The organism is Psychromonas arctica (assembly GCF_038155225.1).
Classification (GTDB): domain Bacteria; phylum Pseudomonadota; class Gammaproteobacteria; order Enterobacterales; family Psychromonadaceae; genus Psychromonas; species Psychromonas arctica_B.
Genome location: NZ_JBAKBA010000007.1, coordinates 1 through 57,671 on the forward strand (window position 1 = coordinate 1; position 57,671 = coordinate 57,671).

Below are 57,671 nucleotides of genomic sequence, written 5' to 3' on the forward strand. Positions count from 1 at the left end.
CGGGTTATTGAAAGATAATTTAACGCAGAAATCCGCGGAAATAGCGATGTTGTATCGCTTTGCTTAGCCTGAACTGAGGTTACTTACCTAATAAAAAACTATTCACTTAGAAGTCGTATTAGAGACAAGCCATTGTTGAAGTAGTCCTAAATATTCATGTAATGCTATTTGTGATTTATACAATTGATAAGCGGAAGGGATGTAATTGTATGAAGGTAATTCCTTTGAGTTCTCTTTTGCTAAGTACATTGCTGGTGCTGGAATAGGAGATTGTTGATATTTTTTAAATAGGGACATTGCGCGAGGCATATGTGTTGCTGATGTCACTAATGCCGCTTTCTTACCCTCAATAATTGCTGACATCTGTAGGGCTTCTTGATTGGTATCTTGAGCATTATCTAAACGAATGATTTTTTGTTCTGAGATATTGAACGCTAAGGCTAATTGCTGTAAAAGCTGTGCATGGCTTTTACTGTCTCCAAAAGCGGATCCTGATACAACGATAGAGGCATTTGGATTGGCATAATAAAGACGTAATGCTTCACTAAATCGGCTTAATGCTGTGGCTGAAAGCCGTCCTGTAATCGGTAATTTCTGGTCATTAATCCCTGATGAACCAAGTACTAAAATATAATCTAAAGATTGCTCGGGATCTAATAAAGGGGGATATTGCCTTTCAAGCGGTTTGGCTAGGTGGTAAGCCGTCGGTAATAGACTAAAACCGAATAAAATTAAAAAACTGAATAGTGTTAATAATTTTGCTAACGTTTGATGTTGGCTAAAAAAGAGCAATAATAGACTAACAAATAACAATGCCAAAGAGAGGGGCAAGGGCATTAGTAAACCTCCTAGCCATTTTTTAATTAGAAATACCATTCTTTTGCCTTTCATTGTTTGTTATTAATGCTGTTTGTAAAATAACATGTCTTAATCGCCTATAGAGTAAGTAGGCTTATGAATAGATTTAATGACGTTTAGCGTTAATTTTACTCTTTATTTGTAAAACCAGTCTGCCAGTTACTCTCTTGATAAAGTGACCTCTGTTTAATAGCTAATGTACACTCATTTAATGATGCCATACAATTACTTATTACCGTAATCCCATATAGCTATTTTATATAGCCAGTTGACATAGTTACTTTAAAAAACGTCTTAGAACTTATTCAATGTAGGTTAATATTCAATAATAAATCACGTATAATTAATACTTATCACCCTATTAAAGTAAATGAGAAATTTAAGTAGCTGAACATCATTTTGACTCCATTGCCCCAAATTTTGTAAATAATATTTACGGTCGCCATATAGAGTAAACTCGAAAAGAGATTGTGTGGCGTGAAATACTCAACTGTATCGAGTGTTTAAATAAATCAAGTTTAAGAGTATTAGGTGCGTGTGGTTTTGGTTTTAGTCAAAAGTTAGCTGCATTAGGGCATCAAATTGAGTTGTGCGATATCCCTAACGAAATATTACCTTTTTTGCTAAAGAACAATTAGCTGATAAATCTTATAGAGGCAAGATACAAATAATACATTGCACTATCCAAACGTTACATAATCATATTGATGGACAGTTTGATCTTATTTTGAATCATGCCGTATTGGAATGGTTAGCAGAGCCTAAGCAAACATTACATTCCTTATTGGATTGGTCCATGTCGATAGTTTAGTATCTTTAATGTTTATAACAAAGAGGTACAGCGCTTTTTTAATCTTGTCTCTGGCAACTTCAATTTCGTTGAATTGGGTATACTGCGTAAAAAAGTAGTGCGTTTATCGTCTACTATTCATTGTTGGAAGCAGACCTGTTAGCTTGGCTAAAAGAAGGTGATTGCAAGTATTGTAAAAAACAGGTGTGTGCATGCATTACATAGCTATGTAGCTATATGAAATCAATTGATTTTACCGCAGATAATTTTGAACAACTGTTAGCGATGGAGAAAGAGTATTGTCAACAAGAACCCTACGCATCCTTAGGGCGTTATACGCATTTGACAATTGCTAAAGAGGTATTATGAAATCCTATCATTTTAGAATAAATATTAGTTATCAAGAGTTTGAAAAATTATATAGAACACCTAATGTCGCAGTGAAAGTACGCAGTGACCAAGGTGCTATGATTCAGTTACCCGCAATGCGTTTTGTTCCTTTTTTTACACAATTGGGCGTGCGTGGTTATTTTGAACTGCAATTAAACGATGAAAACAAGTTTCAACATTTAGTTTGTTTGCATGCTTAATATATTTTTTGTGTATTACTTTTTATATATAATTCAAGGTACTTACCGTACCGATATTTTAAGTAGTGGTTAACCTATAATAAATAATATTGTGTAAATGATTTAAATTTTGTAATTTATATTTTTTATATAAAATACAAGGGTTTCAACGTATAATCCGGAGTCATTCTAGTACGTGATTGAGGTGATAAAATTAATTTTATCTATTTGTGAGTAGTTAAATGACACATGAATCTCTCGTTACTTAAACCTATTAAATATCGTAATAACTTGTAAGGCTATTCAATGAAGAAAGTGTTAACCGTGTTCGGTACACGACCTGAAGCTATTAAAATGGCTCCATTAGTGCATAAACTTGCTGCTGAAGCAGGAATTGAGAGTAAAGTTTGTGTGACGGCTCAACATCGTGAAATGCTAGATCAAGTGTTACAGCTCTTTGATATCACGCCTGATTATGATTTAAACATCATGAAACCAGGACAAGATTTATTTGATGTTACAGAAAATATTTTAAGCGGGCTGAAAGGGGTACTTGATGATTTTAAACCCGATGTTGTATTAGTTCATGGAGATACTACAACGACTTTTTCTGCCTCTTTAGCTGCCTTTTATAAGCAAATTAATATTGGACATGTCGAAGCAGGGTTACGTACTGGGAACTTATATTCACCTTGGCCTGAAGAAGCTAATCGAAAATTAACTGGGGTATTGACTCGCTTTCACTTCGCTCCGACAGACTTATCTAAATCAAACTTATTAAAAGAACAAGTACCGCAAGATCGCATATTTGTCACTGGTAATACGGTAATTGATGCTTTGTTATGGGTTAAACAAAAACTAGAATCTGATACTGGTTTGCAAGACTCACTCGATAAACAATTTCCATTTTTAGATAAAAGCAAAAAAATGGTGCTCGTTACTGGCCATCGACGTGAAAGTTTTGGTGGCGGATTCGAACGTATCTGTGAAGCACTTGCTAATATTGCAAAAGCGCAGCCAGATGTGCAAATCGTTTATCCAATGCACATGAATCCAAATGTAAGAGAACCTGTTAATCGCTTATTGAGTAAGTTAGATAACGTGTTCTTGATTGAGCCTCAAGATTACCTACCGTTTGTTTATTTAATGAATCGTTGTTACTTAATTATTACTGATTCAGGTGGTGTTCAAGAAGAAGCGCCATCATTAGGCAAGCCAGTATTAGTCATGCGCGATACAACAGAACGACCTGAAGCTATTGAAGCGGGGACCGTGAAATTAGTGGGTACTGATGTACAACGTATTACCTCTGAAACCATTTTATTATTAACTGACCCTACTAGCTATCAAACCATGGCTAAAGCCCATAACCCTTATGGCGACGGTCTAGCATGCACACGAATTGTTAAAGAATTATTAAAGGATTAATTATGCCATTTCAAACTGTTTCTGTTATCGGCTTAGGCTATATCGGATTGCCTACTGCTGCTGTTATTGCTTCTCGTGGTATCGACGTTATTGGTGTCGATGTTAATGAAAATGCGGTGAATACCATTAATGCAGGACAAATTCATATTGTAGAGCCTGATTTAGACATTGTGGTTCGAAGTGTTGTAACGACAGGTAAATTGCGTGCAACCACCACAGCAGAACCTGCTGATGTATTTATGGTAGCAGTACCAACACCTTTTAAACAAGATGCTAGCTCATCTCACTCACCTGATTTATCTTATATCGAATCAGCTGCCAATATGATTGCACCAGTCTTAGCGAAAGGTAATTTAGTTATCTTAGAGTCAACTTCTCCCGTTGGCACAACAGAGAAATTAGCTGGATGGTTAAAATTAGCGCGTCCTGACTTGTCATTCCCACAGGATAAAGGTGATGCTGCTGATATTAAAGTTGCTCATTGTCCTGAACGTGTTTTACCAGGTTATGTATTACAAGAGTTAGTCTCAAATGACCGAGTTATTGGTGGTATGTCAAGTGCTTGTAGTCAACTTGCTACTCAGCTATATGAAAAGTTTGTACGTGGCGAATGTATTGTTACTAATGCCCGCACCGCTGAAATGGCTAAATTAACAGAGAATTCATTCCGTGACGTTAATATTGCATTTGCTAATGAGCTGTCGGTTATTTGTGACAAGTTAAAAATCAATGTGTGGGAGCTAGTTAAATTAGCGAACCGTCATCCACGCGTTAATATTCTTAACCCAGGTCCAGGTGTGGGTGGTCATTGTATCGCTGTTGACCCATGGTTTATTGTTGATAGTTGCCCTGAAGAAGCCAATATTATCAGACAAGCTCGATTAACCAATGATGCGAAACCTCATTATGTTGTTGAACAAATTTGTAAAGCGGCAGATGAGTTTAAACGACCTGTGATTGCTTGTCTTGGACTTGCTTTTAAAGCTGATATTGATGACCTACGTGAAAGTCCTGCACTAGAGATCGTAAAAGACTTAGTCGCGAAAGAAGTCGGTGAAATTATTGCGGTAGAACCTAATATTAAGCAACTTCCTAGTGCGTTATCTGACTCGGGCATAACATTAACGTCACTTGAAGATGCGTTAGATAAAGCCAATGTAGTGGTTGTATTAGTTGACCATAAGCAATTCAAAGCAACTGACCGTACGCAATTCGCGACTAAAGTTGTTATCGATACACGCGGAATAATTTAATTTAAGTCAGCCAATTAATTATTATTGATTGGCTGACTTAATTGTTAAATTTTTAAAGGGAATTAAATGTCTGATCAACACTATGTTAAAGATAGTGAAAATGCTTATTCGGCGTTGTGCCGCTGTATTGATTTCGTTGTTATACAAGTAAGTTTATTTTTTATTCTTTATTTTCAACATGAAGAGTTAACCAACCTTTACCTTGTTGTTGGCTTGATTGCTTCGATAGGGTTTGTTTTTGCTGCTGACAGTCATAACCTTTATCGATCATGGCGCCTTGGCGAATTCTCTCGTGTCGCGAGTTATACTTTTTTATGTTGGGTTGCTGGCATATTTAGTGTCGTTATATTTTTATTCTTTAGTAAAACAAGCCTTGATATTTCTCGATTAGTCATTGGCTCTTGGATGCTTTTTAATTGCTTCGCATTAGCGGGCTGGCGTGTATTGTTTTATGTGTTTTTATTTAAACGTCGTCGTGCTGGATACCATACCAAAAAAGTCGCTATATTCGGGTTAACGTCATCGGGTGAATTACTCGCAGATCAATTTGTGAATAAACCCGAAACAGGTTATACGCTGTCTGGTTTCTATGATGATCGAGCTGATACTCGGACAGAAAGTAAATATACAGAGCTGGTATTAGGCGGTATTAATAAAGGCATTGAACTCGCTAAAGCGGGTGATATTGATGTTATTTATATTGCATTACCGTTAGCTGCTCAAAAACGCATAGAAAGTGTATTAAGAGCCTTAGGAGATACAACGATTGACGTGTTTCTTGTTCCTGACTTCTTTACGTTTAACTTACTCAATGCGCGTTTATCTCATGTTGGTGCGATACAAACGATTAGTGTTTATGAATCACCTATGACAGGACCATCAAGGTTACTCAAACGTATTGAAGATGTCTTGGGCGCGTCATTAATTTTATCTATTATTGCATTACCTATGTTGGTTATTGCATTACTCATAAAATTAGACTCAACAGGACCTGTTTTATTTAAACAGTTACGTTATGGATTAGATGGCAGAGCTATTAAAGTCTGGAAATTTCGTTCTATGAGCTCAATGGATAATGGTGATGTTATTCAACAGGCTGTGCAAGGCGATAGCCGTATTACTAAACTCGGTGCATTCTTAAGAAGAACATCATTGGATGAATTACCACAGCTAATAAATGTATTGTCTGGCAGTATGTCGTTAGTCGGGCCTCGACCTCACGCGGTAGCGCATAATGAACAGTATAGAAAGCTGGTGGATTTTTACATGTTACGCCACAAAGTTAAGCCAGGTATTACTGGGTGGGCTCAAATTAATGGTTGGCGTGGTGAAACAGATACATTAGAAAAAATGGAAAAACGCGTTGAATTTGATTTGGAATATATTAGAAACTGGTCAATTAGTTTTGATCTTAAAATATTAGTGTTAACGGTATTTAAAGGGTTTATTCACAAGAACGCCTATTGATAACAGTTAATCTCACGAGTCTTGTTTATGTGACAAGACTCATGATACTAATGGCTACTCATCAAATAAATTTTTATCGAGAATTAAATCTCTTGGTAAACTATTTTTGATTCTATTATCTAACGATTTCCCTAAACCAATTACATGGCCTTGATAACGTAACATAACTTCACCTTTTGAGTTGTTAGTATCAATGTCATGAATATCTCGCCCTTGGTAATACTCTCTTGCTTGGTGTGCTAATAACTCTATTGCTAGAGGGCTTTGTTGACCAAAACAAGTGGCAAATTCGTGAGTAGACTTAAAGCCTGATTTACGTCCTTTACCAAATTTTTCTGCTATCTTAATACCTAATCTAGAAAAGCGTAGTTCATTAATTAAAGGGACAATGTTTTCTGGGAATAACCAAAATTCATCATCTCTTTGATACAGCACCCCGGTTAATTGCGTTATAGAGAACTGGTTTTCAAAGTAGTCATATAAATTACTTCTCACTGTTTGTGTCGTTGGTTGAAAAGGAAATTTTCTGAGTCGTTTTTGTGCAGGTTCAACTGCTACTTCAGCCATTTTTTTAATAGCAGCAACAAAAAAACCTTCCGTATCGTAAATTTGTGGCCAAATATGTAAAAAACCTTCTGGTGTTAAGGTTTTATCTGCATCTTTAAATAAATTGTCTAAAGAAAGGAATTCAACACTATCAGGGTAAGCTTGTTTCAGATGTAAACAAACATCTTGGTTTTCTTCTAGACTTAAAGTACAAGTCGAATAAACCATTACCCCGCCAGTTTTAAGTGCTTTAAATGCACTTTCTATTAATGTTTTTTGTACTGTTGATATAGATTCTATTGCGGTTTGATCCCAGTTCTTCATCGCCTGTTTATCTTTGCGTACCGTGCCTTCACCAGAACAGGGCGCATCGAGTAAAATTGCATCAAAGGTATTGGGTAACCATTGTCCAAATACGGCCGCATCAAAATGTGTGAGTGCAACATTTTTAATACCACAGCGTTGAATATTTGAATGCAACATCTTAATTCTGCTAGACGAATACTCATTCGCAATGATTAAACCTTGGTTATTAATCGCTGCTGCGAGTTGCGTTGTTTTTGATCCTGGCGCGGCCGCAGCATCTAATAGTGTTGCATTCTCTGTATCTTGAAAGTGATGTAACAGCGCTGACACCGGCATCATCGAGCTAGCTTCTTGAATGTAAAACAATCCAGCTAAATGTTCTGCGCTGTTGCCTAGAGGGATATGATCATTGTCTATTTCAATCCAAAAGCCTTCTTTACACCAGGGTACAGGTGTTAATGCCCAGCTTTTTTTATTGGCGATATCAAGGAAATCTTTAATGTCGATTTTAAGTGTATTAACTCGAATTGCTCGACGTAAAGGGCGACGACAGGCGGCAACTAGTTCATCGATATTTAAGTTTTCAGGTAAAATGCTCGACATTTTATCTATAAATGCTTGAGGTATAAAAGTGTTGCTATCCATTTGGATCCTTACAAAAACGCGCACAGAAAGTGCGCGCAAGATAACATAAAGTGAAATTAATTACTTTTAGGGATTTTAAGTTTCCATTGTAACCAATCTTCATCAAATTCTGACTGTAACTTAAAAGTTGAAAAGGCTTGGCTAGCAGGTTGTAGTTCTCGATTGTCTGAGGTGCTCATATTAATACCACCTTTGATTAAAGAAGTAAGAGAAGTCGATTTTAGCGAAGCGCCTGTTATTCCTATATCTAAGTTAAAGCCAGAAGCTGGCCAAAAGATACTATTAGTACGAATCAAATGAGCATATTCAGGGTAAATGTTAATCACTATCTCAACGCCTGATGCATCATCATTTAAGCGTTTTTCAGTGACTTCACCAATTTGTATTTGGCGGTGATAAATGGGGCTACTGATATCAGTAGAACCTGCATTACTAGCCGTTAATATTATAGATAAACCCGTTTTATGTTCTGCCAATAAAGGAGCATTATGCTCACCTTTAAACTCAATAGTTTTATTACCGTTGCCTGGCTCAACATTAATAAATACGCCGCTAATCAGCGTTGATAAATTCTTTGCACCAGATAATGAAATATCACTTCTTACGACCCAAAAGCGACTACCTTGTTTTGCTACTTTATCAAAATATTCTGGGGCAATATCTAATGTGACCATTATTTTATTATGTTTATTAAGTATTAATTGACTTATTTTTCCAACATCTAGCCCTTTTAGTTTTACCTTGTTACCTACTTTTAATTCAGATGCATCGTCATAGATAAGTGTAATTTGCTTTGGTGGTTGTGTTGCTTGTTGATAGTTATCAAATAAGCGGTATTGTCCCTCACTGGTTATATTAGACGTTACTGATGGTGAAAACTCTAACGCTATACCACCAGTGGCTACTGCGAGTAATGATGCTGCATTGACTTTGATACCAGAAAGACCAGCGTCAATTTCAAAACCACTAATATTCCAAAAGATAGTTTGTTTGGTAATCAAGTGCTTAAATTTTGCGTTAATGTTAATACTGGTTTGCATTAAGCTTGAATCATGTAAGCGTAGGTCACTCACTTCACCTACTTGTAGTTTGTGATAATAGACAGGAGAGCCAATACTCACAGAAGGTAGTTCTTTACTTAGAAGGACGACTTTAAGTGGATCAGTAAAAGCATCTTTACCTAGTTTTGCCATCTCTTTAGATTCATATAAATAGAAAGGTTGTTTATTTTTAAATGGCGTTTGAGTATATTTTTTAGTGATTGGTGATTCATTATAAAGTGCGATACCACCTTGTATAATATTTTCTAATGGTTTGCTATTAACCTCAACCCCTTTTAGAGAGGCCTTAAAGTTTACTCCGCTTAATAGATGGAATTTACTGTTCTTATTAACTAGGTAACTAAATTCTTCATCGATGTTTAACGTCGCTTTAATTTTATTATTATCTTCAGTTAATTTTATTGTATTAACTTTACCAATATTAAGCCCTTTATAGCTAATAGGTGCACCGTCTGTTAAGCCATTTGCATTATCTGCAATTAACGTTATTAATAAAGCATTACTTTCTAAAATAGATTGTTCTGTCTTTATTACAAACTCGGTACGTAATGGCTCATTTTGGTAGTTCTCTCCATGTGAAAAGTTAATATAATCACCAGTAATAAGATTACTTAAGTTTTCAATTTTAGAAAAAGAAACGGATGTTTTTTCAACCCAAAAACGTGCACTTTCAGTGATTAAATCACTAAATGCTGGGTTGATAGTTGCTTTTGCAATGAACAACTGACTTTCTGAATCGTAGTTAATGGTATCAATCCTACCAATGCCATGCCCTTTGAATAAGATACCTGCACGTTCTGGTAAATTATTAGTGTTAGATAACTTAAAGGTAATATGTAGACCTTCCTCACTAGCATCAATATCATTAAACAGCTGATACTTCTGATTTTCTAAAGGCTCTGCAGATGATTCAGGGCTGCTGAAGGTGACTCCTCCCGCAATTAAAGTGGTTAGGCTATCAAGTTTAAAATCTATGCCAGTTCTTGAAATATTTGCATTTAAACCACTAATATTCCAAAATTTACTTTTTTGTTTTACTAAGTAGCTGTATTTACTTTCAATAAAAGCCTGAATGTTGACAAATTGCCCCGTTTTATCAAGGCGTACTCGAGCAATCTCTCCCACTTGTATTTTTTTATAAAAGATAGGCGTTCCAATGTTAATCGATGCGGCATTATCACTTTTTAAGTTAATCAATAATGCATTATCAGGAATGGTGATTGGTTGTTCTCTTGTTGCAATAAAATCGGTTGCTTCCTCACCTTCGCCAGGTAACAAATTAATATAACTCCCAGAGAACAAAGTATCTAATCCGGTTATTGAAGTTAAAGATGCTTTGGGTGAAACTAACCAAAATTTACTTTTTTCTTTTAGTAAAAAAGTTGCATGAGACTCAATTTCAGCAATGACATTAACACCATCCTCCTCGTCAAGTTCAACTTTCTTGACTGTCCCAACAATGACCCCTTTGTAACGTACTTTGGTTTTGTCAATGATAATACTGCCAGCATTGGTAAAATGAATATTAACACGCATATTTTTATGAGTGATATTTTGGAATAGGATCCAAAGGGCCAATAATGTAGCGATAAAAGGCAGAAACCACACTGGTGAAATATATTTTGACTTACTAACAACAGGTGTTGTCGAAGGGTTATCTTGCATCGGTATTTGCGTCCCATATTAGACGAGTATCGAAACTCTGTGCTGCGAATAATGTTGTAATGACAACCACGGTGAAAGAAGTTGCTGCGATCCCTGGGTAAACGGATAGGAAATTTCCTTTATCAAACACCGCAACCATTATTGATATAACAAATAAGTCTAATACTGACCAACGACCAATCCAGTCGACTAAAGTAAAAGCAATAAGTTGTTTATTAGGGTTAAATTGCCATTTAAAGTGAATGGCGAGTGAAATAAAAGCTAATGCAACAATTTTTAATATAGGTACTACTATAGACGCTATAAAAACAATAAATGCTATACCAGACATGCCGCTTGATAATAAGCTTACAATACCTGAAAAAATAGTATCAGGATAACGTGTCCCATTTTTTAATAAGTAAGTAATAGGGTAAAGGTTAGCTGGAAAGATAAAAATAAAAGCTGTAAACAATAATGCCCATGTTTTTTGTTGGCTATTTTTAATGCGAGGTGAAATCGGACTACCACAATAAGGGCAACATTGTTCATTTTCAGTGATAGAAGAATGCTTTTCACAAACTCGGCATAATTGCCTATCTTGTTGTATTGCACTCATTCCAGTTATCAGTGGTTTATTCATTGAGTAAATACTTCCAATGTTGCGCATTATCATATTCGCTGATCATACTCATATTTAATATTAAAAAAACAACTAGAAAGTACAGACCACTATTGAAATAAAGTTCTGCATAACTCGTTAATTTAAAAACGGCTACCATAAAGCTCACTAAATAAACCTCTAACATGGACCAATGAATGATAATGCTCGTTAATTTAAGTACGTAATTAAGCAATTCTGGGCGTTTATTGAACATCATGCATCCACTACTAAATGCGATACAAATAGTTAATAACGTAGGAGCAACCACCGCACAAAACAACACCACAAAAGACACAACAGGAGCTATATCAATCATCATTATAGCACCTTGTAACAGGTTGGTTTGTTCTGTAATACCTAATAAATGCACTGAAACAAGCGGCAATGAAAAAGCAGGAATACAAACCAATAGTGCAGCGAGTGCTAGAGCAAAGACCTTATTGGGTTTACTTGTTGTCGCTTTGCAAAATACATGATTGCAACGAGCACATTTTGCAACGTAGCCTGGTTGTATAATAGGTTGTTGTGAAACCATATCGCAATGGCTACAAATTATCGTTTTCATTCTTACTTATCAGTAATTTGACAATGTTATAAGATAGCAAACTAATTATAATATGACAAAAGTTGCATTATCACAAAAGCAGTAGTACTGTATGTAAAACCATGTTTAATTTTAAATTAAAAAGAGGCCACCGTGGCAGTCATCATTAAATACATTGTAGAAAGAAAGGGTGTTGAGAAAATGACCTTTACCAGTAAGAAAGAAGCCGATGCATACGATAAGATGCTAGATAGCGCCGATCAAATTGCATTATTCTTAAGTGAAAGTCCCGTTTCTCTAGATGATCAGCAGCTTGAAGAATTAGGGCTGTATGTGGCAAGCAATAAAGACGTATTGCAAAACCTATTTAAAGGGCAAGTGTTTAGCTCTGAAAGTATCGATAAAGTTGAGTCATCAGATAGTTAAACCTCATTAAATAAATAGGAACACAATAAATTAACCTTTACTGGCTTTTATTGTGCTCCTTAATACAGTAAAATGCGCTCCTCTTTTTAATTAATACAAATGCTTTTTGGTTGGAAGCATCACTGTGAGGAATTAGCATGCCAATTATTACTCTTCCCGATGGAAATCAACGTCAATTTGACACTACTACTTCAATTATGGATATCGCAGCAGATATCGGCCCTGGTTTAGCGAAAGCTTGTATCGCCGGTCGTGTCAACGGACAACTTGTAGATGCTTGCGACCCTATTGAAACTGATGCAGACGTTTCAATTATCACCAATAAAGATGATGAAGGTCTAGAAATATTACGTCACTCTTGTGCTCATTTGTTAGGTCATGCAATTAAACAATTGTACCCAGAAGCAAAAATGGCAATAGGACCAACCATTGATAATGGTTTTTACTATGATATTGATCTTGATGTAACCATTAATGATGAAGAGTTAGCTAAAATTGAAAAACGCATGCAACAATTAGTTAAAACTAACTATCAAGTTGTTAAAAAGAAAGTCAGCGTTGATGAAGCTATTGCTGTATTTAAAGAACGTAATGAACCTTATAAATTAGAAATTCTTGAAGGTATTGATAAAGAAGACCGTCCTGGTCTATACCATCATGAAGAATATATCGATATGTGTCGTGGCCCACACGTACCGATGATGAAATTTAGCCAATGGTTTAAATTAATGAAAGTATCAGGCGCATATTGGCGTGCTGATTCTGATAACAAAATGCTACAACGTATATACGGTACAGCATGGGCTGACAAAAAACAGTTAAATGCTTATCTAAAACGTCTTGAAGAAGCAGCTAAACGTGATCACCGTAAAATTGGTAAACAGTTAGATCTTTACCATATGCAAGAAGAAGCACCGGGTATGGTGTTCTGGCATCCAAACGGTTGGACTATTTTCCGCGAACTAGAAAGTTATATTCGTGAGCAAACGGTTGCCTTTGGTTACCAAGAAGTAAAAGCGCCACAAATTCTAGATCGTTCTTTATGGGAAAAATCAGGCCACTGGGATAAATACAAAGACGGTATGTTCTGTACTTGTAGTGAAAACAGAGACTATGCAATCAAACCAATGAACTGTCCTGGCCACGTACAAATCTTTAATCAAGGTTTAAAATCTTACCGTGATTTACCATTACGTTTATCTGAATTTGGTTCATGTCACCGTAATGAACCATCGGGTTCTTTACATGGTTTAATGCGTGTACGTGGTTTTACACAAGATGATGCACATATCTTCTGTACAGAAGCGCAAATTCTTGAAGAAGTATCAGCATGTATTAACATGGTATTCGAATGTTATAAAACATTCGGCTTCGAAGATATTGTCGTTAAATTATCTACTCGCCCGGAAAAACGTGTTGGCGATGATGCAACATGGGATAAGTCTGAAGCGGCTTTAGCACATGCATTAGATGAAAATGGCGTTAAATTTGAATATTTACCAGGCGAAGGTGCCTTTTATGGCCCTAAAATCGAATTTACTTTGTATGATTGTTTAGGTCGTGCATGGCAATGTGGTACAATACAATTAGATTTTTCAATGCCTGGTCGTTTAGATGCGACTTATGTTGGTGAAGATAATGAAAGACATACTCCAGTAATGATTCACCGAGCTATTCTTGGTTCTTTAGAGCGTTTCATTGGTATTTTAACTGAAGAGTATGCGGGTATTTATCCGACATGGTTATCACCTCAACAGGTGGTTGTAATGAATATTACCGACAAACAGTCAGATTTTGTTATAGAAGTAGTAAATAAATTGAAAAAATCGGGTATTAGAGCTATTTCGGACTTGAGAAATGAGAAAATAGGCTTTAAAATCCGCGAGCATACATTGAAGCGTGTTCCTTACTTATTAGTTATCGGAGACCAAGAGGTTGAAGCTAATGAAGTTGCTGTAAGAACGCGTAAGGGTGATGATCTTGGTAAAATGCAGGTTGATAACTTTGTTGACCATGTGAAACAAGAAATCATGACTCGTTCATAACATTAATCACTTGGAGGAATTTGTTATAAAAGGTGCAAAAAAAGCCCCGCAAACGGGCAATAAACATCGTTTAAACGATGAAATAACTGGTACTGAAGTACGTCTTTCTGATTCAGAAGGCAAACCAGTAGGTATTGTTTCTTTAGAAGAAGCAAAAAATATGGCATTTGACTCAGATTTGGATTTAGTTGAAATTAGTCCAAATGCCGAGCCGCCAGTTTGTCGCATCATGAACTATGGCAAATTTCTCTTTGAAAAGAGCAAATCCGTTAAAGAACAACGGAAGAATCAGAAACAGGTTCAGTTGAAGGAAATAAAATTCCGTCCTGGGACTGATGATGGCGATTATCAGGTAAAACTACGCAGCCTGACTCGCTTTCTTGAAGAGGGTAACAAAGCCAAAGTAACGCTACGTTTTCGTGGTCGTGAAATGGCGCATCAATCACTTGGGATGGAATTATTAAATCGCGTTAAAAACGATTTAGTTGAAATCTCTACTGTCGAATCTTTCCCTAAACTGGAAGGTCGTCAAATGGTGATGGTACTTGGCCCTAAACGTGCTAGCTAAGGCATAAAGTAGTATTGATGTGCGAATATGAGAATATTCGCACTATTTACTCGCCTTACTGGTTTAATTTAAATTTTAACAATGCGGAGTTCGCAATGCCTAAAATGAAATCTAACAAAGGTGCTGCAAAGCGCTTTAAAAAGACTGCTTCTGGTGGTTTTAAACGTAAGCAATCTCACTTACGTCATATCCTTACTAAGAAATCTACTAAACGTAAACGCCATCTACGTGCTCAAAGCATGGTAGCTAAAGTAGACGTACCTAGTATTAACAGAATGTTACCATTCGCTTAAGTAAGGAATATATAAAATGCCAAGAGTAAAACGCGGTGTACAAGCTCGTGCACGCCATAAAAAAGTCTTAAAACAAGCTAAAGGTTATTACGGAGCTCGTTCACGTGTTTATCGCGTAGCGGTTCAAGCAGTAACTAAAGCTGGTCAATACGCTTACCGTGACCGTCGTCAACGTAAACGTCAGTTCCGTCAACTATGGATTGCACGTATTAATGCTGCATCTCGTATTAGCGGATTATCTTACAGCCGTTTCATCAATGGTCTTAAAAAGGCTTCTGTTGAAATCGATCGTAAGATCTTAGCTGACATAGCTGTATTTGATAAAGCAACATTTGCTCATTTAGTAGAAGTTGCAAAAAAAGCGCTAGCTTAATCATTTATTGATTAACAGTATTGAAGAAGGAGACATATTGTCTCCTTTTTTTTGATCTAAAATTTGCTTTAGTTATTCTTTAAACTCGTCTTAATATTCGTTCTTATTCAAACTCTTATTTTTTATCATTAGCCTTATTGTATTTTCACTTAATTATTTATACCCAATAGATTGTTTTAACTCCCTCAAGTTGATGGTTTTTTACATGTCATTAATATCATTAGATCCTTAACTCTATGTGCTCGTCTATCCTAAATATCAGTATTATTACAGCTGTAATATAACTGTCATAAAATAGACCTATAATCTTTGCCATCAATTATGTTGGAGATAGTAAATGGAACGTGATTTAGCGACCACGCTACAAGCTAATAAAAAGCGAGTGGTTAAGGATAAGTTAGTTAAATATGGCGTAACAATAGGTGGCACATCAGTGCTAGTCACTTTGTTATTAATTTTTGGGTATCTTTTATATGTTGTATTACCCATTTTTGCACCTGTTAGCATTGAACAAAAACAATCCTTTCAACGTCAAAATTTAACACCTATCTATGCATTAGGCATAGACGAGCAAAACGAAGTTGCTTATCAGATGGATAACCAAGGTTTGTTGAGCTTTTATTCATTAAGAGAAGATGATTTAGGTGAATCACTTCTAAAATATCAAGCATTTGCAGATACTAATAATATAACTAAAACCATGCCGGTTAACGGTATGTTTGCTTTAGCCAATAATAGTGGTGAAGTGAAAATTGTTAAACCGGATTTTGTAACTTCTTATCCAAAAGATAAACGATTAATTACGCCTGAAATTGATTTCCCATTAGGTGAAGATAGCTTTATCGTTTCTGAAGATAAACAAGCGTTAACACATCTTTCATTTGAAATGAATTCAGATTATGCGGGTATCGCTGCTGTTCAAAGTAATGGTGAAGGTGTATTTCTTCTATTAACTGCCGAAGAAAACTTCATGACAGATGAAGTGGTTTGGGAGCAAGCGTTATTTAAGTTACCATCATTTCCTAATAAAGTAGACCAGTTACTATTAACACCAAACCTTAGAAAGTTGTTTGTTCGAAGTGGTAATGATTTACTCGTTTACGATATCTCTGAGAGTGACGATATCCACATCTCATCAGTATTTAAAATTAACGCTACAGGCAGTAATGTAAATGATGTGCAGTTACTGACTGGCGCGAGTTCATTATTAGTTGCCAATGATAATGGTGTTATTAGCCAGTGGTTTGAAGTGTTAAGTGAAAATAAACGCGAGTTTACTTATATCCGTGACTTTAAAGCCCCAGCGGAAGTAACAAGCATTGTTCCTGAATTCTTTCGTAAAGGTTTTTTAACCACAACTGAAGCTGGCGATTTATCTATTTTCCATTCTACGGGTGAAACTGAACTATTAACAGAGTCTATTTCTAAAGTAGGTTCTTTAGTCGTTGCGATTTCTCCACGTGCGAATGCAATTCTTGTCGCAGATAAAGACGTTATTAAACTTTATCATGTAGATAATGAGCATCCAGAGATCACTTGGTCTGCGTTATGGCAAGAAGTTTGGTATGAAGGTTATCCTGAACCACAATATGTTTGGCAATCAACTTCTGCTAGTGATGATTTTGAAGCTAAAATGAGTCTTGTACCAATTTCATTCGGTACTATCAAAGCCGCTTTTTACGCGATGTTATTTGCTGTGCCAATTTCTATATCAGCTGCTATTTATACTGCGTATTTTATGGCACCTAGTATTAGAACCTATATCAAACCAACGGTTGAAATAATGGAAGCATTACCTACTGTTATTTTAGGGTTCTTGGCTGGTTTATGGCTAGCACCGATTGTTGAAAATCAATTGCCAGGTATTATTTTATTGATGATAAGCCTGCCGGCTAGCGTACTCGTTGCGGCGATTATCTGGACTAACTTACCAACATCATTAAGTGATAAAGTAAGCGAAAGTGTATTGCCATTAGTGTTATTACCTATTCTTGTTGCGACTGGTTATTTCTCAATGGCGTTTAGTGACTCGCTTGAAATCTGGTTATTCAATGGTGACACCCGTATGTATTTAACCAATGAATTGGGTATTAACTTTGACCAACGTAACTCATTAATTGTTGGTATTGCAATGGGGTTCGCGGTTATTCCAACTATCTTCTCAATTGCTGAAGATGCCATCTTTAGTGTGCCTAAGAGTTTAACTATGGGTTCATTAGCATTGGGGGCTACACGCTGGCAAACACTAGCTAAAGTCGTTATTTTAACGGCTAGCCCTGGTATTTTCTCTGCTGTGATGATGGGCATGGGACGTGCCGTAGGTGAAACGATGATTGTATTAATGGCGACAGGTAATACACCAATCATGGATTGGAACATCTTCGAAGGGATGCGTTCTCTATCAGCAAATATTGCAGTAGAAATGCCAGAGTCAGAAGTAGGCAGTTCACATTATCGAGTCTTATTCCTCGCTGCATTTGTGTTGTTTATCTTTACCTTCTTCTTCAACACCATTGCTGAATTTGTACGTCAGCGTTTGCGTGAAAAATATTCAAGCCTATAAATAGGAGTTAGTTATTATGGGTAAATGGTTTAAATCAGGCACACCGTGGATTTGGATGACAGGTGGTGCTGTAAGTTTGAGTTTAATTGCAGTTATTGGGTTATTTCTACTGATCGGTTGGAGAGGGTTAAGCTTCTTTTGGCCTGCTGCAGTGTATGAGTTCTCAATGCAAAATGAGCAAGGTCAACAGTCAGTGTTAATTGGTGAAATTTATGACCAAGAACATGTATTAAAACAACAGTTAATTGATGGTGGTGTGACAGGGTTAGAAGACTATCCAGAATCATTAGAACGTTTTTTAATTAAAACAGGTAATCGTGAATATGTTGATTTAGATTTTCAATGGATTTTAGAAACGATTATTAAAGGCAAGAAAGTAGCCCACGACGTAGTTGTTTTTGAAAGAACGAAAAATGGTAACTTTTATGGTTATTTAGATGCTATTAATGAAGGTGAGCAAAAGCTTAATATTGAGCAAAGTCGTTTAGTTGATGAACTTAATTTACGTCTTGAACGTGCGCTTGAGTTTCGTGATAAAGAGCATGGGCTATTAACGGGTGATATCGGTCGTATTAATAACGATTTAGACCGCATTCGTCTAAAGCAACGTAAGTTGGAGTTAGACGGTGAATTAACGGAGCAAAAAATTGCTGAATTTAAAGCAAGCAGTGATGCGTTACGTGCCGAATATTTAGGGCTTGAAAGCGAATTGTTTAGTTACCGTGACCAAGCGAAGCGTGACAGTGTGGTAGTGAAAGATATGGCAGGGCGTTTAGTGACGATGCCGTTATCTTATATCTTAGATTTCTATCAACCCAATGATATGAGCTTTATGCAAAAAGTTGGGCATTGGTTTCATCAAGTTTATAAATTTGTGAATAGCGACCCGCGTGAAGCCAATACAGAAGGTGGTGTATTTCCTGCTATCTTTGGTACTGTTTTCATGGTGATGTTAATGGCTGTGATTGTGACGCCATTTGGTGTGGTTGCGGCTATTTATTTGCATGAATATGCAGGTAAAAATAACATTACTAAATTTATTCGCATCGCGGTAATCAATCTATCTGGCGTACCGTCTATTGTGTATGGTGTATTCGGATTAGGCTTCTTTGTTTATATTTTAGGTGGCAGTATCGACCAATTACTTTACCCTGAAGCATTACCATCACCGACATTTGGTTCGCCTGGCGTACTGTGGTCAGCGTTAACATTGGCTATTTTAACTTTGCCAGTGGTTATTGTATCGACGGAAGAAGGGTTAAGCCGTATACCAAGTACCTTACGTGAAGGTTCTTTAGCATTAGGTGCAACAAAGTCAGAAACGTTATGGCGAATTGTTATTCCAATGGCAAGTCCTGCTATTATGACCGGTTTGATTTTAGCCGTTGCACGTGCAGCGGGTGAAGTGGCCCCGTTAATGCTGGTCGGAGTGGTGAAAATTGCACCAACATTACCCGTTGATGGAAACTTCCCGTTCTTACATTTAGACCGAAAATTTATGCATTTAGGTTTCCATATCTATGATGTTGGTTTCCAAAGTCCGAATGTTGAAGCAGCACGTCCATTGGTTTATGCAACCTCGTTTTTATTAGTTACCGTTATTATTGGTTTGAATTTAGCAGCCATTGCTATTCGTAATAACTTACGTGAAAAGTACCGAGCACTAGAGCACTAATATAACGCTATATGTTAAAAGTGACATATTACGAATTGAATATTATAAATCCGCGCTCCTCAGTGTGCGCGAATAAAGATTAGGAAAGACAATGATTGATTTTTCAAATATAAATGCAAAAAGTGCTGATTTAGATGAATTAACGCCTGAAAATACAGCATTAGAAATTAAAAACTTAGACTTATTCTACGGGGATAAGCAAGCCTTACATAATGTATCGATGAAGATACCTAAAGGTAAAGTAACGGCTTTTATCGGCCCATCGGGTTGTGGTAAATCAACGTTATTACGTTGTATCAATCGAATGAATGACTTAGTTGAAATTTGTCGTGTTGATGGGAACATCGAACTACAAGGCATTAATATTTATGATAAATCAGTGGATGTTGCGTCGTTACGTCGTCGTATCGGGATGGTGTTTCAGCGTCCAAATCCTTTCCCTAAGTCTATCTATGAAAATGTTGTTTATGGGTTACGTCTACAGGGCATTAATGATCGACGTACATTAGATGAAGCATGTGAAACATCACTGCGTGGTGCTGCTTTATGGAATGAAGTAAAAGATCGGTTACATGATAACGCCTTTGGTCTTTCTGGTGGTCAGCAACAACGTTTGGTGATTGCACGTGCGATTGCCATTGGTCCTGAAGTATTATTATTAGATGAGCCAACATCGGCGCTGGATCCTATCTCAACGTTAACGATTGAAGAATTGATCACTGAACTGAAGAAAAAGTTTACGGTTGTTATCGTGACACATAACATGCAACAAGCGGCTCGCGTATCAGATCAAACCGCCTTTATGTACATGGGTAAATTAATTGAATATTCAGATACTAATACCTTATTCACGTCTCCAAAACAAAAACAGACAGAAGATTACATTACTGGCCGTTACGGTTAAATAAGGAAATAAAATGGAAAACTTAAATTTAAACCGTCATATTTCAGGACAATTTAATAATGAACTTGAAAGTGTGCGTAACCAAGTTATGCAAATGGGTGGCTTGATTGAGCAGCAATTAGCGGATGCATTATCTGCGATGGCTGAAAATGACTTAGAGTTAGCACGTAAAGTGATTATTAAAGATAACGAAGTTAATGAATTCGAAACTAAAGTCGATCAAGATTGCTCACGTATTATTGCTAAGCGTCAGCCTGCAGCGTCAGATTTACGTTTAATTTTAACAATCATGAAAACGGTGACTGAACTTGAACGAGTAGGCGATAGTATTACTGCGATTGCTAAAACAGTTATCGAAAATCACGGTAAAAAAGTACCATCGTTAATCGGTCTAGAGAATATGGGGCAAATCACTATGAAAATGCTTCATAACGCTTTAGATGCGTTTACTCGTTTAGATCTCAATGCCGCCATTGCAGTACATAACGAAGACAAAAAAGTAAATCGTCAATACGAAAGTATTTTACGTGAGTTAATGACGTTTATGATGGAAGATCCTCGTTCAGTACCGTTTGTACTTAACGTTTTAGCCTCAGCACGAGCAATTGAACGTATTGGTGACAGATGTCAAAATATTTGTGAACAAATTGTCTATTTAGTGAAAGGTATTGATGTCCGCCATGCTACTGAAGAAGAGATTAATTCTTTAATTGAATAGCGGTTAATACTGCATTTAAAGTGTTTTTTAAAAAGCCTAAATAAATTTATTTATCTAGGCTTTTTTCATTTTATCGAGAAACCTTTCCAGCCTATATAGCATCAGGTATACTGCGCGTTTTATTGAGTGGAACTGTTACATGAAAGTTGCTGATTTTTCTTTTCACCTTCCTGAAGAATTGATTGCGCGTTACCCAATGCCAGAACGTACGAATAGTCGCTTACTTTCATTAGAGGCTAATTCTGGTGAATTAAGTCATTTAAACTTCACCGATATAATTGATTTAGTAAATCCAAATGATCTACTTGTTTTCAATGATACGCGTGTTATCCCTGCGCGTTTATTTGGCACCAAAGAAACCGGTGGCAAAATTGAAGTACTCGTTGAACGTGTATTAGATGAAAAAAGCTTTCTTGCACATGTACGTAGTTCTAAATCACCTAAGCCTGGTTGTAAATTACTGCTTGAAAATGATGTTAATGCGGAGATGGTTCAACGCCAAGGTCCATTATTTGAAATCAAAGTCGATAGCGAAGAAACAGTCCTACAAATTTTAGAACGTATTGGCCACATGCCTTTACCGCCCTATATTGATAGACCTGACGAAGATGCCGATAAAGAGCGTTACCAAACGGTTTATAATAAAAACCCTGGTGCAGTTGCTGCACCCACGGCTGGTTTACATTTTGATCAAATAATTTTAGATAAGCTCACCGCTAAAGGAACTGATTTTGCTTTTGTTACTTTGCATGTTGGTGCGGGTACTTTCCAGCCAGTTAAAGTAGATAATATACTCGATCATCAAATGCACAGTGAGTATGCAGAAGTATCTCAAGAAGTAGTTGATAAAATCACTGTAACCAGAGCGGCAGGCGGGCGTGTTATTGCAGTAGGCACTACCTCGGTACGATCTATTGAAAGTGCGGCTAGTGTTAGCTTAGCGAAGGGGCTTGAATTAGCGCCTTTCTTTTCAGAAACCAGTATCTTTATTTACCCAGGATATGAGTTCCAACTGGTTGATGCAATGATCACGAATTTCCATTTATCAGAATCAACCTTATTGATGCTGGTCAGTGCGTTTTCAGGCAAAGCAAATATTGATCATGCTTACCAAACCGCCATTGAGGAAAAATACCGTTTCTTTAGTTACGGTGATGCCATGTTTTTAACTAAAAAAACTAATTAGAAAGTAATTAAAAAAATGAGTTAACAATTTACTTTGTCGTTAATTATTAAACTCACAATAAAATCTCATTTAAAACCGTTTAAAATAAATATTAAGCGGTTAATTTAAATAAAAGTAAGATATTAAAACCTGGATTCATGATTAAGATCAATCAGTATAATTCAGTTAGCTTTAATAATTGTTTAATTAAGATATCAGACTGTTTCTCTGATAAGGATAACCATGAAATACGAATTAATTACAACCGATGGTCGCGCACGTCGTGGTCGCTTAACCTTTAATCGCGGAACAGTAGAAACACCCGCATTTATGCCTGTAGGCACTTACGGCACGGTAAAAGGGATGACACCTGAAGAAGTTGATGCAACCGGTGCTGAAATTTTATTAGGCAATACCTTTCACCTTTGGTTACGCCCAGGACAAAAGGTCATTAAACAACATGGTGACTTACATGACTTCATGAACTGGAAAGGTCCAATTTTAACTGACTCTGGTGGTTTCCAAGTATTCAGCCTAGGTAAAATGCGTAAAATCAAAGAAGAGGGCGTTTATTTTAGAAGCCCTGTTAATGGTGATGAAGTATTTTTATCGCCGGAAATTTCAATGGAAATTCAATACGATCTTGGATCTGATATCGTGATGATTTTTGATGAATGTACGCCTTACCCAGCGACAGAAGAAGAAGCGGATATTTCGATGAAGCTTTCTTTGCGCTGGGCTGAGCGTAGCCGTAATCGATTTAACGAACAAGAAAACCCAAATGCTTTATTTGGTATTATTCAAGGTGGTTGTTATGAACATCTTCGTGATGTGTCATTAGCAGGGTTAGAGAAAATCGGTTTTGATGGTTATGCGATTGGTGGCCTGGCTGTTGGTGAGCCTAAAGAAGACATGCATCGCATATTAGATCATGTCACCACTAAAATTCCAGCAGACAAACCACGTTACTTAATGGGGGTTGGTAAACCAGAAGATTTGGTGGAAGGCGTTCGTCGTGGTGTTGATATGTTTGACTGTGTTATGCCAACGCGTAATGCGCGAAATGGACACTTATTTACGACTGATGGCGTTGTTAAAATTCGTAATGCAAGACATCGTGAAGATACCAGCCCGTTAGATGCAGAATGTGATTGTTACACTTGTAAAAATTATACACGTGCATACTTATACCACCTTGACAAATGTGGAGAAATCCTTGGAGCTCGCTTAAACACGATCCATAACTTACGTTATTACCAACGTTTGATGAAAGGTTTGCGTGATGCGATTTCAGCAGGTACATTAGACGAGTTTGTTGATTTGTTTTACAAACGAATTGGAAAAGAAAAACCAGTTCTAAATAATTGATAACACAATACTATTACCATACTATTAGATAATTTATAGATAGTTTAATTTTTATACAATAAAGGATATAACATGAGTTTATTTATCTCTCAAGCACACGCAGCAGCAGAAGGCGCTCCAGCTGACGGCGGCGGCATGCAAATGATTTTTATGTTAGTTGTTTTTGCAGCTATTTTCTACTTTATGATTTACCGCCCTCAGGCGCGTCGTACAAAAGAACATAAAAACCTAATGGATAACATTGGTAAAAATGATGAAGTATTAACAACAGGCGGTTTGATTGGTCGTGTTGCTAAAATTAGTGCTGATAGCGAATATGTTCAAGTAGAGTTAAACGAAAATAACATTATTCTAATCAAAAAAGACTTTATTACAGCAGTACTTCCAAAAGGTACGCTTAAGTCAATCTAAATAAAAAAGGCAGGGTCTCCTGCCTTTTTGATATACCTTCATCGCTTAATAAACGTCTAATTAAGTAATGAAGGTATTTTTATTACCTTTAGCGTCAAATAAAGGACATTATCGTGTTAAATAAATATCCTCTTTGGAAGTATCTATTACTAGGGTTCATAGTTTTATTTACTTTAGTTTATGCCGCTCCAAATCTGTATGGTGAAGATCCTGCTGTGCAAGTTTCTGCTACTCGTGGTGCTACTGTTGAATTATCTACTTTAGATAAAGTACAAGACATCCTTAAGCAAGCGAATATCTCACCAAAATCAACCGTGCTAGAAAACGGTCAAATTTTAGTAAGACTGTCTTCAAGTGAAGAACAATTAATTGCACGTGAAACAATCAGCGCACAAATAGGCGATGGTTTTGTTACGGCATTAAACTTAGCAGCCGCAACCCCAGCTTGGTTAGAAGCGATTGGCGGTAGCCCATTAAAGCTAGGTCTTGACCTTCGTGGTGGTGTTCACTTCTTAATGGAAGTGGATATGGACGAAGCAATAAGCAAAGAACAAGAACAAATGGTTCAAGACTTACGTGCTGATTTAAGAGAACAGAAAATTCGTTACCGTGGTATCGAAAAAGCGTCTACAGAAACGGGTGTCATACTACGTTTTACATCGCAAGAAATTCTAGACAGTGCTATTGATTATTTAAAACCGATTAATCCTGGTTTTACATTTGACGAAAAAGAAACGAGTGGCACTTTCTACTTAACTATCAGCATGACTGCAGAAAAGTTAAAAACAGCAAAAGAAGATGCACTACAACAAAACTTAAGCATTTTACGTAACCGTGTTAATGAACTTGGTGTTGCTGAACCATTAGTACAGCGTCAAGGTACTGACCGTATCGTCGTTGAACTACCAGGTATTCAAGATACTGCTCGTGCTAAAGAGATTTTAGGCGCAACGGCAACGTTAGAATTCCATGCTGTTGATTCTGATACGGATGTGTCTGATGCATTAGCAGGTCGTGTTCCCGCTTCTTCTGCACTTTATAAAGAGCGTGATGGTCAGCCAGTTGTTGTTAAGAAAAAAATCATCTTAACGGGTAATCATATTGTTGATGCACAATCGAGTGCTGATGAATATGGTCGTGCACAGGTAAATATCTCTTTAGACTCGCAAGGTGGCAGTAAAATGTCGCGCTTCACTAAAAATAATATCGGTAAACCAATGGCTACATTGTTTATTGAATATTTACCAACGGGTAAAAAGAAAGCAAACGGTAAGTCTGAAACTGAGAAACGTATTGAGGTTGCTAACGTTGCAACGATTCAAGCACAGTTAGGACGTAGCTTCCGTATCACTGGTTTAGATAACACTGCTGAAGCACATAACTTAGCGCTATTATTACGTGCAGGCGCACTAACAGCACCGATTCAAATTGTAGAAGAACGCACTATTGGCCCAAGCTTAGGTCAACAAAACATCGACAACGGTATTAAAGCCATGGTTTATGGTTTATTAGCGGTTGTTCTGTTTATGTTTGTTTATTACCGTAAGTTTGGTGCAGTGGCGAATACCGCATTACTATTTAACATCGTAATGATTGTTGGTTTAATGTCGTTGATTCCTGGTGCGACATTAACGCTACCGGGTATTGCAGGTATCGTATTAACAATTGGTATGGCAGTTGATGCCAACGTATTGATATTTGAACGTATTCGTGAAGAATTAAATGCTGGTAAATCAATTCAGCGTTCAATTAATGAAGGTTACTCAAATGCATTATCAACGATTGCTGATGCGAATATTACTACTTTTATTACCGCGGTTATCTTGTTCGCAGTTGGTACTGGCCCAATTAAGGGTTTTGCAGTAACGCTTGCACTTGGTATTTTAACTTCAATGTTTACTTCTATCTTCGGCACACGTGCGATTGTTAATGCACTGTGGGGTGGACGTAATGACATTAAAAAACTTTCAATCTAAGCAGGGTTAACTATGTTGGAATTAATTAAGTCGAAGCATACTATTAGCTTCATGAAATATTCAAAGCCTGCAACCTGGTTATCAATGTTGTTATTGGTTATCTCTTTAGGGTCTTTGAGTATTAATTGGCTAAACTGGGGGTTAGATTTCACCGGTGGTACGTTAATCGAAGTTGGATTTGAACAACCTGCAAACCTAACGGAAGTACGTGAAACATTAACTGCAGCTAACTTCCCTGATGCCGTAGTACAGCATTTTGGTACAAGCCATGAAGTGATGGTACGTTTAGCACCTCGTGAAGGCGTTAAAGGACAAGTCATTGGTAATCAAATACTAGATGCTTTAACAGCCGCTGATTTTGGCAATGTTGATATGCGCCGAATCGAGTTTGTTGGTCCTAATGTAGGTGCTGAATTAGCAGAGAATGGTGGTATTGCTATTATCATCGCGCTTATTTGTATCATGCTTTATGTGAGCATGCGCTTTGAGTGGCGTTTAGCAACCGGTTCAGTGTTAGCTTTGGCGCACGATATTATCATTACGTTAGGTGTATTTTCGTTATTTCAAATCGAATTCGATTTAACGGTTTTAGCGGCGTTACTTGCCGTTGTTGGTTACTCGTTAAACGATACAATCGTTGTATTTGACCGTATTCGTGAAAACTTTCGTTCAATGCCGGCTTTAACGCCTGAAGAGATTGTAGATAAATCGTTAACACAAACCTTAAGCAGAACAATTATTACGTCGGGTACGACTATTTTTGTATTGGTTTCATTGTTTGTTGTTGGCGGTGAGTTGATTCACGGTTTTGCTACGGCATTACTCATTGGTATCTTCGTTGGTACTTATTCATCTATCTATGTTGCGAGTGCATTAGCGATTCGCCTAGGTGTTGAACGTGAACACATGATCCCTGAAGTGATTGAAAAAGAAGGTGCTGATCAAGACCCATTGATGTAACTATCAATCCTTAGCACATTCTCATCTTATAAAGCACTGCATCGCAGTGCTTTTTTGTTGATAGTTGTCAGCAATATCAATTTAAGTTCTTTTTTGGCTTCAACTGTCGATTAATTAGTTAAACGAATTGCTAAAACTTTACATTATCATAGATATAGTACACTCTTGAAACTCTTGTCTAGAAGGGTTAAATCATGCGATTATCATATAATAAGTTACTTATAGTCCTCTCTTTTGTCACTCTTACTGCGTGTTCAAATAATCAAAATCAAAATGAAAGCTACACATTAGCTGCTACCGGCTATGGCAGTTCTGTATTTCCACTTGCGACACCAATCCAAGTTTCCTACCAAGATGAAGTTAAGCTTTTACGCATCAATCAGTTGATTGCTGATAAAAGCAAAGTCGATGATAAACAACGTGCGATATTATTATACGAACGTGGTTTGATTTACGACAGAATGGGGCTTAATGCAAATAGCCGTTACGACTTTACGCAATCAATCAGTCTTGATCCAACACTGGCTGCATCATACAACTCATTAGGTGTTTATTTGTTAATGGGCGAAGCTTATGATGAAGCCTTTGATGCCTTTGACTCTGCAATAGAGCTGTCAGACCAGATGGATTACAGTTATCTACATCGCGCTATTGGCTTATCGTTAGTCAATCGTTACGATGGTGCACAGGCAGATATCGAACACTTTTATGAGCTAGATAAAAGTGACCCGTATCGTTCATTATGGCGTTATATTATTAACGCACATGTTGATTTAAAAGCAGCAGAACAACAATTAGAAACCGCACAAGCAACAGAAGAAGATAACCGTTTTGCTTGGGCTATTGTTGGTGTAATGAATGGTGACATCTCCGAAAGAGATTTCTTCGATAACATTGGAAATGGTATTAAGTCTAATGAAGAACTAGCGCAGCGTTTATGTGAAGCTTATTATTACTTAGCTCACTGGTATATGAATAATGATAACTTAACGAAAGGTATCTATTACTTAAAACTAAGTGCAGCAACTAATGTGAAAGACTTCATTGAATATAAATATGCGTTAATTGACCTGAATAATATTCAAAATAAATTACAACAGCAGGCTTTAAAACTACAACAAGCTCAGCAAGCAAACAATCCAAGCAGCTAAGCTTAATTAAAAGCTCACTCCGGTGAGCTTTTTTAGTTTTAGTTTTAGTTTTAGTTTTAGTTTTATTATCCTATTTTATGCCTAAAATGATAGTGATTATTTGGCAAATAAGAAGTCAGTAACAAAGCGGTTAAAGGCTAAACTATCTACCTTGATTGCTTCTGTTATTGTCGCGCTTCAATTTCATCTTGTTGAGATATATCTAAACGCACCACTCATACACGATATCCATGTCTCGAAATAAGCTAGTAACGGCAAAGGGCACCCAGAGCTTAGCCCGTTCATTGCACTATTCTGTCGCATAATTCGCTCCATGCCTTTACTTGCTGAAGGTAATTACCCATTCAGAAAAACTCAACGGGAGAGTTGTCGCAGCCACATTGAGTTTCGTATTATATTGTTAACTAATTGATATAATTGAATTTATAAAGTGACTGTCCAACACTTTTCGGTGGATAGACTGAATCCGTCAGGATCTGATTTTTTTGGTTTCTCTTTAGCACTGTTTAGGTTTACTTTAGTTCGTCTACGCTCGTCAGGGCATTATTATATTGATCAACAGTGTTTTCGCCCTGTCGGCGACATACTTTTTCTTACCAGAAGAATAAAGTAAGCAAAAAGACTGGCCCCCAATTCGTTTTTTAATCTGAATAAATAACTACCTTCTAAACGCACCGCTCATACTCGACATCCATGTCTAGAAATGAGCTAGCAACGGCAAAGGGCACGCAGAGCTTAGCCCGCTCATTGCACTATGCTGTCGCATAATTCGCTCCATGCCTTTACTTGCTGAAGGTAATTACTCATTCAGAAAAACTCAACGGGAGAGTTGTCGCTGCCACGTTGAGTTTCGCGTTGTATTGTTAACTAATTGATAAGACTGGGCTTATAAAGTGACTGTCCAACACTTTATTTCCAAAATTTTATTGGTGTGGGGGCTGGAGGTTAGATACCTCCGGCTACCCGATTATACTGTTGATTGCTTAAAAGAATATATTGATCTACAGATAGTTTCTTTTGACTCAAACTCAGAAATACAAGTGTACAGTAACCACTTGTGTATCTGTTCGACTTTACCTCGATATGCGATAAAAGATTGTATTTTCGCATATCTCTGTAGATGTCTTGAGCTGGTATAAATATGAGTTTTAACAAAAGCTCTTTCGTAAGCAAGGAAATAGTAGAAACAATACGTATATGGCAATAATGCAACAGACAAAAGTACCGGCATTATGAAGTTACGTAGGTTATTTATGCCAAAGAATTTCCCAGGTTCCTGATATATGATAAATAAAGAATAAGAAAACAACAGTATGCCTATAATTGCGAGTAGATATTCGCAAAGCTTCTTAGCTTGCTTATATTCAGGCTTATTCTGAGAATAAGCATTACAGCAGGTTAATAAAGTAACAACAGTCACCAACAGTAATTCTGCAAAGTAGTTAAATGAATGAAATACCACTAAAAATTGAACCAGTACAATTATCTTTGCTTGAGCATTAAGGGATGCTTTCAGGTAAATACTTGGGTCTTTTATATTGGTTGTGTTTAACAGTTGAACAAAACCGACAAAGGTAAACCACAAAACCGTATTTTTGATCTGTCCAGTATTCCATACATCTATAATGTAAAGCCCATATAAGACAATAGATATATATAAAGCTAAAGAAATTATGGTAATGATAATAGTTTTTTTAAATAATGATTTAACAACCAACCCAAGTCCGGAAATCACATCTTTACTTTTGTAGCTAGCCCAGGAGAGTAACAGGAACATCAGTGTAGCGGATGCTAACTCTCTATTGTTAAAAATATCCATGATACTCCATAGGCCACATAACCCACTGTTTTAGTTTCGTTTTAAGTGCCTTGTTAGGTTTGTGGGGCTGTATATTTGATCGAGTTTAAAAAACCTTTCATGGATTTTGTTCTAGGATTAGATACGAAAAAATCACCAAATTTATCTTCAAATATTTCCCAGTTTTTTTTTAAAAGTCCACGATTTCGCCAAAAAGGGTGGATCCAGCAAAATTCTAATACGACTTTTCCTTCGCGGTATGTTTTGAAACAAACCCCTCCTACTAAATATTGCCTAGTGTCGCCAGTTTTTTTATCTGGCAGGTCACCTGTCAGAGGAAATACATCTATACTCTGCCAACATGCACTGGAAGTATCCATACTCATACCATCACGGCATTCAATTGATTGATAGCGTCTGATCTGGACAATACGCTCTTTTTGCCATAAATCAGAATTAATATTTACCCACTCATCAAAATACCTCCCAACTTCAGAAGGCTGAGGACGAATAATACAATTTACTGTAGCGTCATTATAATCAATATCCATTATTACCTCATAACTACTCGTAAAGATAACCTAACAGTGCAACTAAGCCGAATTATTTCGTATTTACGGTAGACACACTGAATAGTTTAATTTGATAAATTAGAGGATACTTTAGTGTAATAGAGCATTAAATCAAGGGATTAAATAAAAACATAAAAACTTTCTCATGTGGAAAAGAAGGGAAATTTCGTATTTACGGCAGAAACACGGAATTGAGTTTTCTGTAGATAATAAAATATTACTTAGCATGGCTACGACATCGCCACCGTTGAGCTTTCCCAAATAATACATTGCTTTTAGCAAACCCAAACAGGATGTTTGGGGTAGGCTCGTTCTGGCCATGGATGGCCAGCAAGAGCCGGTGCGTTATAAAAGGAATGTATTATTTGGATAAGAAAGCGATTCGGTGTGCCTTTTTCTTTGGTTACTTTCATTTGGGCAAGCAAAAGAAAGTCACTCGCCGACAGGGCGAAAACACAGAAATTAACAATCGAGATGACTGGACGAGCGCAGACGAGCCTAGCCAAAAAGTAAAATAAGATAGAAAACATGAATCCCCACGTAGACCATGGGGACTATAAACACTGAAGTACGGGAATTAAAAAGCAGTACCATTCCTGCGCTGAATTCCTATCTCATTATCTCCCTAATGTGTTTTTAAAATCCTCATACCCAAACTCATTTAATACTTCAATATCACCATTGATTCTTTCAAAATAAATACTCGGCATTTTTAGACCATTAAACCAATTCAGTTTCACCATGGTATAACCAGCACTGTCTAAAAGGTGTAGCTTTTGACCTATTTGTAATGGTTTTTCAAATTGTGTTTCACAGAACTGATCCCCCGCTAAACATGAACATGAACCAATAATATAGTTATAAGTGGCACCTTCAGTGGCTTCTTTAATCGAAGCCGGTTCATTATAGATAAGCGTATCTAAACGATGAGCTTCAGTGGCACTATCAACGATCGCCGTTTGTTTATCATTTTCAACAATATCAATCACACTAACCACTAAATCTGCAGTACGTGTAATGATTGCTTCACCGGGTTCTAAATAAACTTGCAGACTATGTTTTTCAGCAAATGCTTTTAAGGCTAACCCTAACTTTTCAATAGGGTAGTTTGGATAAGTAAAAAAGATACCACCGCCTAAACTAAGCCAAGTTAATTGATCAAGGTATTCAGTGAAGGTTGTTGATATATGGTCGAGCACTCGAATAAACGCATCGACATCTTTATTTTCACAGTTCATGTGAAACATAAAACCATCGACTTTATTGAGAACGTCTAAGTTTAAAATATCTTGTTTAACACCTAAACGAGAATAAGCACGAGCTGGATTGGCTAGGTCTTGTCCTGCAACACTCATCTCAGGGTTGATACGTAAACCTAATGAAGCACTGTCTTTACAGTTTTCATAATGTGCTTCAAGCTGTGAAAGAGAGTTAAAGATGATTTTATCTGAAAGGGGCTTAACCGCCTCAATATCAGCATTGGAATAACCCACGCTATAAGCATGCGTTTCACCACCAAACTTTTCATGCCCTAATCGTACTTCATAAGGCCCTGAGCTTGTTGTACCGTCTAAATAAGGTTTGATGGTATTGAATGTTCCCCAAGTTGAAAAACACTTTAAAGCGAGCACTAATTTAGCGCCTGAAATCTCTTTCAACTGTTTCGCTTTCTCTAGGTTATCAATCAAAGCTTGTTCATTGATCATAAAATAAGGGGTATTTAAATTCTTCATTTTTTACCAGCATTAAATAAAATTATGGTAGATAATAAATTGCTAGATAAAAATAATCCACTGGTAATTACATTCTAAATTTTGTCGGATATATTTACATTATTTTATCTCTGCATGTTATGGCGTTAGGCTTTATAGGTGTTGCCATTATGGCTTGATATTTGCTTGTTATCTATTTCAGATTACCTTTGCAATCAGTTATTTTCATTAAATTTAACTAACCATTTTGCATTGTAAACGATGACTTTCGAAATAACATTAAGGGATGAAATATGAATAAAAGGATTTTTTTACTAACAGCAACCGTTCTGTTAACTCAACCAGTTTATGCAGGTACAATAACTGAAGTCGAGTCAAATTCAACGGTGTTTACCGCTCAAAATATAGACGGGTCATTTAGTACAGGTGTAAATGATGATATTTATAATGCGAGTCAGTTTGATTGGGAGTGGAGTTCAATAGCTTCTTTAGAAGGCGATGGAACATATGATTATTATTCATTTACCGCATTAGCAAATCAAAATTATATTTTTGATATTGACTATGGCATGCCAAATTTAGATGCTGAAATTGGTTTATGGTCAATTGATGGTAATATTTCAGATTTACTTGCTGATCAGGATGATGGTTGTGTAGAAAACGGAGTATCGTTTTGTAGCATGGTAGATAACGGTTCTGTGCATTCATATGATCCTAAATTCTCTTGGGAATCAAGTTCTGCAGGCCTTTATGTTATTGGTGTTGCTCGATTCTCTACAAGTGCAAACGATAGTGGCTTTACTGGTAGTGCACCGGTTGCTGGTGATGATTATACTTTACAGGTCTCTCGAGATCTTGCGATAGACGTACCAGCACCTGCTGGTGTTATGCTGTTTGCATTAAGCTTGATGGGCTTTGTCGCGACACGTAAAGTAAAAAAATAATATTCCTACTTTAGTTTTTAATTAATGGCCCCTTATTGCCCGGGGTGTTTTAATTATTAATGTCACAACTAAAAAATCCTGAATTTATATTCAGGATTTTTTATATTTTAGACCGTATTAATTTTTAATTGAATAAGTTTTAAAGTATTAATACTTTTTATGTCTATTTGATTTATGCCGTTAATTCTAATATTTCCCAGCTAAGGCCTATTTTAGGCATTAACGCTAAGAAGTGGTCTGGGTTTAGTTGCTCAACGTTGTATAAGCCTTTGTCACTCCATTTACCTTGAAAGTAAAGTAATGCAGCAGTGATCGCTGGAACACCGGTTGTGTACGAAATAGCTTGATGCTCTACTTCATTGTATGACTCTTTATGGTCACAAATGTTGTAGATAAAGATACTTTTTGCGACACCGTCTTTTTTACCGCGTAACCAAGTACCAATACACGTTTTACCCGTGTAGCCAGGTGCTAAAGAAGTTGGGTCTGGCAAAATAGCTTTCAATACTTTAAGCGGTTCAACAGTAATACCATCGCAGGTTGTTACAGGTTTGGTATCTAATAAGCCGATAGTACGCATTACGTTGAAGAAGTTTAAGTAGCTGTCTGAAAAGCCCATCCAAAACTCAATACGTTTAGCGGGAATAAATTCTGCCATTGAACGTACTTCATCATGTGCCATAGAGTAAACTTTTTGTTTACCGACGACTGGAAAATCAAACTCCATCATACGGCTATGGCAAGGAACTTGATTCCATTCGCCATTTTCATAATAGAAAGAGTCGCCTTGAATTTCTAACATATTGGTTTCAGGGTCAAAATTAGTCGCAAATTTTTGACCGTGATCACCGGCATTCACATCCATTACATCGATACTATCGATCTCATCGAATAAGTGTTTATGAGCGTAAGTAGCAAATACACTGACGACACCTGGATCAAAACCAGCGCCTAAAATACCTGTAATGCCTGCTTCTTTAAAACGATCTGCAAAAGCCCATTGTGGATCGTACGCTTCTGGTACTTGTTGGCCTGGGCTACAAAGATCCGTGGCAACAGAGGTATCTAGGTAAGCGGTTTTAGTTTGTACACACGCTTCCATAATCGCTACGTTTACCCATGGAGGGCCTGCATTAATCACTAAATCAGGTTGTACTTGTTTAATGAGTGCGACTAGCGCGTCGATATCGTCTGCATTGATAACTTGTGCGGTAATCGTTTTGCTAGTGTCTTTAAGGTTGTTACGGCCTTTAATTGAGGTAATAATTTTTTCACATTTAGATAAAGTACGTGAAGCAATAGTAATATCACCAAATACATCATTATTTTGAGCACATTTATGTGCGATCACCCATCCTACGCCACCGGCGCCAATTTGTAGTACAGACATTATCAATTCCTATTCTTTAATTCTTAATTCGTATTTTTTAGCTAACTACTACTTAGTAACCTTAAGTCAGTGTTAGTAATCTCATTTGTCGTTAATGTATTGATTTAATCAATTAACGACTCTTAATTAATCTTAGTGCTGTATCTTCAATTTTGGCGATCAGTGAATCAAAATCACTGATGCGTAAACAAGGGTTTAATAAGGTAAATTTAAGCACTAATTTACCATCCACTTTTGTTTCTGCAATAACGGCTTCGCCACTGGTTAACATCGTTAAGCGCAATTGTTGATGTAACTGATTAAACTCAGTGTCACTTAAATCACCTTGTAATAATGGTGATAAACGGAACAATACCGTTGATAATAATGGTGTGCAGCATAATTCAAAGTGTTTGTTCTGCTCAAACTTGCTTGCGACTTCTTGCGTTAGTAATAACAGGTAATCGTAAAACTCACCTAATTGCTTTTCACCGACCGCTTTGAGTGTCATAAACATTTTTAATGCATCAAATCGTTTGGTTGTTGCAATACTTTTATCAACTAAGTTAGGTAATTCATCACCTTCACGATTCAAGTAATCGGCATGATGTAGTAACGTATTAAAGTTAGCTTTATTTTTGATCAGTAGGGCGCCACAGCTAATGGTTTGGTAAAACAGCTTATGGAAGTCAACACTGACTGAGTCTGCTAATTCAATGCCTTTAAGACGTGATTTATGTTGTTGGCTTAACTGTAATGCTGCACCGTAAGCACCATCAACATGTGACCAACAACCTGCTGCTCGTGCAATATCAACGACGGCGGTTAAATCATCAATCGCACCATGATCAGTGGTGCCTGCCATTGCAACAACGGCGAAAGGTAATAAATCCTGTGCTTTTAAGGCATCAATCGTTAACTGTAGTTCTTGGACATCAATTTGTCCTTGCACATTGGTTTTAACTAAGACAACACTGCGTTCACCTAAGCCCATTAAAGAGGCTGATTTTTGTACGGTAAAATGGCTTTTATCAGAACAAATAATACGCATTTTTTGTGCATACTCAGGTAAACCATCTTGTTGCACATCATGTTGAGAACGGTTAGCTGCAAACCAATCACGCGCTAACAATAAACCCATTAAATTACTTTGCGTTCCACCACTCGTAAACACTCCGTCAGAGTGCTCACCAAGTTGGTAGGTTTTACATAACCAATCTACCATTTGCTGTTCTACAAAGGTGGCAGCCGGAGCTTGGTCCCATGAGTCCATTGACTGGTTTAACGCAGCAATAAAATGTTCAGCAACAATTGACGCAATGAGTGGCGGTGTATGTAAATGCGCAATGGTATGCGGATGTTGTACTAATAATGAATTTTTGGCGATAAGCTCATTAGTGCTTTCAATGACTTCTTGTAAAGAAGCGGGTTGTGAAAAATCCACTGCATTAATTTGTTGTTTTAATAAAGCAGGTTCAAGCCCAGAGTAGGGTTTGTCTGTATTTTTAAATAAACTATTGATGGCTTGTTGAGTTTGCGCTATCGCTTGCTCGAAAGCTTGGTTTTCACCAAGCTGAGCAAAGTAATGTGACCAGTTATTACCTTGAGTCATTATTTTGCATCCACCGCAATAGCAATTGCTTTTGCCATTGTTTCAGCAACAAAGTTAATTTGTACTTCACTGATGATTAATGGTGGTAAGAAACGCAATACGGCACCTTGACGTCCACCTTTCTCAATGATCAAACCTAACTCTAAGGCAGCACGTTGAATTTTAATGGCTAATTGAGGATCCGCTTCTGCTTGACCTAGTGAATTAAATTCACCAGGTTTTACAATTTCAATACCGTTCATTAAACCACGGCCACGAACATCACCTATTTGAGGGAAATCAGTTTGAATTTGACGTAATGCTTCACGTAATTGTTCACCGCGTTCAGCTGCATTTTGCGCTAAGTTATCACGTTGAATAATTTCTAATGTTTTTGCACCACTTGCCATTGCTAATTGGTTACCACGGAACGTACCCGTGTGTTCACCGGCATTCCAGCAGTCAAATTTTTCATTATATAAAATAACTGACATTGGCATCCCGCCGCCAATCGCTTTAGACAAGATAAGAATATCTGGTTCAATACCTGATTCTTCAAAGGCAAAGTGATCGCCACTACGTGCAATACCACATTGTACTTCATCAAAAATCAACAAAATACCGTGTTCAGTAGTGATACGGCGTAACTCTTGTAGCCATTTTTTCGGTGCAGGTATCACGCCGCCTTCACCTTGGATTGGCTCAACAATAATGGCAGCAGGTTTAGTAATGCCTGACTCGTCATCACATAATACAGATTCGATGTAACGGATGCTTTGTTTAGCGCCTTCTTCTCCGCCTAAACCAAATTTACAACGGTAATCGTATGGGAATGGCATAAAGTGCACATCAGACATCAAGCCAGTGCGACGGCTTTTAGAGCCAAGGTTACCAGTCAGTGCTAACGCACCATTGGTCATACCGTGATAAGCACCGTGGAAAGACATCATGGTATTACGTTTAGTGTATAATTTAGCTAATTTAATTGATGCTTCAACGGCATCAGCGCCCGATGGGCCACAAAATTGAATACGTGCTGTTTTAGCAAAGTTAGCCGGTAAAAATTGCATCACTGCTTTAATGAATGCGTCTTTGCTTGGCGTTGTTAAATCTAACGTTTGGTAAGGGACACCAGTATTAATTTGGTTGATTAATACTTGGTTTATCTCACTGTGATTATAACCTAGCGGTAATGCACCAGCACAGGCTAGACAGTCAAGATATACCTGGCCTTTTGTATCTTCAATGATAGCACCGCGACCACTTTTAATAGCGATCGGTAAACGTCGTGGATATGAACGAACTTCAGATTCATAGTGTTCTTGACTTAATAACACTTCATCGGGTGTTAAATCATATGGAGAAGTCACAACAGGGATTTCTGAATCGTTTATTAGGTGACATTCTGGTGCTAAATTTAGGACGTTTGGCATTTTACGCTCCGCTAAATTGGAATAAATAAAGTACATCATTCTATTTATAAAAATATAAATAAAATCGATAAATAAGAGTAGCAATAATTGTAATTACAGATAATCGTTAGTGAACTAGGGCTAGATGAATTGGTTAATTCAAGGTTCTACCGCACGTTCTCGACATTGTATTAAATACTGATCTTGAGGAGTAAAATAACGCTTTAGAGGTTTAGATGAGTCAATGTAAGTGTGTTGCATTGTAATAAGCCTCCGTAATAGTAAGTCGTTATAATAAAATAGGTTGAATTGGAAAACGCGCGCATTTTATCATCGTTATTAGTCAGTGCAAGCTTAAAAAACACCTTTATTTAAATTAAACGAATAGTGGCAAATAACTAACTGATACTTATATTATTATTGATTTAATTGTTTGAATATTAATCTGAGTGTTTATGGCTTGATAACCACTATTTTGTCATAGTTTTGAGCGTTGACTCGATACTTGAGCACAAAACTATAATGAATAATGTCCGCTATAACTTATTTGCTTTAAAATAAGTGCTATAAACAAAAAAATCATTAAATGGTTAACTTTCAAGTAATAAGCGAGTGAATGTGGACAATACAAAGCAAATATTAGTGGTTGATGATGATAAATCAATACGTGAATTATTATCTGAATATTTAGCTAAAGCAGGCTTCTCAATAATTTCTGCCGAAGACGGTATTGAGATGACGCTGAAGTTGAAAGACAACCAACCAGATTTGATTATTTTGGATGTAATGATGCCCGGTGACGATGGTTTTACCTTATGCCAACGTATTCGCCAAACCTCTAATGTGCCTATTATTATGTTAACGGCAAATTCAGATGAAGTAGACCGAGTATTAGGCCTTGAGATTGGTGCTGATGATTACATTGCTAAACCTTTTAGCCCGCGTGAATTGCTGGCTCGTATCAAAGCGTTATTACGGAGAAGTAGTTTTCTTAAAGACGAATCAAAATCTACTCAGCTTCGCTATATTAAGTTTGCGCAATGGAAGCTAGATACGCTTCAACATAATTTAGTGAGTGATTTAGGGGAAACGTTGACCTTGACCGGGGCTGATTATCAATTGTTGATGCTATTTTTAAATCGTCCTTATAAAGCGATCTCCAGAGATGAAATCTGCCAAGCGTTACATGGGCGTGATGCTTTTGCTAACGAACGTGGCATTGACGTGCATTTAAGTCGTTTGCGTCAAAGCTTAGGAGATAATGCTAAATTGCCTCAGATTATTAAAACGGTGCGTGGCGCGGGTTATACCTTCATTGCTGAAGTTCAGCATTTAGCCCAATAAGTGCTTTAGTTTTTTAATCACCTATTTCAATGTAAAAATATCAGGCGTGTATGGCATATATTAGAAAACTGTTCGGTTCATTAATCTCGCGAATGTTATTACTGACGATTGTGTCAGTGGTGCTCGCACAAAGCCTTACCAGTCTTTTTTGGGTAACGCAGATTGCTGACAGTGAAAAAAATGTGGTGTTAACCAATGCTGAAAACCTCGGTAATAGCGCGGTCAGCACCATTTCATTTTTTCAAAAATTGCCTAATACCTATCGTCATTTAGTCTTAGAGCAATTACGAGATCTAGGAGGTTCACGGTTCTTTGTGTCACTTAATAAACAAATGGTAGATATTAACCCCATTAACGATAGTGAATTAAAACAACAAGTTCTCACCGATATTAAAAGCATTGTTTATAAAAAATTAGGCGACCACAGAACATTGTTGTTAGAGTTTTCAAGCCCTGACGATTTACATGTTATCAACAACAATATTTTACTTAAAGATTTGCCGCCATCATGGGGGGCTTATAACCTAATTATTCCCTCTGTGAGTTCGCCTATTTTAGTCTTACAGATGGAACTTGCTCAAGATGAATGGCTTTACTTAGCTGCTGTATTACCACCTCCCTATTTACTCGATGATTTACCTGTTATTTCCGCTCAACAGTTTGTGTCTATCATTTTTACTACATTGATTTTGTTGGTACTGATTTACATCGCATTTCATTGGCAAACCAAGCCATTAAAGAATTTAGCATCCGCAGTGGGGGAGTTTAGTATCGATTTTACTAAGCCACCTTTACAAGAAAAAGGAGCCACGGAAATAGTTGCTGCTACGCGTGCTTTTAACCACATGCAACAAAAGCTACAAAGTTATATTAAAGACAGAGAAGTACTTTTTCGTTCGGTATCTCACGATTTAAAAACACCGATTACTCGCCTTCGACTTCGTTCTGAACTGTTAGAGGATGAAAAGCAAACCGCTGCATTCAATGTCGACTTAGAAGACTTAGAGATGTTAGTTAAAGCGGCTTTACAAACAGTGAAAGATACCGATATACATGAGAACATTGCCGATATTGATATTCAAAAATTATTGTTACAAATAGTCGGTACTCAGCAAGATGTTGTGACGTTGCATATTAATACGCACACTAATTTCAGAGGAAAGCCGCATGCACTTAAACGTAGTTTATCGAACCTAATTGATAATGCAGTTAAGTATGGTGAGCAAGTTGATATCTATGTTAAAGATTCAGCGCAATCACTAGTGATTGTGATTAAAGATCAAGGACCAGGGATTGCGGAGTCTGCGCTATCTTCGATTTTTACTCCTTATGTGAGATTACATGATGATCAAGAAGGGCATGGTTTAGGTTTGGGGATTGCACGTAACATCATTCAAGCTCATGGTGGTGATATTCGTATATTTAATCATCCTAAAGGTGGCTTAGAAGTCTGCGTCATTTTGCCAAGGACATACCGATAATGAATCATTTATTTTGCAAAACGTTTAAAAACTACGCTTTACCCGTGTTGACGGTATCTTATTTATGGTTAGCTTCCTGCCATCATGCTAGCGCTTTACCTTTTGAAGTATTGCATTGGTGGACAGAACAAGGCGAATTAGAATCAAAACAAGTGCTCGTTGAACATCTAAAAGTGAACGATATTGAATTTGAAGACTTTGCGATTGTAGGCAGCGGCGGCGGTGGAGCGATACACGTTTTACAAATGCGAGCCTTATCAGGAAATCCACCAGAAGCGGCTCAAATTAAAGGACCAGATATCGCTGAATGGAACAACCTAAGTATGTTAATTGGTATCAATGAATTGACCGACACTAGTGCTTGGGAACATTTTTTACCGAAAGTGGTGTTAGATGATGTTACCGTTGAAAAGCAATATATGGCGGTACCCATCAATATACATAGAGTTAATTGGCTGTGGTTGAATAGCAAAATATTTAAACAATATGGCTTAGCTGCACCAACCACTTGGAAACAGTTTTTCGCGGTTGCCAATTTTTTAGCTTCTAAAGGGGTAAAACCTGTTGTATTTGGTGGCACACCTTGGCAAGACGCATTATTGTTTGAGTCGATTGCAATATCTGAGCTTGGTGCAGAAAAATATAGACAAGCTTTTGAGGCGTTTAATCATGACGTTATCTCATCTGATGAAATGATTAATACCTTTAAATTGTTTAAACAACTTCATCATTATGCGACGCCTGAACAACAAGGGCAGGACTGGACTTGGTCTTCACAGGCTTTTATTAATAATGAAGCCGCTATGTTGTTTATGGGGGATTGGGTCAAAGGGAGTTGGACTGCTATTGGTAAAAAAGCGATGCAAGATTATCAGTGTGTTCCAGTACCCGGTACAAAAGGGGTTTTCAGTTACAATATCGATAGCTTTGTTTTATTTAAAAAAGCACATTCACCAATCGATCAACACAGCCAAAGTATTTTTGTCGATACACTTATGTCGCCTACATTCCAACAAGACTTCAGTAAGTTAAAAGGATCTATCCCTGCTCGCAATGATCTTGATTTGTCAGAGTTTGACGAATGCTCACAATTATCTTCTAATGATTTTAAACACGATATTAAAGTCCCTTCTTTTACACAAAACATGGCCACAAGTAGCCATCAAAAAGCACAAATCATTCAACTGATCAGTGATTACTTTAATAGTGATTCATTAAGCGCAGAGGATGCAGTAAAACAGTTAGGCGTGATGGTTAAAGCGTTAACTTCAAAATAAAAATACTTTGATAAGAAAATACCTAAATAAGAAAGTACCTAGATAAGAAAGTACCTAGATAAGAAAATAACTAAGATATATTGATTGTGTATTTTTATTATTCAATTAATGCACAATCATTATATCTAACGGCTGGTCCATGAGGTTGCTATTAATGGTTGTGTAGTTTTGTCCTTAAATCTAGTTAGTACTGTAAACTTTTTTACTTTTTTACTTTTTTACTTATTTAGTTATTTATTTATGCACTCTTAATTAATAAGTTATGATCATGCACTGCATTTAGGCATTATTACCCGTGCTTTTCCATTCAAGTCAAATGCTGCTTTTAGTACTTTATCACCATGAATATTCACTAACACTGAAGCGTTTGCTATTTCATTGCCTGTGACACGTATATTACCCAATTGACTTGTGCTTAATGTATCGTCAACATCAATAGTAAAACTGGCAAAATCATTAGCTGCTATTGCTTTTATATCCAACGATAATTGTGTATCACCGTCATTCACTTTTGTCGCTGTTTTAAGGGCTATTTGTCCTCTGGTCACTTCAAAAAGTTGAAATACTTCAACGCCTTTCCCCGATTCCGATGTATCAAAAATTAAACGTCCTGTACTTTGTAACAAATCGATGGTCATCGATATATCTTTTACATCACATGTGCTGGTATTTTTTATTACAAACTGATCTTTAGGTGCGCCGTCTTTAAAGCTGATTTCGATATCCGCATAGACATTCGCAGATAGCATGGAGAAAAGAAGTGTTACGAATTTGATTTTAAACATTATTTTATTCCTTTAAATGAATATTCCTTGAGGTTACATTTATTACACAAATTAATAGTGCCGCGATGGGGATTGTCTTAATCGATAGTAAAATTATTTTTATTTAAATATACACAAGGATTACGTTTATAAAAACTGATGGGATCAATATGTAAGATAATGCAGGATAAAACATTAGAATTTTATTCATAAATGTAGGAACAAGGAGTAATAGGCTGATATTTTTAGTGTCTTTAATACTTATAAAAGCGACATAATGGTGTTTCTACTCTGTCGCTGTTTTATTTATTGTTGAACTGCTTCTGTAATATGAGCGTAGATGCTGTGAAATTTAAAGTTATTATCGTCATTATTTACGCAAAGACTCTACTATCGAGAAGCAAGTCGAAGCTCATTGACTGAACATTATTATTGAACCTGAAAGCTTTATACCAACATGTAATGAGTAATAATGTGTGACTCATTATAAAAAACTTAGTCATACGCGTTTAAGCTGATAGTTAATTTAAAATCCTATCGGGTCTCAAACTGGTCGTCTAACATTAATAGTTGCTGCAGATTTTAAAGTTAGATATTAATACAAGTGGTTGAGTGTATTTATTTGTCTCATTGTCTCATTTTATGGTAATACTAACCTTATTGCTGAATTCAAGCTCCCATAGAAATAGTGTCTATTAATCTATTTTATTCGTTTATGTTTGTATCAATATCAATAACATTTAAAAATATTGTTAATGGAAAGGGTCAACATGCAAGTACATTTATTACAATCTAATTTAGAGTTAGATAAAGTAGCGGAAGTTCTTTTGCAACTTCGACCTCAATATGATCTTCAAGGTTTAAAAGTGCAAATTGAAAAACAACAAGAAGCTGGCTATCAAATTGCTTATGTTAAACAGAGTGAAGAAATATTGTGTGTTGCAGGTTTTGTTGTCGGTGAAAAATTAGCATGGGGTAAATATATTTATATTGATGACCTCGTGACTAATGAAGCAAGTCGCTCAACAGGTGCGGGCTCTCTTATCATTAACTGGTTCAAACAATATGCTAAAGAAATAGGTTGCCAACAATTACATCTAGATTCGGGTGTTCAACGTTTTTCAGCGCATCGCTTCTACTTAAGAGAGCGTTTTGATATTGGAAGCCATCATTTTTCAATAACAGATATTTAACCGATTAAAAGCCATTAGTAGAGGGGTTGAATCACTCCTCTTTGTTGTCCATTGTTAGATTTTCCTCATCCTAAGATAAATGGAGTTATCTATGAATATTGCTATTTTAACCTTCGAAGGTTTCAATGAATTAGATTCATTTATTGCAGCAAGCATAATGAACCGTATGAAAGAGTTTGGTTGGAATGTGCAAATAACCTGTCCATCAGAATCTGTTACTTCGATGAATGGTGTTACTGTAATGGCTCAACAACCACTTGAGTTCGCTAACAGTGCCGATGCTGTTTTATTTGGTAGTGGATTACAAACACGCGATGTGTCAAAAGACCCTCGTATTTTAAATCGTTTATCTTTGAATCCTGATAAGCAATTAATAGGTGGGCAATGTTCCGGTACGCTGTTGTTATCTGTCTTGGGCTTATTGAACGATATTCCTGCATGTACTGATTTAACCACAAAACCTTGGGTGATTGAGTCTGGTGTTGAGGTGTTAAATCAACCTTTTTTTGCAAAAGGCAATATAGCGACTGCTGGTGGATGTTTAGCCTCGCAATATTTGGCTACATGGGTGATTAGTAAGTTAGCAGATAAAGTCGCTGCAGAAGCTGCAATCCATTATGTTGCGCCAGTTGGTGAAAAAGATGAAACCGTTAAACATTGTTTATCAGTTGTCTCTAAATATCTTTAGTATTGTGCATAATTGATTTTAATTAATAATATATGGATGAGTCAAAGATTTAACTAAAAGCTAACTTACGATAAGATTTTCGACTAATCTATAATAAATAGAATAAAGTTAGTTATGTGTAAGTGAATAGATTTATTTTAAAGTATTAATGACTTTGTAATGTTTTTATGCCTAAATAACCTCAGTTCTGGATAAGTAATACGATACAAATCCGCAAAACTAATGGCATTGACTAGTAAAAAAATAGTACCTTATAATTTTAAATGTAATTCCACTTTCATTAACCAGAATTGAGGTTAAATAATAAATATTTTATTCAGAGTAGAAAAAGAAAATTAATTAAAGATAGCCTCATAAACCTAAGTGAAATGTTAGCTATTATATTGCTTTTTATATGTGTAATCCGCTAGATTTAAAGACTTTTCATATTTAAATTGTATATTGTTATCCTTTCCAATACCCACTTAAAATTGACTGGTTTACTCCTCCTTTTTCTCTAAAGGTATATAATACCAATCACAATAAATAGCTTAGCTATTTTACTTCTTGGATTTAGATCATAAGTAAATAACTTCTTTCTTTGTTATAAATTTCGCCAAGGGGACAACCATCAAAGCATCAATCTCTTTTGGTTAATTCTCCGACAGTCGATTAACCAAGTTAATCTTCGAAAGGCTTCAACTTATGTCTTAAACTAAGTTATTTTTCTTGCGCAAAATTTAGAACACTTATTTAATTTAATTAATATAACACTCACTTTACACGCCTAAAAGTTAAGTTAACAAGCATTGAATTGATAATTCAATTTTTACAGAGTTGTCTCATTTCTCTCAAATGAAGCAAATTATTCTGCTACATACACATATCTACTTTAGTTTCTTATTTTTTCAAATGGTCAAGAGCTGACATTTAAATGCACCAATAAGTAGCATAAGTACACCATTCTCTTGTTTAACATTTTTTAAGAAAAAGCAACTTATCAGTGTTGACGGGCATTGCTCATTAAATATTAGTGATTGGCCTAGTTTTTGCTGTTTCTTTAAGTTACCAATAAATTCATTTCACATAAAAGGGACTATTTATGAAATTTAAAAAACTAGTAACGGTTGCCGCACTTGCTGTAAACGTCTTCTTATTGCCTGTAACTCAAGCGGCGGATGATCCATTAAAAGTCGGGTTTGTGTATGTTGGCCCTGTGGGAGATCATGGTTGGAGTTATGAGCACGATCAAGGCCGAATTGAGTTGGAAAAGCATTTCGATGGCAAGGTCAGCACAACTTATGTAGAGAATGTACCTGAAGGGGCCGATGCTGAACGTGTAATTACACAATTAGCTAAATCGGGTCATGATGTCATCTTCACCACTTCTTTTGGTTTTATGAACCCGACAATTAAAGTGGCTAAGCGATTTCCTAAAGTACACTTTGAAAATGCGACGGGCTATAAACGTGCTAAAAATGTAGGTACTTATCTACTGAGTACCTATCAAGGACGTTATGTGTCAGGTGTCGCTGCTGGTATGGAAACAAAGTCTAATGTACTTGGTTATATTGCCTCATTTCCTATTCCTGAAGTTATCCGTGATATTAACGCAGTTTATTTAGGCGCTAAAAGCGTTAACCCTGATGTGAAGATGAAAATCGTTTGGGTAAGCACTTGGTATGATCCAGGTAAAGAAGCTGATGCAGCTAATGCATTGATGGACCAAGGTGCCGATATAATTATTCAACATACTGATAGTCCTGCACCGCTTATTGCTGCGGAAAAACGCGGTAAAATGGGTGTGGGCCAAGCATCTGATATGAGCCATTTTGCACCAACTGCACACATGTTCTCAGTGCGCGATCATTGGGGACCATATTACATCGATACCGTTCAAAAAATTATGGATAATACATGGAAATCTGAAGATTACTGGGGCGGTTTTGCAGAAGAAATTTTACAAATCGTGTCAGTTAACCCTGTATTGAGCGACGCAGTGAAAACGGCTATCAGTGAAACCGAAGCAAAAATAAAATCTGGTGAGTTCCATCCCTTTACAGGTCCGATGAAAGATAACCAAGGTAATGAAGTCATTCCAGCAGGTAAAACGCTGACTGATGAAGAATTAGCAAGTGTTATGTGGTACGTAGAAGGTATTGACGCAAAAATCCCTCAGTAAATAGACAAATCATCTTGGCGCTAGTTGGATTTATTTCGCTAGCACCAAGATTAACTTTGTTCATATAACACATTTTTAGGATAGACATGATGAGTTTAAATTTACCAATCATTGATATAACAGCGTTACAAAGTGATGACATCAACCAATGGCAGGATGTGATTGAAGCGATTGACAAAGCATGTCGCGATACTGGTTTTTTCTACGTTACAGGCCATGGTATTCCCACCGAGCAGTTTACTAATGTACAAACAATGGCTAACACTTTGTTTGCATTACCTGAAGCGACTAAACAAAAAATAAATATACAACATTCAACTAATCATCGTGGTTGGGGGCAAGTTAGTGCAGAAAAATTAGACCCGAACGGACCTAGTGATTACAAAGAAACCTTTGATATGGCGCTAGATTTAAGCCCATACCATTCACAAGTAGCACGTTGTGGCCAATTATATGGTCCAAATCAATACCCTAATATTGATGGATTTATTCAATTGATGCAGCAACAATATCAACTTAGCATGGAAGTGGCGCTAAGAATTCTTAAGGCGATGGCACTAGCACTACAATTACCTATCGACTTTTTCAGTCAACATTTTAGTTATCCCGTTAGTGTATTACGTTTGATTCATTATCCACCACAGCAAGAAAATAAAAATGGTGCAGGAGCACATACTGATTATGGTTGCATTACATTGTTGTACCAAGATCAAGTAGGTGGATTACAAGTACAAGATAGAAAGGGCAATTGGTTAGATGCCACGCCTGTTGAAAATAGCTTTGTGGTTAACATTGGAGATTTAATGCAGCGCTGGACCAATGACTGTTATAAATCGACTTCACATCGCGTCACAAGTCCCACTTCTCAAACAACACGGTTTTCGATGCCTTTCTTTGTAGAGCCTAACTTCGATACAGAAGTTTCTACGGTCGCTTCTTGTTTAGCTGATGGAGAGTTAGCTCAATATAAAAAGGTCACTGCTGGCGATTGGATTCTATCTCGCTTTGCTGATACCTATGAATACCGCAACGAAGCAACTGAATAATTACTTCTATTAAATTGAAATGTTGATCTAAAGGGCCTTAGGTCATTCACTATATTTCTGCTGTGCTAACAGAACAATGACAGCGCTAATTGAACAAGGACTTATCTTACCTATGGCAAAATCATCTTTATTAGAACTCTGGAATGTCAGTAAAATTTTCCCTGGGGTGATTGCAAATGACAACGTCAATATGTCGCTCAATGAAGGAGAAATACTGGCATTACTTGGCGAAAACGGAGCAGGTAAATCGACGTTAGTGAAGATGATTTATGGTGTGAATAAGCCTGATACCGGTGCTATTTTTTGGCATAACCGTGAAGTTAATATTGATTCACCTAATCAAGCGCGTGCGATGGGTATTGGTATGGTCTTTCAGCATTTTTCTGTGTTTGAAACGTTGACAGTGCAAGAGAATATCGAATTGGGGTTAGATAAAGAATTTGTTGATCAGCTCAGTGATCTGAGACAAGAGATAGTAGAAATAAGTAAAAAGTATGATTTACATGTAGATCCCGACCGTTATGTACACAGCTTAAGTATAGGTGAGAGGCAGCGAGTAGAAATATTGCGTTGTTTGATACAAAACGTAAAACTGTTAATTTTAGATGAACCCACTTCTGTATTAACACCCCATGAAGTCTCTGGGTTATTTAGAGTATTAAAAAAACTAGCAAGTGAAGGTAGCAGTGTTTTATTTATCAGTCATAAATTAAAAGAAGTCACTGAGCTCTGCGATCGTGCTGTTATTTTACGGGGAGGGGTGGTTACTGGTGAATGTATTCCTGCACAAGAAACACCCGAATCTATAGCGAGAATGATGGTCGGCAGTGAAACTGAACTCTCTGAAAATTATCCAAAAAAACGATCAGAAGAAAGTATTTTCACTACTACTTATTTAACACTATTGCCAACTAATCCATTTGGTTGTGGATTAACAGATGTGTCACTGACGTTAAGAAAAGGTGAGATATTAGGGATCGCTGGTGTCGCTGGTAATGGCCAAGAAGATTTATTAGCCGCTTTGAGTGGTGAGGATACGCGTGCAGATAAAGCTAATATCGTTTTTGCTGGGAAAGAGATTGGAAAGTTAAACGCAGGAGCAAGAAGAAAATTAGGCATGGCGTATGTACCAGCAGATCGCCTTGGTCAAGGTGCTGTGCCTGAAATGACCTTAACCAACAATACGTTACTTACCAACACTACTGCTTTGATTAAAAACGGGTTTATTCTAGGGAGTAAACTGAAAGCGCTTGCCAATGAAATTATTGTCGATAATAAAGTAAAATGTCATAACCAATCATCTCAGGCTAAAAGTCTGTCTGGCGGTAATTTACAAAAGTTTATTATTGGTCGAGAAGTACAGCAAGCACCTATTGTATTGATTTGTGCACACCCAACTTGGGGCGTTGATATTGGTGCAGCTAGTGCCATTCATCGACAGTTAATCGCTTTGCGGGATCAAGGGGCCGCAATATTAATTGTATCTGAGGATATTGATGAACTGTTTGTGGTTTGCGATAGATTAACTGCGTTATATGAAGGTCGTTTATCCCATATTGTGGAAACAGAGAAAACGAATATAGAGGAAATAGGAAAATGGATTGCTGGTGGGTTTATCCAACAAAAAGAGGTGGACCATGCTTAATATTCAACCACGTATAGAAAGCTCTAAAGCAATGGTTTGGTGCTCTCCTTTGATCGCTATTATATTAACCATGTTAGTTTCTAGTTTAATGTTTATTCTACTCGATGTTAGGCCACAACAAGCATTTGAAGTCTTTGTAATCATGCCGCTGAGTGATAGTTATAACTTGGGCGAGTTAATGGTAAAAGCCGCACCATTAATGCTCTGTGCAACGGGACTTGCTATCTGCTTTAGAGCGAACATTTGGAATATTGGTGCTGAAGGGCAGCTGCTAATTGGTGCAGTGGTTAGTAGTTATTTTGCTGTTCAAGCAGGAGAAGATGCAGGTATTAGTTCAATTATGTTGATCCTATTATCAGGTATGTTAGCTGGTGCTTTTTGGGCTGCTATTCCAACTGCATTAGAACGATTTTTTAAAACGAATATTATCCTCTCCACTATTATGCTCAATTATATTGGTTTATATACCTTGTTATGGGCTGTACATGGACCTCTTGCTGATCCTCAAGGATACGGTTTTCCTGAATCAGCAATGTTTGCAGAAGCAGTCATGTTGCCACTTATTCAAGAAGAAGGGCGAGCATCAGTGAGCATTTTAATTGCAATATTCATTGCACTGATAACAGGGCTTGTTTTATTCAAAACATTACCTGGTTTTATTGTTCGTGTTTACGGTGAAGAACAAGCTGCTGCTCGGTATGCTGGTTTTAGTAGTAATAAGGTTGTGTGGGGAGTGATGTTATTTGCAGGTGCACTGGCAGGTTTTGCTGGCTCGGCTGAAGTGATGGGGCCCATTGGGCAGTTAATTCCTTCTGTGTCACCCGGTTATGGTTATGCCGCAATCATTGTTGCTTATCTAGGACGTTTAAATCCTTTTGGTATCATTATCTCATCCTTGTTTATGGGGTGCTTATATATGGGGAGCGATTTAGCGCAAATAGAGTTAGGTTTGCCGACAGCGATTACCGGTTTATTCCAAGGCGTTTTATTATTTTTTATGCTTGCTTGTGATTTTCTTATTAATTATAAAATTTCATTTACCTCGAAAAAGGTGTTTTCAAAACCACTAAAAGCGACGTTAATAAATAACATTTAATCGCTAATAGCGAGCGTAAAACAGAATAAAGGAATAACATAATGGATATAGAACTCATACAACAAATATTGATAGCTGCCCTCAAAACGGGTACTCCCTTGCTGTTAATTGCTTTAGGGGAATTAGTAACCGAAAAGTCTGGTGTACTTAATTTAGGACAAGAAGGCATGGTATTAATGGGGGCAATGGCTGGATTTGCAGGCGCCTACTACACGGGTAATCTATTTTTAGGCCTGACACTCGCGATGGTTGCGGGAATGATGATGGCGCTATTGTTTGGCGTGTTGGCTTTAAGCTTAAATACCAGCCAAGTAGCAACAGGATTAGCGTTAACCATTTTCAGTATTGGTTTGAGTTCTTTTCTAGGCAGTAGTCTAGTTGGTTCGACTATTCCTGGTTTTAATTCGATTGCTATTCCCCTGTTAAGTGATATTCCTTTTATTGGTGCACTGTTATTTAATCAAGACATTTTAATTTATTTTAGTTTTGTCATTACAGCTTGTACTTGGTGGGTATTGCATAAAACACGTGTTGGCTTAACTATTAGGTCGGTTGGGGAAAACCCACATTCTGCTAATGCATTAGGTATTAAAGTGATTAAAATAAGATACCTTGCTACCATATTTGGTGGTGCAATGGCCGGTATGGCTGGAGCTTATTTATCCCTTTCCTATACACCAATGTGGATGGAAAATATGAGTGCAGGGAGAGGTTGGATAGCATTAGCATTAGTGGTGTTTGCTTCGTGGCGTGTTGGTTATTTAATGTTGGGGGCTTACCTGTTTGGTATCGCGTCTATTTTGCATCTTGTAATGCAAGGATTCGGTTTTGATATTTCGCCTAACCTATTAGCAATGATGCCTTATTTGGCAACATTAATTGTGATGGTTTTAATCAGTTCTGACTCATTAAAACAGAAATTATCAACACCGATGAGTTTATCTAAACCTTTTGATCCTAAGCTGCATTAATGACAGTTAATTACTTTTCCTGTCAAAGTATTTTAAAGCTGGATCAGAGAAGTAGAGTTATATAAATAGTACAATTTCAAAGTTTTAAGTCTATTTTTTTTGTAAAATATAGCATCATTATTTGTGGATGTTTTGAGCACTGTATTTGTCGACAGTATTGTGTAATATGACTTTACAACATAATTTTACAATATAGAAGATTAATAAATTAACAGATAAAAACGCTTCTTAAACCATAATCTATTATGCAGCCGCAGTCGGCGAAAAAGAGACAACCGTTAAACATTGTTTATCAGTTGTCTCTAAATACCTTTAGCATTGTGGCTTAGCTTAACGTTGCATTTAAGCTTTATTGGTTTATACCAATCACTCAAGCCTTTTAGCTAACTCGTTACCTCTACGTTTTATATCGGACAGATTCAACCTTTCTTGCCTCTCTTAGTTACCCATTCTGAAATATTTTAATTTATATTTTTCTTGCTATAACAATGATATAGAGGGTGGCCTTACTTTTAAATTGATTTGTAATTTATGATTATGTGATGTAGTTTGGGGTTTAATCTTATTTTCTAAAAATTTGATTGAGTCTTTATGCCCGTTTAACGTAACCATAACGGTATTTAATTTATCTGTAACAGGAAGAACATGATGAAAAGAAAACTATCAAGGATATTTTTAGCAACTTCAGCGGTAATGATGCTAGCTTCGTGTAATGACTCTGATGAGACGAGTGTTGAAGCCTTAGTAAACTGTGAAATCGATCAGGCTAATCCTGAGTGTGCCTCTGGTTTTGAAGAAAGAACGGCGGTTATTGCTAATGATTATATGGCTGTCACTAATAATCCCTTAGCAACAGACGCTGCTTACGATGTACTTAAAAACGGGGGAAATGCTATTGATGCAGCGATTGCCGCACAAATGGTCTTAACATTGGTTGAACCGCAGTCATCGGGGATTGGTGGTGGAGGATTCATGCTTTATTATGATGCTGACACTAAGAATATTGTTCATTTTGATGGTCGAGAAACGGCACCCTCAGCAGCAACGGGTGATATGTTTTATGTTGATGGTGTTGCGCCATCAGGTTACAACGGTTTCTTTCAAAAAGTGCTTGGAGGAAAGTCAACGGGCGTTCCAGGTACCTTAAAAATGTTAAAGAAAGCACATGATGAGTACGGCACTAAAGTCTGGAGTGATTTATTTACACCCGCTATATCACTTGCAGAAGAGGGCTTTGAAGTATCAGAAAGGTTAGAAGCTTCGATAGAAGGTGATGTTGTTTTCTGTAAAGATTCAGATAACGCCTCTGATTTTTATGTTGACCCTGATGCGAATAGTTATTTCTGTTTAACAGATGAAAGCGGTGAATATACCATTCCTTTACCGGCGGGCTACCTTCTTAAGAATCAACCATTAGCCGATACATTTAAAGATGTAGCTAATGACGTTGAGCTATTTTATACCGGAACTTATGCGACAAATATTGTCACTAAACTATCTCAGAATCCTATTCCTGGCATTTTAACAACAGACGATATTGCAAACTATGAAGCTATTAAAAATGAACCTGTTTGTAGTGTTTATAGAGGCTATACGGTATGTGGAACACCTCCACCATCGTCAGGAGGGATAACAGTTGCACAAATCTTAGGTATTTTAGAGAATCATGATATGAGCCAATGGTTGCCAACGGATATTGACCTTAATGGTGGACAACCTACGGCGAACGGTATTCATTGGTTCTCAGAAGCCGCTAGACTTGCTTATGCTGATCGAGGCCTTTATATCGCCGATACCGATTTTGTTGCTCTACCTGGTGGTTCTTGGGAAAGCATGATTGACCCAGCTTATTTAACTGAGCGATTTAGGTTAATCGACGCGCAAAGCAGCATGGGCACTGCTGAAGCAGGGAAGCCTGCTGGTGCTGAAAACTGGTCTCCAGATCAATCTCCAAATTTACCTTCAACAACGCACATGTCGATTGTTGATAAAGAAGGTAATGTTGTGTCTATGACGAGCTCGATTGAAACTGGGTTTGGTTCACATCAAATGGTTGATGGATATTTATTAAATAATCAACTTACCGATTTTTCTACGGAATATCAAAGTGCAGATGGAACACTTATTGCCAACCGAGTCGAAGGTGGAAAGAGACCGCGAAGCTCTATGGCGCCAACTATCGTATTAGATGCGGATGGTCAGTTCTTTATGGCAACAGGTTCTCCTGGTGGCTCAACTATTATCACTTACGTAGCGAAAACATTAGTTGGTGTATTAGATTGGGGGCTTGATGCACAACAAGCAACATCATTAGTGAATTTCGGTTCAACGAACGGTTCAACGTTTATTGAAGAAGAACGACTTACTGATGAAGCAACGATTGTAAGTGAACTGGAAGCAATGAATCATACCGTTGATGTCACTTCTAGAGTGAGTGGTATTGCCACTATTGTTAGTGATAATGATGTATTTGTTGGAGGTGCTGATCCACGACGTGAAGGTGTTGCAAAAGGCGAGTAATAACTTGTTAGTGTAAAACCAATAAAAGGTAATCATTTCATTCAATACGTTACATGAATTAATGATTACCTTTTTTATTTAACTATTTTAGTGAATAAATAGTTTTTAATTAGACGTGTTTACTTCCCTAAAAAAGCTTCCATATCTGTTTTTAAGTTGTCTGATTTAGTCCCAAAGATAGCTTGTACACCGTTACCAGAAACAACAACGCCAGCAGCGCCTAATTTCTTAAGCCCAGCTTGATCAACAAGTGCAATATCATTAACGCTAATACGTAGACGAGTGATACAAGCATCTAAGTTATCAATATTTTCCTTACCGCCAAATGCAGCGACTAATGCAGAAGACATCTCTTCGTTATTCAATACAACAGCGTCAACTTGCTCTTCATCTTCACGACCTGGCGTTTTAAGGTTGAGTGCTTTGATTACGATGCGGAATAAAGAGTAATAAACAACCGCGTAAATAAGCCCAATGATAATGAAGTAAGTGATTTTTTGAGCGTTAGCTGATAGCACTAAGAAGTCAATCAAACCGTGTGAGAATGACGTGCCGTGAACCATACCTAACATGTTTGTTACAACAAATGCAGAACCCGCTAATAATGCGTGAATTGCGTATAAAACAGGGGCAACAAACATGAATGAGAATTCAATTGGTTCAGTGATACCTGTTAAGAAAGACGTTAACGCAGCTGACGCCATGATACCCATTACTTTTGCTCTATTCTCTGGTTTAGCAGAGTGTGCAATTGCAATCGCAGCAGCAGGTAGACCAAACATTTTGAACATGTAACCGCCAGCTAGTTGACCAAAACCATTGCCAGCAGCACGGCTTGCATCATCTGCAGATAAGTAACAAGTTAAGATACCGTGTAGTTCTTTACCGTTAGCATTAACACAATCACCTGCCTCGAAGAAGAATGGTACATTCCAGATATGGTGTAAACCGAATGGAATTAATGAACGTTCTACCACACCGTAAATACCAAAGGCAACGGTTGGATTTTGGTGAGCAGCCCATTCTGAGAATGCTGAAATGCCAGCACCAATTGGAGGCCAAATAACAGAGAGTATTGCGCCTGCAATAATAGCGGCGAAACCCGTCATTATTGGTACAGCACGTTTACCTGCAAAGAAACCTAGGTAATCAGGCAAGGTTATATTATAGAAACGGTTAAACATGGCAGCAGCAATACCACCTGCAATAATACCACCTAGTACGCCTGTATTGGCACCTGGGGCTAATGTCTCGATGGTTTGCATCATGATGTAATAACCAACAGCGGCTGCAAGTGCTGACACGCCATCATTCTTAGTGAAGCCAAGTGCAACACCAATCGCAAATAATAATGCCATGTTACCAAATACTGCACCGCCTGCTTGTTCCATTAATTGTGAAACTACATCAGGCAATATACTAAATTTAGCAGCACCGACACCCAGTAGTATTCCTGCAATAGGTAATACAGACACAGGTAGCATTAATGACTTCCCGACTTTTTGTAAGCTTCCAAATATATTCATAAATCACTCCGTTGTGGTTTTTAAGTATTAGTTCGATTAACTCGATGGCGGGAGTGTAACGGTCATGATGTATAAAAAATGATAAAATGCTCACATAAAAAAAGAAGTTACATTTACTTACAATTGAAGATGCATTTTTACAAAATATTACAAATTATTGTTGGAAGCGTATTTCAATATGATCTAAAGGAAATTTCTTTTTCAGATTCCGTACAGTGAAGTTGTATATCAGCCTATTCTTTTAGTTCTAATTAAAATGTATGACTGGTGCTTTGTTCTAAATTAAAATTTGGGTAATAAAAAGGTGAGATTACTGAAGATACTTTTAGTTACTTTAAGGCTGTAAATCATTGTTTAAGCTAAAATTTTGGCTCAAATTTGGTTTTGCTATGTGCCTTGAAATCAATCTGATTTATTAGTTTTTTTGTATTAAAAAAAGGTGTTTTTTGATCTTTTTGTCTATAGGGTTTTGGTTGCAGAGGGTATTGTGTAGAGAAGAAATATTACCAGTTTAATTTGATCAAATTAAACTGGTAACTGATGTAATGGTTAGCCTCTTACAACCATTACTCGGAAGCTTCTACCTTTTAGCTTTCCTTCACTTAGTTTTTTAAAGGCAATTTTAAGATGATCTCGTTGTACAGCAACGTAAGACCAGTATTCAGATACTGCAATTTTGCCCACTTGTTGACCTGTAATACCATCTTGTCCGGTTAATGCACCAACAATATCACCAGGGCGAATTTTTTGTTTTTTGCCACCTTCGATACGTATTGTGATCATTTCAGAGGCTGCTGGTGGTGTATCTAATAATGAATTATCAGGTAATGGACTTGGGTTGATATTTCGGTCAAGAATATCTTCTAATAATTTAATTCTATGGTCATCTTTATTGCTGTAGAAAGTAAATGCTAAGCCTTTACTGCCTGCGCGACCAGTACGGCCGATACGATGAACATGTACTTCTTGATCATGGGCAACATGGAAGTTAAATACAGCACTTAAGTTATCAATATCTAACCCACGAGCAGCAACATCGGTTGCAACTAAAATACGCGCACTTTTATTGGAAAAGCGGATTAATGCTTGATCGCGATCTTTCTGTTCTAAATCGCCATGAAGGGCAATCGCACTGTAACCGCGGTTTGCAAGTTCTTCTGCAACTTCTTGTACTTCACGTTTGGTGTTACAAAATACCACGCTCGATTCTGGTTGATGACGGTTTAATAATAAACGTAACGCTATCATGCGATCTTGGTTGTTTTGTACTGAGTAAAACGTTTGCTCAATAACATTGTTATCGTGTGTTGCTTTTACGGTAATTTGCTTTGGCGCATTCATAATACGTTTTGCTACTTTTTCAATTTGTTCTGGGTAAGTTGCACTGAATAACAAGGTTTGGCGTTGTTTTGGGCTGTGTTCGATAATGCTATCAATAGCATCTTGAAAACCCATTTCTAGCATACGGTCAGCTTCATCAAGTACTAACACACTTAAATGCTCAAGTTTCAATGATCCACGGTTGAGATGATCTTGAAGACGACCCGGTGTACCCACAATGATATGAGCGCCATGCTCTAAAGAAGCCGCTTGTGGGCTAAGTGGTGTACCGCCACATAACGTCATTACTTTAATGTTATGAATAGAGCGAGCTAGTTTTCTGATATCTGCAGCGACTTGATCAGCTAATTCACGAGTTGGGCAAACAACTAATGATTGGATTCTAAATTGCTTAACATTTAAGCGATGTAAAATGCCAAGTGTAAAGGCAGCTGTTTTACCTGAGCCTGTTTTACCCTGTGCAATGACGTCTTCTCCATTTAAAATTAATGGTAAAGATTGTGCCTGTATTTCAGTCATCTTTTGATAGTTTAAAGACTCTAAATTAGTTAAAAGACTTTTTGATAAAGGTAAGGTTGCAAAAGAGGTGTCGCTCACGATAATAACTTCCTGATAGGGTGGTGATAATGGACGCTACCATAACAGTTTGCATGGTAGGTCACAAAAAAATTGTTAATAGTATAACGTTAAATTGCAGATAAACCTGTTTTATCTGAGTCTAAAAATAGAAAACTTGCGTTATTTACTATTAACAATTGAATATCGGAACAGTGATTGTTTAAAGGTCGCGATGATCATTAATAAAAATAAACTCCACCAATGTAAACTACCTCCACTGCTACTATTATT

The 57,671-nt window shown here is 37.0% G+C and carries 49 protein-coding genes (1 of these 49 running past the window's edge); 34 read left to right on the forward strand and 15 right to left on the reverse strand.

Annotated elements, in window-relative coordinates:
- Positions 1 to 102: 102 nt before the first annotated feature.
- Entirely contained in the window at positions 103 to 837 is a 735-nt protein-coding gene (locus V6255_RS04390; protein WP_341627041.1) for an ElyC/SanA/YdcF family protein, read from the reverse strand.
- A 703-nt stretch (positions 838 to 1,540) separates the two neighbouring features.
- On the opposite strand from V6255_RS04390, the gene V6255_RS04395 reads away from it, so the two are divergent.
- The 6 genes from V6255_RS04395 (at position 1,541) to V6255_RS04420 (ending at position 6,365) form a co-directional block, all read left to right on the forward strand.
- Entirely contained in the window at positions 1,541 to 1,669 is a 129-nt protein-coding gene (locus V6255_RS04395; RefSeq protein WP_341627129.1) for a hypothetical protein, read from the forward strand.
- Between the two features lie 216 nt (positions 1,670 to 1,885).
- Positions 1,886 to 2,017: a hypothetical protein gene (locus V6255_RS04400; protein WP_341627042.1), complete on the forward strand. Its 132-nt coding sequence runs from the start codon at positions 1,886 to 1,888 to the stop codon at positions 2,015 to 2,017.
- Positions 2,014 to 2,238, forward strand: coding sequence for a DUF2835 domain-containing protein (locus V6255_RS04405; protein WP_341627043.1), 225 nt, complete (start codon positions 2,014 to 2,016; stop codon positions 2,236 to 2,238). Before V6255_RS04400 ends, V6255_RS04405 begins: the two co-directional genes overlap by 4 nt.
- Positions 2,239 to 2,523: 285 nt before the next feature.
- On the forward strand, positions 2,524 to 3,645 hold the full coding sequence (wecB, locus tag V6255_RS04410; protein ID WP_341627044.1) for a non-hydrolyzing UDP-N-acetylglucosamine 2-epimerase: 1,122 nt from the start codon (positions 2,524 to 2,526) through the stop codon (positions 3,643 to 3,645).
- A gap of 2 nt (positions 3,646 to 3,647) precedes the next feature.
- Positions 3,648 to 4,898 carry a UDP-N-acetyl-D-mannosamine dehydrogenase gene (wecC, locus tag V6255_RS04415; protein ID WP_341627045.1) on the forward strand — a complete coding sequence of 417 codons (1,251 nt, stop codon included), beginning with the start codon at positions 3,648 to 3,650 and terminating at the stop codon, positions 4,896 to 4,898.
- A 66-nt stretch (positions 4,899 to 4,964) separates the two neighbouring features.
- A complete protein-coding gene (locus tag V6255_RS04420) occupies positions 4,965 to 6,365 on the forward strand; it encodes an undecaprenyl-phosphate glucose phosphotransferase (protein ID WP_341627046.1) in 1,401 nt (466 codons plus the stop codon).
- 54 nt (positions 6,366 to 6,419) lie between these two features.
- Here the strand turns inward: V6255_RS04420 and rsmF are convergent, their stop codons facing one another.
- Genes rsmF through V6255_RS04440 form a run of 4 tightly spaced genes read right to left on the reverse strand, consistent with a single transcriptional unit; the run spans position 6,420 to position 11,796 of the window.
- Positions 6,420 to 7,862, reverse strand: coding sequence for a 16S rRNA (cytosine(1407)-C(5))-methyltransferase RsmF (rsmF, locus tag V6255_RS04425; protein WP_341627047.1), 1,443 nt, complete (start codon positions 7,860 to 7,862; stop codon positions 6,420 to 6,422).
- 56 nt (positions 7,863 to 7,918) lie between these two features.
- Positions 7,919 to 10,588: a PqiB family protein gene (locus tag V6255_RS04430; RefSeq protein WP_341627048.1), complete on the reverse strand. Its 2,670-nt coding sequence runs from the start codon at positions 10,586 to 10,588 to the stop codon at positions 7,919 to 7,921.
- On the reverse strand, positions 10,578 to 11,210 hold the full coding sequence (locus V6255_RS04435; RefSeq protein ID WP_341627049.1) for a paraquat-inducible protein A: 633 nt from the start codon (positions 11,208 to 11,210) through the stop codon (positions 10,578 to 10,580). The genes V6255_RS04430 and V6255_RS04435 overlap by 11 nt, the downstream gene beginning before the upstream one ends.
- Positions 11,203 to 11,796, reverse strand: a complete 594-nt coding sequence (locus V6255_RS04440; RefSeq protein ID WP_341627050.1) for a paraquat-inducible protein A — start codon at positions 11,794 to 11,796, stop codon at positions 11,203 to 11,205. The genes V6255_RS04435 and V6255_RS04440 overlap by 8 nt, the downstream gene beginning before the upstream one ends.
- Positions 11,797 to 11,928: 132 nt before the next feature.
- Here V6255_RS04440 and V6255_RS04445 point away from each other — a divergent pair, with 132 nt between their 5' ends.
- The 15 genes from V6255_RS04445 to nlpI all read left to right on the forward strand — a co-directional run bounded on the left by V6255_RS04445 (position 11,929) and on the right by nlpI (position 28,371).
- Positions 11,929 to 12,201 carry a YebG family protein gene (locus V6255_RS04445; protein WP_298941658.1) on the forward strand — a complete coding sequence of 91 codons (273 nt, stop codon included), beginning with the start codon at positions 11,929 to 11,931 and terminating at the stop codon, positions 12,199 to 12,201.
- 137 nt (positions 12,202 to 12,338) lie between these two features.
- On the forward strand, positions 12,339 to 14,246 hold the full coding sequence (gene thrS, locus V6255_RS04450; protein WP_341627051.1) for a threonine--tRNA ligase: 1,908 nt from the start codon (positions 12,339 to 12,341) through the stop codon (positions 14,244 to 14,246).
- 10 nt (positions 14,247 to 14,256) lie between these two features.
- Positions 14,257 to 14,814: a translation initiation factor IF-3 gene (gene infC / locus V6255_RS04455; protein ID WP_298941656.1), complete on the forward strand. Its 558-nt coding sequence runs from the start codon at positions 14,257 to 14,259 to the stop codon at positions 14,812 to 14,814.
- 95 nt (positions 14,815 to 14,909) lie between these two features.
- Complete coding sequence (gene rpmI / locus V6255_RS04460) at positions 14,910 to 15,107, forward strand: 50S ribosomal protein L35 (RefSeq protein ID WP_025564055.1); 198 nt, start codon at positions 14,910 to 14,912, stop codon at positions 15,105 to 15,107.
- 16 nt (positions 15,108 to 15,123) lie between these two features.
- Positions 15,124 to 15,480, forward strand: a complete 357-nt coding sequence (gene rplT, locus V6255_RS04465) for a 50S ribosomal protein L20 (protein WP_025564056.1) — start codon at positions 15,124 to 15,126, stop codon at positions 15,478 to 15,480.
- A 337-nt stretch (positions 15,481 to 15,817) separates the two neighbouring features.
- Positions 15,818 to 18,043: an ABC transporter permease subunit gene (locus V6255_RS04470; protein ID WP_341627052.1), complete on the forward strand. Its 2,226-nt coding sequence runs from the start codon at positions 15,818 to 15,820 to the stop codon at positions 18,041 to 18,043.
- A 16-nt stretch (positions 18,044 to 18,059) separates the two neighbouring features.
- Positions 18,060 to 19,718: a phosphate ABC transporter permease PstA gene (pstA, locus tag V6255_RS04475; protein ID WP_341627053.1), complete on the forward strand. Its 1,659-nt coding sequence runs from the start codon at positions 18,060 to 18,062 to the stop codon at positions 19,716 to 19,718.
- A 91-nt stretch (positions 19,719 to 19,809) separates the two neighbouring features.
- Positions 19,810 to 20,622 (forward strand): phosphate ABC transporter ATP-binding protein PstB, encoded by an 813-nt coding sequence (gene pstB, locus V6255_RS04480; RefSeq protein WP_341627054.1) that lies wholly within the window; start codon positions 19,810 to 19,812, stop codon positions 20,620 to 20,622.
- Between the two features lie 13 nt (positions 20,623 to 20,635).
- Positions 20,636 to 21,340 (forward strand): phosphate signaling complex protein PhoU, encoded by a 705-nt coding sequence (gene phoU, locus V6255_RS04485; RefSeq protein ID WP_298941652.1) that lies wholly within the window; start codon positions 20,636 to 20,638, stop codon positions 21,338 to 21,340.
- Positions 21,341 to 21,479: 139 nt separating this feature from the next.
- Positions 21,480 to 22,526 carry a tRNA preQ1(34) S-adenosylmethionine ribosyltransferase-isomerase QueA gene (gene queA / locus V6255_RS04490; RefSeq protein WP_341627055.1) on the forward strand — a complete coding sequence of 349 codons (1,047 nt, stop codon included), beginning with the start codon at positions 21,480 to 21,482 and terminating at the stop codon, positions 22,524 to 22,526.
- A gap of 222 nt (positions 22,527 to 22,748) precedes the next feature.
- The gene (tgt, locus tag V6255_RS04495; protein ID WP_341627056.1) at positions 22,749 to 23,873 is read left to right on the forward strand and encodes a tRNA guanosine(34) transglycosylase Tgt; all 1,125 of its coding nucleotides are present in this window, start codon (positions 22,749 to 22,751) and stop codon (positions 23,871 to 23,873) included.
- 72 nt (positions 23,874 to 23,945) lie between these two features.
- Positions 23,946 to 24,284 (forward strand): preprotein translocase subunit YajC, encoded by a 339-nt coding sequence (yajC, locus tag V6255_RS04500; protein WP_160061314.1) that lies wholly within the window; start codon positions 23,946 to 23,948, stop codon positions 24,282 to 24,284.
- Between the two features lie 113 nt (positions 24,285 to 24,397).
- The gene (gene secD, locus V6255_RS04505) at positions 24,398 to 26,260 is read left to right on the forward strand and encodes a protein translocase subunit SecD (protein ID WP_341627057.1); all 1,863 of its coding nucleotides are present in this window, start codon (positions 24,398 to 24,400) and stop codon (positions 26,258 to 26,260) included.
- Between the two features lie 12 nt (positions 26,261 to 26,272).
- Complete coding sequence (secF, locus tag V6255_RS04510) at positions 26,273 to 27,220, forward strand: protein translocase subunit SecF (protein WP_341627058.1); 948 nt, start codon at positions 26,273 to 26,275, stop codon at positions 27,218 to 27,220.
- A 194-nt stretch (positions 27,221 to 27,414) separates the two neighbouring features.
- The gene (gene nlpI / locus V6255_RS04515; RefSeq protein WP_341627059.1) at positions 27,415 to 28,371 is read left to right on the forward strand and encodes a lipoprotein NlpI; all 957 of its coding nucleotides are present in this window, start codon (positions 27,415 to 27,417) and stop codon (positions 28,369 to 28,371) included.
- 967 nt (positions 28,372 to 29,338) lie between these two features.
- Here nlpI and V6255_RS04520 read toward each other — a convergent pair.
- Positions 29,339 to 30,190 (reverse strand): hypothetical protein, encoded by an 852-nt coding sequence (locus V6255_RS04520; protein WP_341627060.1) that lies wholly within the window; start codon positions 30,188 to 30,190, stop codon positions 29,339 to 29,341.
- Between the two features lie 53 nt (positions 30,191 to 30,243).
- The gene (locus V6255_RS04525; RefSeq protein WP_341627061.1) at positions 30,244 to 30,720 is read right to left on the reverse strand and encodes a hypothetical protein; all 477 of its coding nucleotides are present in this window, start codon (positions 30,718 to 30,720) and stop codon (positions 30,244 to 30,246) included.
- Positions 30,721 to 31,106: 386 nt separating this feature from the next.
- On the opposite strand from V6255_RS04525, the gene V6255_RS04530 reads away from it, so the two are divergent.
- Positions 31,107 to 31,259 carry a hypothetical protein gene (locus V6255_RS04530; RefSeq protein ID WP_341627062.1) on the forward strand — a complete coding sequence of 51 codons (153 nt, stop codon included), beginning with the start codon at positions 31,107 to 31,109 and terminating at the stop codon, positions 31,257 to 31,259.
- 99 nt (positions 31,260 to 31,358) lie between these two features.
- Here the strand turns inward: V6255_RS04530 and nspC are convergent, their stop codons facing one another.
- Positions 31,359 to 32,474: a carboxynorspermidine decarboxylase gene (gene nspC / locus V6255_RS04535; protein ID WP_341627063.1), complete on the reverse strand. Its 1,116-nt coding sequence runs from the start codon at positions 32,472 to 32,474 to the stop codon at positions 31,359 to 31,361.
- A gap of 272 nt (positions 32,475 to 32,746) precedes the next feature.
- On the opposite strand from nspC, the gene V6255_RS04540 reads away from it, so the two are divergent.
- Entirely contained in the window at positions 32,747 to 33,397 is a 651-nt protein-coding gene (locus V6255_RS04540) for a PEP-CTERM sorting domain-containing protein (protein ID WP_341627064.1), read from the forward strand.
- Positions 33,398 to 33,569: 172 nt separating this feature from the next.
- Here V6255_RS04540 and V6255_RS04545 read toward each other — a convergent pair whose 3' ends face one another.
- From V6255_RS04545 to V6255_RS04555, 3 genes are all read right to left on the reverse strand, one after another.
- Complete coding sequence (locus V6255_RS04545) at positions 33,570 to 34,787, reverse strand: carboxynorspermidine synthase (RefSeq protein ID WP_341627065.1); 1,218 nt, start codon at positions 34,785 to 34,787, stop codon at positions 33,570 to 33,572.
- Positions 34,788 to 34,899: 112 nt separating this feature from the next.
- Positions 34,900 to 36,378, reverse strand: coding sequence for an aspartate aminotransferase family protein (locus V6255_RS04550; RefSeq protein WP_341627066.1), 1,479 nt, complete (start codon positions 36,376 to 36,378; stop codon positions 34,900 to 34,902).
- The gene (locus V6255_RS04555; protein ID WP_341627067.1) at positions 36,378 to 37,790 is read right to left on the reverse strand and encodes a diaminobutyrate--2-oxoglutarate transaminase family protein; all 1,413 of its coding nucleotides are present in this window, start codon (positions 37,788 to 37,790) and stop codon (positions 36,378 to 36,380) included. Before V6255_RS04555 ends, V6255_RS04550 begins: the two co-directional genes overlap by 1 nt.
- A 597-nt stretch (positions 37,791 to 38,387) precedes the next feature.
- On the opposite strand from V6255_RS04555, the gene V6255_RS04560 reads away from it, so the two are divergent.
- The 3 genes from V6255_RS04560 to V6255_RS04570 are packed head-to-tail and all read left to right on the forward strand — an operon-like array spanning position 38,388 to position 41,871.
- Positions 38,388 to 39,113: a response regulator gene (locus tag V6255_RS04560; RefSeq protein WP_025565577.1), complete on the forward strand. Its 726-nt coding sequence runs from the start codon at positions 38,388 to 38,390 to the stop codon at positions 39,111 to 39,113.
- Between the two features lie 50 nt (positions 39,114 to 39,163).
- On the forward strand, positions 39,164 to 40,594 hold the full coding sequence (locus V6255_RS04565; protein WP_341627068.1) for an ATP-binding protein: 1,431 nt from the start codon (positions 39,164 to 39,166) through the stop codon (positions 40,592 to 40,594).
- Positions 40,594 to 41,871, forward strand: coding sequence for an ABC transporter substrate-binding protein (locus tag V6255_RS04570; protein WP_341627069.1), 1,278 nt, complete (start codon positions 40,594 to 40,596; stop codon positions 41,869 to 41,871). Before V6255_RS04565 ends, V6255_RS04570 begins: the two co-directional genes overlap by 1 nt.
- Before the next feature lie 266 nt (positions 41,872 to 42,137).
- Here V6255_RS04570 and V6255_RS04575 read toward each other — a convergent pair whose 3' ends face one another.
- Entirely contained in the window at positions 42,138 to 42,656 is a 519-nt protein-coding gene (locus tag V6255_RS04575; protein ID WP_341627070.1) for a hypothetical protein, read from the reverse strand.
- Between the two features lie 749 nt (positions 42,657 to 43,405).
- On the opposite strand from V6255_RS04575, the gene V6255_RS04580 reads away from it, so the two are divergent.
- The 8 genes from V6255_RS04580 (at position 43,406) to ggt (ending at position 53,955) form a co-directional block, all read left to right on the forward strand.
- Complete coding sequence (locus V6255_RS04580; protein WP_341627071.1) at positions 43,406 to 43,828, forward strand: GNAT family N-acetyltransferase; 423 nt, start codon at positions 43,406 to 43,408, stop codon at positions 43,826 to 43,828.
- A gap of 91 nt (positions 43,829 to 43,919) precedes the next feature.
- Positions 43,920 to 44,516 (forward strand): DJ-1/PfpI family protein, encoded by a 597-nt coding sequence (locus tag V6255_RS04585; RefSeq protein ID WP_341627072.1) that lies wholly within the window; start codon positions 43,920 to 43,922, stop codon positions 44,514 to 44,516.
- Positions 44,517 to 45,597: 1,081 nt separating this feature from the next.
- Positions 45,598 to 46,677, forward strand: coding sequence for a BMP family ABC transporter substrate-binding protein (locus V6255_RS04590; protein WP_341627073.1), 1,080 nt, complete (start codon positions 45,598 to 45,600; stop codon positions 46,675 to 46,677).
- A gap of 86 nt (positions 46,678 to 46,763) precedes the next feature.
- Entirely contained in the window at positions 46,764 to 47,723 is a 960-nt protein-coding gene (locus V6255_RS04595; protein ID WP_341627074.1) for an isopenicillin N synthase family dioxygenase, read from the forward strand.
- 112 nt (positions 47,724 to 47,835) lie between these two features.
- Positions 47,836 to 49,368 (forward strand): ABC transporter ATP-binding protein, encoded by a 1,533-nt coding sequence (locus tag V6255_RS04600; RefSeq protein WP_341627075.1) that lies wholly within the window; start codon positions 47,836 to 47,838, stop codon positions 49,366 to 49,368.
- Positions 49,361 to 50,464, forward strand: a complete 1,104-nt coding sequence (locus tag V6255_RS04605; protein WP_341627076.1) for an ABC transporter permease — start codon at positions 49,361 to 49,363, stop codon at positions 50,462 to 50,464. The genes V6255_RS04600 and V6255_RS04605 overlap by 8 nt, the downstream gene beginning before the upstream one ends.
- Positions 50,465 to 50,505: 41 nt before the next feature.
- A complete protein-coding gene (locus V6255_RS04610; protein WP_341627077.1) occupies positions 50,506 to 51,435 on the forward strand; it encodes an ABC transporter permease in 930 nt (309 codons plus the stop codon).
- A gap of 645 nt (positions 51,436 to 52,080) precedes the next feature.
- Positions 52,081 to 53,955: a gamma-glutamyltransferase gene (ggt, locus tag V6255_RS04615; RefSeq protein ID WP_341627078.1), complete on the forward strand. Its 1,875-nt coding sequence runs from the start codon at positions 52,081 to 52,083 to the stop codon at positions 53,953 to 53,955.
- A gap of 119 nt (positions 53,956 to 54,074) precedes the next feature.
- On the opposite strand, the gene ptsG is transcribed toward ggt, so the two are convergent.
- The 3 genes from ptsG to V6255_RS04630 all read right to left on the reverse strand — a co-directional run.
- On the reverse strand, positions 54,075 to 55,481 hold the full coding sequence (ptsG, locus tag V6255_RS04620) for a PTS glucose transporter subunit IIBC (protein WP_341627079.1): 1,407 nt from the start codon (positions 55,479 to 55,481) through the stop codon (positions 54,075 to 54,077).
- 549 nt (positions 55,482 to 56,030) lie between these two features.
- A complete protein-coding gene (gene dbpA, locus V6255_RS04625; protein WP_341627080.1) occupies positions 56,031 to 57,419 on the reverse strand; it encodes an ATP-dependent RNA helicase DbpA in 1,389 nt (462 codons plus the stop codon).
- Between the two features lie 141 nt (positions 57,420 to 57,560).
- On the reverse strand, positions 57,561 to 57,671 hold the 3' end of the coding sequence (locus V6255_RS04630) for a serine protease (protein WP_341627081.1). 1,590 nt of this gene lie beyond the right edge of the window; only the last 111 of its 1,701 coding nucleotides appear in the window; its start codon lies beyond the right edge, outside the window; the stop codon is at positions 57,561 to 57,563.

What these genes read in the sequence shown, in the direction of transcription:
- V6255_RS04390 (WP_341627041.1), bottom strand. Translation starts at nt 837, where the DNA reads ATGCCCTTGCCCCTCTCTTTGGCATTGTTATTTGTTAGTCTATTATTG.
- V6255_RS04400 (WP_341627042.1), top strand. Translation starts at nt 1,886, where the DNA reads ATGAAATCAATTGATTTTACCGCAGATAATTTTGAACAACTGTTAGCG.
- V6255_RS04405 (WP_341627043.1), top strand. Translation starts at nt 2,014, where the DNA reads ATGAAATCCTATCATTTTAGAATAAATATTAGTTATCAAGAGTTTGAA.
- wecB (WP_341627044.1), top strand. Translation starts at nt 2,524, where the DNA reads ATGAAGAAAGTGTTAACCGTGTTCGGTACACGACCTGAAGCTATTAAA.
- wecC (WP_341627045.1), top strand. Translation starts at nt 3,648, where the DNA reads ATGCCATTTCAAACTGTTTCTGTTATCGGCTTAGGCTATATCGGATTG.
- V6255_RS04420 (WP_341627046.1), top strand. Translation starts at nt 4,965, where the DNA reads ATGTCTGATCAACACTATGTTAAAGATAGTGAAAATGCTTATTCGGCG.
- rsmF (WP_341627047.1), bottom strand. Translation starts at nt 7,862, where the DNA reads ATGGATAGCAACACTTTTATACCTCAAGCATTTATAGATAAAATGTCG.
- V6255_RS04430 (WP_341627048.1), bottom strand. Translation starts at nt 10,588, where the DNA reads ATGCAAGATAACCCTTCGACAACACCTGTTGTTAGTAAGTCAAAATAT.
- V6255_RS04435 (WP_341627049.1), bottom strand. Translation starts at nt 11,210, where the DNA reads ATGAATAAACCACTGATAACTGGAATGAGTGCAATACAACAAGATAGG.
- V6255_RS04440 (WP_341627050.1), bottom strand. Translation starts at nt 11,796, where the DNA reads ATGAAAACGATAATTTGTAGCCATTGCGATATGGTTTCACAACAACCT.
- thrS (WP_341627051.1), top strand. Translation starts at nt 12,339, where the DNA reads ATGCCAATTATTACTCTTCCCGATGGAAATCAACGTCAATTTGACACT.
- rpmI (WP_025564055.1), top strand. Translation starts at nt 14,910, where the DNA reads ATGCCTAAAATGAAATCTAACAAAGGTGCTGCAAAGCGCTTTAAAAAG.
- rplT (WP_025564056.1), top strand. Translation starts at nt 15,124, where the DNA reads ATGCCAAGAGTAAAACGCGGTGTACAAGCTCGTGCACGCCATAAAAAA.
- V6255_RS04470 (WP_341627052.1), top strand. Translation starts at nt 15,818, where the DNA reads ATGGAACGTGATTTAGCGACCACGCTACAAGCTAATAAAAAGCGAGTG.
- pstA (WP_341627053.1), top strand. Translation starts at nt 18,060, where the DNA reads ATGGGTAAATGGTTTAAATCAGGCACACCGTGGATTTGGATGACAGGT.
- pstB (WP_341627054.1), top strand. Translation starts at nt 19,810, where the DNA reads ATGATTGATTTTTCAAATATAAATGCAAAAAGTGCTGATTTAGATGAA.
- phoU (WP_298941652.1), top strand. Translation starts at nt 20,636, where the DNA reads ATGGAAAACTTAAATTTAAACCGTCATATTTCAGGACAATTTAATAAT.
- queA (WP_341627055.1), top strand. Translation starts at nt 21,480, where the DNA reads ATGAAAGTTGCTGATTTTTCTTTTCACCTTCCTGAAGAATTGATTGCG.
- tgt (WP_341627056.1), top strand. Translation starts at nt 22,749, where the DNA reads ATGAAATACGAATTAATTACAACCGATGGTCGCGCACGTCGTGGTCGC.
- yajC (WP_160061314.1), top strand. Translation starts at nt 23,946, where the DNA reads ATGAGTTTATTTATCTCTCAAGCACACGCAGCAGCAGAAGGCGCTCCA.
- secF (WP_341627058.1), top strand. Translation starts at nt 26,273, where the DNA reads ATGTTGGAATTAATTAAGTCGAAGCATACTATTAGCTTCATGAAATAT.
- nlpI (WP_341627059.1), top strand. Translation starts at nt 27,415, where the DNA reads ATGCGATTATCATATAATAAGTTACTTATAGTCCTCTCTTTTGTCACT.
- V6255_RS04520 (WP_341627060.1), bottom strand. Translation starts at nt 30,190, where the DNA reads ATGGATATTTTTAACAATAGAGAGTTAGCATCCGCTACACTGATGTTC.
- V6255_RS04525 (WP_341627061.1), bottom strand. Translation starts at nt 30,720, where the DNA reads ATGGATATTGATTATAATGACGCTACAGTAAATTGTATTATTCGTCCT.
- nspC (WP_341627063.1), bottom strand. Translation starts at nt 32,474, where the DNA reads ATGAAGAATTTAAATACCCCTTATTTTATGATCAATGAACAAGCTTTG.
- V6255_RS04540 (WP_341627064.1), top strand. Translation starts at nt 32,747, where the DNA reads ATGAATAAAAGGATTTTTTTACTAACAGCAACCGTTCTGTTAACTCAA.
- V6255_RS04545 (WP_341627065.1), bottom strand. Translation starts at nt 34,787, where the DNA reads ATGTCTGTACTACAAATTGGCGCCGGTGGCGTAGGATGGGTGATCGCA.
- V6255_RS04550 (WP_341627066.1), bottom strand. Translation starts at nt 36,378, where the DNA reads ATGACTCAAGGTAATAACTGGTCACATTACTTTGCTCAGCTTGGTGAA.
- V6255_RS04555 (WP_341627067.1), bottom strand. Translation starts at nt 37,790, where the DNA reads ATGCCAAACGTCCTAAATTTAGCACCAGAATGTCACCTAATAAACGAT.
- V6255_RS04565 (WP_341627068.1), top strand. Translation starts at nt 39,164, where the DNA reads ATGGCATATATTAGAAAACTGTTCGGTTCATTAATCTCGCGAATGTTA.
- V6255_RS04570 (WP_341627069.1), top strand. Translation starts at nt 40,594, where the DNA reads ATGAATCATTTATTTTGCAAAACGTTTAAAAACTACGCTTTACCCGTG.
- V6255_RS04575 (WP_341627070.1), bottom strand. Translation starts at nt 42,656, where the DNA reads ATGTTTAAAATCAAATTCGTAACACTTCTTTTCTCCATGCTATCTGCG.
- V6255_RS04580 (WP_341627071.1), top strand. Translation starts at nt 43,406, where the DNA reads ATGCAAGTACATTTATTACAATCTAATTTAGAGTTAGATAAAGTAGCG.
- V6255_RS04585 (WP_341627072.1), top strand. Translation starts at nt 43,920, where the DNA reads ATGAATATTGCTATTTTAACCTTCGAAGGTTTCAATGAATTAGATTCA.
- V6255_RS04590 (WP_341627073.1), top strand. Translation starts at nt 45,598, where the DNA reads ATGAAATTTAAAAAACTAGTAACGGTTGCCGCACTTGCTGTAAACGTC.
- V6255_RS04595 (WP_341627074.1), top strand. Translation starts at nt 46,764, where the DNA reads ATGATGAGTTTAAATTTACCAATCATTGATATAACAGCGTTACAAAGT.
- V6255_RS04600 (WP_341627075.1), top strand. Translation starts at nt 47,836, where the DNA reads ATGGCAAAATCATCTTTATTAGAACTCTGGAATGTCAGTAAAATTTTC.
- V6255_RS04605 (WP_341627076.1), top strand. Translation starts at nt 49,361, where the DNA reads ATGCTTAATATTCAACCACGTATAGAAAGCTCTAAAGCAATGGTTTGG.
- V6255_RS04610 (WP_341627077.1), top strand. Translation starts at nt 50,506, where the DNA reads ATGGATATAGAACTCATACAACAAATATTGATAGCTGCCCTCAAAACG.
- ggt (WP_341627078.1), top strand. Translation starts at nt 52,081, where the DNA reads ATGATGAAAAGAAAACTATCAAGGATATTTTTAGCAACTTCAGCGGTA.
- ptsG (WP_341627079.1), bottom strand. Translation starts at nt 55,481, where the DNA reads ATGAATATATTTGGAAGCTTACAAAAAGTCGGGAAGTCATTAATGCTA.